The sequence below is a fragment of the Ferrovibrio sp. genome, assembly GCF_019636075.1.
In the GTDB taxonomy this organism is placed as follows: Bacteria; Pseudomonadota; Alphaproteobacteria; order Ferrovibrionales; family Ferrovibrionaceae; genus Ferrovibrio.
Window position 1 is genome coordinate 1 of record NZ_JAHBYG010000024.1, and the last position, 55,469, is coordinate 55,469.

Below are 55,469 nucleotides of genomic sequence, written 5' to 3' on the forward strand. Positions count from 1 at the left end.
CAACGAGGCCAAGACCGGCCAGTTCGAGCGCACCTTGATCGTGGTGGATAAGGGCGCTTACGTTTCCTACCTCGAAGGCTGCACCGCGCCGATGCGCGATGAGAACCAGCTGCATGCCGCCGTGGTGGAACTTGTTGCGCTGGAGGATGCGGAAATCCGCTATGCCACAGTGCAGAACTGGTATCCCGGCGACAAGGATGGCAAGGGCGGCATCTATAATTTCGTCACCAAGCGCGGCGCCTGTCGCGGTGCGCGCTCGAAGATTTCCTGGACCCAGGTGGAAACCGGCTCGGCCATCACCTGGAAATATCCCAGCGTGATTTTGCAGGGCGACCACAGCGTGGGCGAATTCTATTCGGTGGCGGTGGTCAACAATGCGCAGCAGGCCGATACCGGCACCAAGATGATCCATCTCGGCGCCAACACCAAATCCACCATCGTTTCCAAGGGCATTTCCGCCGGCCGGGCGCAGAATACCTATCGCGGCCTGGTGCGCATGAGCAGCAAGGCGGCCAATGCGCGCAATTATTCGCAATGCGACAGCCTGCTGATCGGCGAACGCTGCGGCGGCCATACCGTGCCGTATATCGAGGTGAAGAACCGCAGCGCCAAGGTGGAGCATGAAGCCACCACCTCGCGGATTTCCGACGACCAGCTTTTTTATTGCCGCCAGCGCGGCCTGTCGCAGGAAGATGCGGTGTCCACCATCGTGAACGGTTTCTGCAAGGAAGTGCTGCAGAAGCTGCCGATGGAATTCGCCGTCGAGGCGCAGAAATTGTTGGGCGTCAGCCTTGAAGGATCGGTGGGCTAAATGAGTACCATTCTGGAAATCCGCAATCTGCATGCCACGGTGGATGGCAAGGCCATCCTTAACGGCATCGATCTCACCATCCGGCCCGGCGAGGTGCATGCCATCATGGGGCCGAATGGCTCGGGCAAGTCCACGCTGTCTTATGTTCTCTCCGGCCGCGACGGCTATGAGGTGACGGATGGCGATATCCTGCTGGATGGCCAGAGCCTGCTCGGCCTGCCGGCGGAGGATCGCGCGCGCGAAGGCCTGTTCCTGGCCTTCCAGTATCCGGTTGAGATTCCCGGCGTGGCCAATGCGGTGTTTCTGCGTTCGGCGGTGAATGCCGTGCGCCGGCATCGCGGTCAGCCCGAACTGGATGCGATGAGCTTTCTGAAAACCGCCAAGGCGCGCATGAAGCAGTTGCAGATGGATGAGAAATTCCTGCAACGCCCAGTGAATGTCGGCTTTTCGGGCGGCGAGAAGAAGCGCAACGAGGTGTTCCAGATGCTGATGCTGGAACCCCGCATGATGATCCTGGATGAAACCGACAGCGGCCTGGATATCGATGCACTGAAGATCGTGGCCGAAGGCGTGAACGCCCTGCGCGGGCCCGAGCGTTCGGCGCTGGTGATCACGCATTACCAGCGTTTGCTGGATTACATCGTGCCGGATTTCGTGCATGTGCTGGCCAAAGGCCGCATCGTGAAATCCGGCGGCAAGGAACTGGCGCTTGAGCTGGAAGCCAAGGGCTATGGCGATATTCTGGGCGAGGCGGCATGAGCGGCTTTGCCGAAAAGCTGGGCGCGCTCGCCGGCGGCCTGCCGCAGGATGCAGCTACGCCGCTGCGCCAGGCCGGGCTTGCGGCCTTTCGGCGCCATGGCCTGCCGCATAAGCGGCTGGAGGATTGGAAATTCACCGGCCTTGGCGATCTCGATCGTAACGATTGGCGGCTGGCCGCCAATGATGCCACACCGTTCGGCACGTTGCCCCCAGATGCGAGCCTGAAGCCATTGGCCGAGGCCGTTGCCGGCGAACCCGGCCTGCTGGATCTGCTGATGCCGGAAACCACGGCATCGGCGGCTATGGCGGCGCTGAATGCCGGTTTGCTGCGCAACGCCTGGCTGCTGGATATCGCGCCGGGCGCACAGCTGAGCCAGCCGATCACGCTGGCGCATCGCGGCGTAGCCGGCCAGCTTGAGAATATCACGCTGTTCATGCGGCTCGGGCAGGGCGCCCAGGCCAGCTTGCTGGAAAGCCATCAGGGAGCGGGCTGGTATAACGGCGTGCTGCGGCTGCGGCTGGCGCAGAATGCGGTGCTGGAACATGCCCGGCTGCAAACCGGCGGCAAGGATGCCTATCACACCGCCTTGCTGGATGTGCACCTGGCCCAAGGCGCGCGCTATCGCCATGCCTCGCTGCTTGCCGGCGCCGGCTTGGCGCGCCATGAAATGCAGGTCTGCCTGGCGGGCGAGGCGGCGGAAGCCGATATTTCCGGCCTGGCCTTGCCGCGCGGCGATGGCCATCTCGATCATTCGCTGCGGCTGGAACATGCCGCTGCCCATTGCCGTTCGGCGCAGCTTTTCAAGAATGCGGTGGACGAGGCCGGCCATGCGGTTTTCCAGGGCCGCATACGCGTGGCGCCCGGCGCCCAGCGCACCGATGCCCAACAGCTTTGCCGCACCCTGCTGCTCTCCGATGAAGCCCAGGTGGATACCAAGCCAGAGCTTGAGATTCTGGCCGATGATGTAAGCTGCAGCCATGGCGCCACGGTGGGCGACCTGGATGCGGGCATGCTGTTTTACATGCAGGCGCGCGGCATTCCCGCCGAAACCGCGCGCCGCCTGCTGCTGCAAGGCTTTGCCGAGGAAATCACCCAGGCATTGGAAGACGACGCGCTGCGGGCGCCGTTTGCCGATGCCGTTGCGCATGGCCTGGGGTCTGCCGCATGAATGCCGCTTTCGATATCGCCCGTATCCGCGCCGACTTCCCGATCCTGAACGAGACGGTTTACGGCAAGCCGCTGGTGTTTCTGGATAGCGGCGCCAGCGCGCAGAAGCCGCGCCAGGTGCTGGAGGCGATGACCAAGGCGTATGAAAAGCATTACGCCAATGTGCATCGCGGCATCTATCGCCTGAGCCAGGATGCCACCGATGCCTTCGAGGCGGCGCGCGAAACCGTGCGGCGTTTCATCAACGCGGCCGAAACCCGCGAGGTGATCTTCACCCGCAATTCCACCGAGGCGATCAACCTGGTGGCCAATTCCTACGGCTGGGGCATGCTCAAGCCGGGCGACGAGGTGCTGATCACCCATCTGGAGCATCACGCCAATATCGTGCCCTGGCAATTGCTGCGCGACCGCCACGGCATCGTGCTGAAAGTGGCGCCGATCGACGATGACGGCCAGTTGATCTGGGACGAATTCGACAAGCTGCTCACCGACCGGGTGAAGCTGGTCGGCATGGCGCATGTGTCCAACACGCTGGGCACGGTGCTGCCGGTGGCCGAGGCGATCAAGCTGGCCCATGCGCGCGGCGCCAAGGTGCTGATCGATGGCAGCCAGGCCGTGCAGCATATGCCGGTGGACATGCAGGCGCTGGATGCGGATTTCTATGTCTTCACCGGGCATAAGCTGTATGGCCCCACCGGCATCGGCGTGCTGTATGGCAAGGCGGCCTTGCTGGAGGCCATGCCGCCCTGGCAGGGCGGCGGCGACATGATCCTGTCGGTCACTTTCGAGAAAAGCGAATGGGCCGACCTGCCGCATAAATTCGAGGCCGGCACACCGGCTTTCGTGGAGGCCGTCGGTCTGGCCGCCGCGATTGACTATGTGCAATCGGTGGGCCTGGATGCCATCGCGGCGCACGAGCATGACCTGACCGAATACGCCACAAGGCGGCTGAGTGCGATCAACAGCTTGCGTATCGTCGGCACCGCGCCGGGCAAGGCCGGGGTGATCTCTTTTGTGCTGGGGGGTATTCACCCGCACGATATCGGCACCATATTGGACCGCGAAGGCATCGCCGTGCGGGTTGGCCAGCATTGCGCCCATCCGGTGATGGAGCGGTATAACGTGCCCGCCACGGTGCGGGCCAGTTTCGGCATGTACAACACCCGGGCAGAGGTGGATGCGCTTTGCGACGGGTTGCGGCGGGTGATGGAGATTTTCGGCTGATGGACGCGCAGCAGCAGGCGACGACAAGTGTCAGCCCCGACGAGATGCGGGAGAAGGTGGTCGACCAGATTCGCACGGTGTTCGACCCGGAAATCCCGGTCAACATCTTTGAGCTGGGGCTGATTTATAACGTGGATGTCACCGCCGGCATGGATGTGCTGGTGGAGATGACGCTCACCTCGCCCAATTGCCCGGCGGCGCAATCCATGCCGGCGGAAGTGGAGCAGAAGGTGCGGTCCATCGACGGCATCGGCGAAGTGGTTGTGGAAGTGGTGTGGGATCCGCCATGGACGCAGGAGCATATGTCCGAGGCGGCCCGGCTCGAACTGGGCATCATGTGAGAATACGAGGCTGAAACCATGGCACGCGTATTACCCAAACCTGTCACCCTCACCGACGCAGCCGCCGACCGCGTGCGCGCCCTGATGGCCAAAAGCGACAAGCCCGTGGTGGGCTTGCGCATAGGTATCAAGTCGCGCGGCTGTTCGGGCATGGCCTACGATGTCAGCTATGCCGAAGAGAAGGGCAAGTTCGACGAGGTGATCGAGGATAAGGGCGTCACTGTGCTGATCGACCCGAAGGCGCAGATGTTCCTGTTCGGCACCGAGATCGACTGGGTGGAAGACAAGCTGCAAGCCGGCTTCGTGTTCCGCAATCCCAACGAAAAAGGCCGCTGCGGCTGCGGCGAAAGCTTCCACGTATAGTCATTCAGGCGGGGAGTGTTTCGGATCGGCGATGGTAGTTGGGCAGCTTTGAATAATCAAGAAGCCGTTAAATTCAGTCCTCTACTCCCCATCTTTTCCGCAATCGTATGAATTCGGCGTAAGCTTCTGCAAAGCGCGAAATTTTTGCGGAAAGAAATAGACCGCTAGGTTTTGTAAGTAAAATTTCTCCCTGATGTATTTGCTTCCATGCCGTCTGTTCTTGGCGCAGAACGATCGTGCAATAAGACTCTGAACATTGATCGAACTGCAATGCCTCATTGGTATCTATTCGATAAAGTTGGTTTGATATCGGCTTGATATCAGGCGAAAGCAACAAAGTTGTATCGTCTTTTCCGCGTCCAACCAGAACCAAAAGACGACCTAAACTTCTGTGCATACTTTCGTGATATAGATTTGTAGCCATAAAGCATTGCGATTTATCTGTGATCTTGTCGCGTGTGCAGATAATTTCCCAATTACTAATTACAGCGCTTTCAGGGCCGTATTCATTCTTTCCAGCAGGCGCCTGGCGAGCGATTGTTTCTGCTTGGGTTCTTTCGGCATCGCTCCGCCTGAATTCTGCGGCTGCCTTTTGGCGTTCAATTTCTTCGTCAGCAAGAAGTTTCTTTGCGGTTTCTAGGTCATAGCCTAAGCACAGCAGGGAATGAGGATAGAGCTTACAATTGCGCGATAGCCTCGTATCCTGTGTGTAGGCATCCTGGCCCCCGCCGAGAATGGCAATGATAGCTGCTATTGCCAGTAGCGTGATCTTTGGCTTCATGGATTGCTCTCTCCAAGCGCTGAGATCGTTGTAATGGAGCATAAAGTTGTATGCAGGTTATAGGCGAGACCAATAATGCGCGGCATCTAAAATAGAAATATATGTTATACTTATACTCTTAATGGTGTATAATTCACAAACAGTCGAGTCGCTTTCTGTTATCTCGCGCGAAGGCCCTTATAGGGGTGTTGCGCTCGCTCTGGGGAGAGCTGAATGACCAATTATTATGTGAACAAGAATGCTCAAGCGAATGGGGACCACGAAGTCCATACTGATAGCTGCACATATTTACCCGCCGCGCATAACAGGCTTTATTTAGGAGACTTTGTGACCTGTCACGGCGCAGTTGTTCAAGCAAGATTGACATATCCCCAATCGAACGGCTGCAAGTGGTGCAGCCCCGCCTGCCATACGAGCTGATGTTGATTTCAGCGGCCTGCATGGACCGCCGGGACAAGCTTGGCGGTGGTTGGGAGCAGTCTCGCCTTGCCTTGCCTACAATGTATCAGCCTGCCGGCTTATGCGGATGCTGGCGGCGCTTGTAGATCATGTAGCGGTCGAAATCCATGAACAGGTCGTAATCCTCGAAGCGCTTGGCGAAGAGCGGATTGCGCATGAAATATTCCAGATAGTCGAATGTATCGCCCTGGCAGCGCGGGATGCCGGCCACCTTGTCCACGATCAGGAGCGACGGCTTCTTCTTGTAGAAATCCTCCGCCACCGAGCGGAACACGAAAGCCTCGGCGCGGGTCATCGCTTCGGGCGGATTATACAGCGGCGCGAATTCGTCGCAGCCGGCATAGGCGCCCTGCAGCACCCACATGCTTTCAAAGCGCATGGTCATGCGCATATCGGCATAATTCAGCAGCGGGAAATGCGGATAGATGCCGGGCGAGAGCACCAGCACGCGGCCGTTATAGGCCTCCTGCTTCAGGATATGCAGCAGGGTGGGCATTTCGGAGGCGGCATATTCCTGCTGCTTGAAGAACGGCCGGGCATGCAGGCTTTCCTGGTAGAACACCAGCACCATCAACACGGCGGCAAACAGGCGCGGCGCGCTTTTGGGATTCTGGCCGGCGATGGTGTCTTGCTGCCGGCCGCGGATATGGCGCGGCCAGATCTGATGATCCATCACATGGGCGATGATCACGCCGGCCAGCAGCAGGGTGAAAACCTGCGCCGGCAACACCTGGTAGGGCCAGCCCTTGCCCTGGGCATAGGCCGAGATCAGGCCGCCGATGCCGGCCAGCCAGATCACCCGCGCCAGATCCGAGCGCAGCACGAACCAGGCCAGGATGCCCAAGAAGGGCAGCGCGAAAGTGGGCGGGCCTACATGCTGGTTCAGCGCCAGATCGATCCAGCTCCAGTTGCTCACCTCGCTGTAGAACTCGGCAGCGATCGGCAGCGCGATGCTGAAATATTCCGGCGTCACGAACACGGCGAACAGCGCATGCGCCACGCCGATGGCCAGCATCGCCCAGGGGGCGGGATCGTTCAGGGCGCTGCGCAGGCTTTCCCGCCGCGCGGTGCGCACCAGCACATAGCATTCCACCAGCGCCGGAATGCCGATGAAATACGGTTTCATCGCAAAGCCCAGCCCGGCGGCCAGGCCCGATAGCAGCCGCAGCCGGAAGCTCAGCACTTCGCCCTGGGCACGGCCCGAGGCGATCAGCAGATACGGCATGGCCAGCACCAGCATGATGTGTTCGCGCTGGCCGAAGGCATTGTTGGGATACACGATCAGCAGAAACAGCAGCAGCAGCGGCAGCAGCGCATCCGATGTGGCGTGATCGGGATCCAGGCTGCCCGACAATACGCGGCGGCAGGCGATGAAGCTGGCGGCGATGCCCAGGCCCAGGCAGGCCACCAGCATGGTGGCGCCCTGCAGGCCGGTCAGCTTCGACAGCAGCTCGGGCAGCAGATGCAGCACGAAGACCAGCGGGGTGTTCATGTCGATGGCATCGACATAGAGCTTGCCGCCGCCCAGCCACACCTTGGCGATATAGAGCAGCACCGCCGTATCGTGGTTGATCGGCGGGAAGAAGTAGCCGACGATCCACAGGCAGCACAGCGCGATCAGAAAACCATGCAGCAGGCGCGGCCAATCCAGCCCGCTCGCCCATTTCAAGGGCGGCGATATCTGCTCCTGGGCTTGTTGCCGGTGCTGCGGTGCGGCAGCAGACGGCTTTTCGGCGGCGTGGCTTTCGGTCATAACGGTTCCGTCGCCGGTTTCCGGGGGCGCCGGTTTTCCGGGCCGGGCGGTTCCCGGGCCGGAGTTTCAGGCGGTGCGGCGAGTTTGGCGCGCATTGGTAAAGCATTCACTACGGCGAGAATCAAGGGAATCCGGCGCCATGGAGCGCGATGAATATTATCGGATGGCGGAATTGGAGGCGGCGATGTGGTGGTATCGCGCCCTTCATGCCCATTTGGCGGCCGATCTGGCGGGATTGCGGCTGCCGGCCGGCGCCCGGCTGCTGGATGCCGGCTGCGGCACTGGCGGCCTGCTGCGCTACCTGAACGACGCATTGCCCGGCCTGGCGCCCGAAGGCGTGGAATTCGATCCCGAGGCCGCCGCCCTGGCGCGGCAGAAATCCGGCCGCCCGGTGGTGGTGGGTTCGGTGAATGCCCTGCCTTATGCCCCGGCCAGTTTCGATGCCATCGTTTCGGCCGATGTGCTTTGCCATGCCGGGGTGCAGCCCGGTCAGGCCTGGGCGGAATGGTTGCGCTGCCTGAAGCCGGGCGGCTGGCTGCTGCTCAATCTGCCGGCCTATGGCTGGATGGCTTCGGCCCATGACCGCCACGTGCATAACGCCCGGCGCTACACGGCCTCGGGGGCCAAGGCTGAAGCGCTTGCGGCCGGTTTCGCGCCGGTGCGCGCCGGCTATTGGAACAGCCTGCTGTTTCCTCTAATGCTGCTGCACCGGCTTACATCCGGCACCAAGCAGAGCAGCGATGTGCAGGCCTATCCGCCCTGGCTGGATGCGTCGCTGTTCGCGGTTACCGCGCTGGAACGCCGGCTGCATGGTATGAATATCCGGCTGCCGTTCGGCGGCTCGGTCTGGTTACTGGCGCAGAAGCCATCTTGAGGCAGCAATGAATCCACAACCAGCCTTCAACCTCTCCATCGTGGTGCCGGTCTATAACGGCGCCAGCAGCGTGCCCACCCTGGTGGAGGCGCTGGCCGGCCTGGACGTGCCGCCCATCGTCGATGCCGATGGAGTGCAGGGCGGCGGCCTGGAGATCGTGCTGGTCAACGATTGCAGCCCCGACAATTCCCTCGATGTCTGCCGCGCGCTCTGCGCCGCCAACAGCGTGGCGCTGACGGTGGTGAACCTGTCGCGGAATTACGGCGAGCATAACGCGGTGATGGCGGGCCTGAGCCATGCCCGCGGCGCCTATATCATCACCATGGACGACGATCTGCAGAACCCGCCCGAGGAAGTGTTGCGGCTGTGGCACCATGCCGCCGCCAACCAGTATGACGTGGTCTACACTTACTATGCCGAGAAGCAGCACGAGGCCTGGCGCAATCTCGGCAGCCGCTTCACCAACTGGTGCGCGGATTACCTGCTCGACAAGCCCAAGGGCCTGTATCTCTCCAGTTTCCGCTGCATCAGCGCCTTCGTGGCGCGCGAGGTGACGCGCCATAACGGGCCGTTCCCTTATGTGGATGGCCTGATCATGCAGATCACCCAGAAGATCGGCCGCCTGCAGGTCAGCCATCTGGCGCGCGCCGAGGGCCGCAGCAACTACACCTTGCCGCGCCTGCTGCGCCTGTTCCTGTCGATGTTCCTGAATTTCTCGGTGATCCCGCTGCGGGTCGGCACGCTGATCGGCGTGGCCATGGCCGGCCTGGGCGTGCTCGGCTTTCTCGTGGTGCTGATCGAGGCAATGATCTCCAGCGCCACGCCTGCGGGCTGGGCCTCGCTGATGTCGGCGGTGCTGCTGCTGGCCGGCGTGCAGTTGATCATGCTGGGCCTGGTGGGCGAATATCTCGGCCGCATGTTCATCACCATCAACGACCGGCCGCAATTTACCGTGCGCGATGTAACGCGCAATGAGAAAGCAAGCGTGCGCGATGTAACGCGCAATGCCAAGGCCGAACAACCCGGGAGCCAGGCATGATGGCGGGCATGACGCTGGTCTATGTGGTTCTGGCTGCCGGCATCCTGCTCGGTGTGGCTGGGCAGATGCTGCTGAAATCCGGCGCGGGTTCGGAAAGCCTGATCGGGCAATTCCTGGCGCCGCAATCCATCATCGGCCTGGCGCTCTATTTCGCCGCCGCCATCTGCTACATGTTCGCCCTGCGCAAACTGCCGGTTTCGGTGGCGTTTCCCGCCGTGTCGCTCAGCTATGTGGTGGTGGCGCTGGCGGCCTATTGGCTGTTCGACGAACCGTTGGGCGTGGCCAAGCTGCTCGGTATCGCATTGATCTGCGCCGGCGTGATCCTGGTGGTGCGCACGGCCTGACGTCTTCTCTATGCGTCATGCCCGTACTTGTTACGGGCATCCATTGTTGAACAGCTTTGCGGCGTCAGGCATGGACCCTCGCAACAAGTGCGAGGCTGACGATTGAAAGCCCTCTAGTGAATTTGGCCGCCTAAACACTGGCCCTTACGGCCGCGATCACCTGGTCCACCTGGGCGTCGGATAGCTGCGGAAACATCGGCAGGCTGATCACGCGCAAGGCGGCCGCCTCGGTGCGCTTCAGGCCACCCACACCCAGCGGCACGCGGCCCAGATAGGCCGGCTGCAGATGTACCGGCACCGGATAATGCACCAGCGTGCTCACGCCGCGCTCGCTCAGTTTGGTGCGCAGGGCCTCGCGGTTTTCGGTTTCGATCACGTATTGATGGTACACCGGCATGGCGCCGGGCCGGGTGCGCGGCAGGCTGATCGCCTTCACATCGGCCAGGCCGGCATCGTAACGCGCGGCGATGGCGCGGCGGCGGTCGGTATCGACCTGCAACCGCGTCAGCTTCACCCGCAGGATGGCGGCTTGCAGCGGATCGAGCCGGCTGTTCATGCCGCTGATGGCGCTCACATAGCGCTCGCGCCAGCCATATTCGCGCAACTCGCGCAGCCGGGCATCCAATGCGGCATCGTCGGTGGTGATGATGCCGCCATCGCCGATGGCGCCGAGATTCTTGGTGGGATACAGGCTGTAGGCGGAAAGCTTGCCCCAATGGCCGATGCCGATGCCGTTCAGCCTGGCGCCATGCGCCTGCGAGCCGTCTTCCAGGATGGCGAGGCCATGCTTTTCGGCGATGGCGGCAATCGCCGGCATGTCGGCGGCCTGGCCGTAGAGATGCACCGGGATGATGGCTTTCGGCCTGGCGGCAGTTGCGGGCCAGGCGTTCAGCGTGGCTTCCAGTTGCGCCGGATCCAGGCCATAGCTGGCATCCACATCCAGCAGCAAAGCCTGTGCGCCGGTGAGTTCGATGGCGGCCACGGTGGCGACGGCGGTGTGCGAGACGGTGATGACGCAATCGCCGGGGCCGATATCCAGCGCACGCAGCGCCAGGATCAATGCATCGGTGCCGCTGGCCACGGCAATGCCATGGCGGGCATCGGCGAAGGCGGCGAATTCGCGCTCGAAGGCTGCCACTTCCTCGCCCAGGATATAGCGCCCGCCATCCAGCACACGCTGGATCGCGGCATCGATTTCGGCGCGCTGCGCCAGATAGCCGGCCTTCGGATCGGTCTGCGGAATCATCGTGTGTTTGCCTTACAGATAGAACGCCGTATTGGCGTGATAGAATTCAAGCGTGCGCAGCAGGCCGTCTTCCAGGCTGAAACGTGGCTGCCAGCCGCTGGCAGTGCGGAAGGCGCTGTCGTCGCAATAATAATCGCCGATGTCGATCTTCTTGCGTTCGGCGGGAAATTCCTTGCGCAGGAAACGGCCAGACCCGGCCAGCTTCACCAGCAGGTCGGCCAGGTCGTCCAGAGTGATCGAGGGATGCCCGCCGATATTGTAGACCTTGCCGATGGTGGCTTCGGCCTGGGCGCAATGCAGCGCCGCTTCCACCAGATCTTCCACATAGCTGAAATCGCGCCGCTGGGTGCCGCCCCATACTTCGAAGGTGCCATTCTCGATCACATGGCGGATCCAGATGCCGAGGAAGGTCTGCTTGGCATCGCGGATACGCATGCGCGGACCATACACGTTGGTCAGCCGCAGCGCGGTGATCGGCATGCCATACACCTTGGCATACAGCGTGTGATACTGCTCGGCGGCCAGCTTGTGGATGCCGTTTATGTCGGGCGGGTTGAGCGGATGGTTTTCATCCACCGGCAGATAGCGCGGCGCGCCGTAGAATTGCCGGGTGCTGGAAAACACCATGCGGGCTGTCGGGTTCACGCGCCGCACCAGTTCGATGAAGCGCAGATTGGCCACCTGGTTCAGCGCCATGTCTTCCAGCGGCTGCTGCATCGAATCCATATGCGAGGTCTGCCCCGCGAAGTTGAAAATCACCTTCGCGGCGGCCACGGCTTGCTGGATGGCATTGTCGGCGCCGATATCGGCCTCGATCAGCGCGATCGGCCGCGATGGCTGCGAGAGGTTGTAGGGATTGGCGCCATAGCCCGCCAGCATGCGGTCCACCACCGTTACCTCGGCGCCCAGATCGGCCAGCCGCCGCGCCAGGTTGGATCCGATGAAGCCCGCGCCGCCGGTGACCAACACCGGCAGGCCACGCCAGAATGCAGAATCGTAAGCCATGTTGACTGCCACCGACACTCTCTCAAGCCTGGCTGTGCGGCCAGGCGCATTGCGTATACCCCGGCTGGGGTAACTGCCTTACAACAGGGGCTGATTATGGCGCTATTAGGGCATTAAATGCCAGGGCTGGGGCCGAATGGCCATGCCCGCTCTTGAATAGAACCGCCGGGCACGGCAAAGTGCCGCCGATGCTTTGCCCCTGGAAGATATCCCGCCGAACCATCGCAACGATGGGCCTGGCCGCCATCGGCATGTTCGGCCTTTCCGGCTGTGCCAGCCAGGGGCTGACCGATCCCTATTTCATCACGGTGGCCAATCAGACCGTGGACAAGCAGACCCAGCAGGCGCTGTTCTCGATCTGCTACAACAAGGTGCTGCATACGCCGGAATCCCTCACCGCCCTGGTGCGCCAGCATTGCGCCAATCCGCAATTGCGCTACAACGGCAGCGACCTGGAGCGCTGCTCGCTCTCGGCGCCGGCCCGGGCCACCTATGCCTGCACCGCGATCAGCCGCACGGCGGCCGAGGCAAAGCCCAACCTGCCGGAATCAGACAACTTCTCTGGCGCAATCATCTTTTGAAGCTACAGCCCAGAGCATAGGCCGTGCATATCGAAATCCGCAAAACGCTTCTGGCCTGTCCTGTCGCCCTCACGATGGCGGGCGCCTGCCTGATGGTGCCGCTTTCGGCGCCTGGCCTGGCGCCGCTGGCCGGGCTGGGCGGATTGGCCGCCTGGATATTGCTGGCCCGTGCCGGCCTGTTGCGCCAGGCCATGCTGCTGCCGGCCAGCCTGATCCTGTTCGGCATTCTGCTGCTGGCTTTTGCCAGCGCGCTCTGGGCGGTGGATCCCAAGGGCAGCCTGGAGGCCATACGCGGCATCAGCGCGGTGGGGATTGCCGTGATTGGCCTGCTGGCTGCGGCCAGCCTGGCACCGGTTGGCGGTTTCGCTCCGGTGGCCGACCCGGAAGAGGCGGCCTTGCTGCCCAGGGTGATAATCTGGTGCTACTTGCTGCTGGCAGGTTTTCTGCTTGTCGAATATGGCAGCCACGGCGCCATCCGTCGCAGCCTGGAGGGGCTGTTGCGGGCCAGCCCCGAGCTATGGACGGCCGGCATGCTGAATCGCGCCAACGTGGCCGCCTGCCTGCTGGTCTGGCCGGCCGCTTTCGCTGCCCGCGCCAGCGGCCTGCCGCGGATTGCCTTCGGCATCCTGGTGGCCGTGGTGGCGCTCGGCTATGTCAGCGATCAGGTGACGGCGCTGCCGGCTATCCTGTGGGGCCTGCTGATGGCGCTGGCGGTTTATGCGCTGGGCCGCATCGCCGTGCATTTCCTGGCCGGCAGCGCGGTGTTGGGCACGCTGATATTTCCCTGGCTGCCGGGCTGGCTGTTCACCGCCGAGGGGGTGACAAGCTGGATGCCGGAATTGCGCTTCTCGATGTTTCACCGGCTGCACATTTGGGAATTCGCCGCCGCCCGCATCGCCGAGAAGCCCTGGCTGGGCTGGGGCCTGGATGGTTCGCGTGCGCTGCCTGGCGGCGAAACCGTATTCTACGGCAAGGCCACCTATATGCCGAACCATCCGCATAACGGTGTGCTGCATATCTGGCTCGAACTGGGCGTGCCGGGCGCGCTGCTGTTACTGGCTTTGCAAGTGCTGATCTGGCGCGCGCTGCTCAATCCGGCGCTGGACCGCACGGCACGGGCCGCTGCCTGCGGCCTTTATGCCACCGGCCTGGTGCATTTCGGCATCGCCTTCGGCATCTGGCAGAATTGGTGGGTGGGCCTGCTGGGCCTGTCCGCCGCCGCCATGATCCTGATGGCGCGCGGCGTATCCGCCGGCAAAACCCTTTAAAAAACCGCCAGCGCCTTAATGAATATTCCGGCCGCTTTCGCGGTCGTAGAGATGCACCTGCGCCATGTCGGCCACCAGGCTGGGGCGGCTGTTGTCGTGGAAGCCGGCGGTGCTGGGCAGGCGCACCACCACATCGGTGCCAGCGATCTTGCCATGCAGCAGGGTGTCGGCGCCCAGCTCCTCGGCCACATCCACCGCCAGGGTGAATTGTGCGCCCTGGCCCGGCTGCGCCACATGCATATTCTCGGGCCGGATTCCCAGGATATAGGCACCGGCCGGCGTGCCGCGCAGCCGCTCGGGCAAGGCAAGGCTGGTACCGTCATCCAGCACGGCCTGGCCGGCTTCCACTTTGCAGGGCACGAAATTCATCGGCGGGCTGCCGATGAAGCCGCCCACATAGGTGGTGGCGGGATTGGAATACACTTCCGCCGGGCTGCCGATCTGTTCGGCGCGGCCCTGGTTCATCACGATCAGGCGGTCGGCCAGGGTCATGGCTTCCACCTGATCGTGGGTCACGTAGATCGAGGTGACGCCCAGCTGTTGATGCAGGCGTTTGATCTCCAGCCGCATCTGCACGCGCAGCTTGGCATCGAGATTCGACAGCGGCTCGTCGAACAGGAACACGCTGGGTTCGCGCACGATGGCGCGACCCATCGCCACGCGCTGGCGCTGGCCGCCGGAAAGCTCGCGCGGGCGGCGTTGCAGATAGGGCTGCAATTGCAGGATATCGGCGGCGCGGTCCACGCGCTTCTGGATATCTGCCTTGCTCATGCCGCGGATGCGCAGGCCATAAGAGATATTCTCGAACACGCTCATATGCGGGTAGAGCGCATAATTCTGGAACACCATGGCGATGTCGCGGTCGCGCGGCTCGATATCGTTCACCACGCGGTCGCCGATGCCGATGCTGCCCTCGGTGATGGCTTCCAGGCCGGCGATCATGCGCAGCAGGGTGGATTTGCCGCAGCCCGATGGGCCGACGATGACAATGAATTCGCCATCCTTGATCTCGATATCCACGCCATGGATAACGCGGATTGAGCCGTAATTCTTCTTCACGCCTTGCAGCGAAACCTTAGCCATGGCGGATTACTTCTCCGTTTCCACGAGACCCTTGACGAACCAACGCTGCATCAGCAGCACCACGGCCACCGGCGGCAACAGCGCCAGCACCGCCATGCCCATGATCACCGGCCATTCATAGAAGGCATCAGGTGCGCGGATCAGGCGGCCGATGGCCAGCACGATGGTTTGATACTGGTAGTCGGATGCGATCAGCAGCGGCCACAGATACTGGTTCCAGCCATAGATGAACTGGATCACGAACATCGCGGCGATGCTGGTGCGGCTCAGCGGCACCAGCACATCCCAGAAAAACCGCATCGGGCCGGCGCCGTCGATACGCGCGGCTTCCACCAGTTCGTCGGGCACGGTCATGAAGAATTGCCGGAACAGGAAGGTGGCGGTGGCCGATGCGATCAGCGGCAGCACCAGGCCGGTATAGGTATCCAGCAGGCCCAGATCGGCCACGATCTTGTAGGTGGGGATGATGCGCACTTCCACCGGCAGCATCAGGGTGATGAAGATCATCCAGAAAAAGAAATTGCGCAGCGGAAAACGGAAATACACGATGGCGAAGGCGGATAGCAGCGAGATCACGATTTTGCCCACCGCGATCGATATCGCCATGATCATGCTGTTGCCCAGCAGCACAATGGCCGGCGTGGCGCCGCTCACGCCCACCATCTGCGGTCCGTCGAACAAAGCCTTGGCGGTGTTGGTCAGCAACTCGGCGCCCGGCAGCAGCGGCATCGGCGCCTGCGACAGACCCTCGATGGTATGCGAGGCGGCGATCACCGCCAGGTAGATCGGGAAGGCGACGATGAATATCGCCGCCAGCAGGATGAGGTGGCCGATCATGTCGGCTATGGGGCGGCGCTCGATCATCAGTAATGCACTTTGCGCTCGATATAGCGGAACTGAACCACCGTAAGGCCGATCACGATGGCCATCAGGATCACCGATTGCGCGGCAGAGCCGCCCAGATCCTGCGCCTCGAAGCCATCGTACCAGACCTTGTAGACCAGGATTTCGGTGGATTTGGCGGGGCCGCCGCGGGTGAGCGAATGCACCACGCCGAAGGTTTCGAAGAAGGCATAGACCACATTCACCACGATGAGGAAGAACAGCGTGGGCGACAGCAGCGGAAACACGATGGTCCAGAACCGGCGGAACGGTCCGGCGCCGTCGATGGCGGCAGCCTCGATCAGCGATTTCGGAATCGCCTGCAGGCCGGCCAGGAAGAACAGGAAATTATAGCTGATCTGTTTCCAGGTGGCGGCCACCACGATCACGAACATCGCCTGGTTGCCGTTGAGATGGAAATTCCAGTTCACGCCCATCTGGCCGAGCAGCCAGGCGAATACGCCGGGCCCGGGCAGGAACACGAAGCCCCACAGCGCGCCGGCCACGGCAGGCGCCACGGCATAGGGCCAGATCAGCAGGGTTTTATAGACCATGGTGCCGCGGATCAGGCGGTCGGCGGTCACGGCGAGCAGCAGCGAAATGCTCAGGCCCAGCACCGCGACCAGCGTGCTGAACAAAGCCGTCACCTTGAAGGAATTGGCGTAGTATTCGTCCTCGAACAGAAGCTGGAAATTCTCCAGCCCGACGAAATAGCTGGTGGTGCCGAAGGCATCCTCGCGCAGCACCGACTGCACGACGGCCTGGCTGGCTGGCCAGAAGAAAAAGACCAGCGTGATCGCTATCTGCGGGGCGACCAGCAGATAGGGCAGGAAGCGGTTTTGAAAGACGACGCGTTTTTCCATGGCGGACAAAGAAAAGCCCGCGCCTCATAAAGTCAAGGCGCGGGCTTCCTCATTCGGTGCGGATTAAACGGTTACGAGCGCTTGGCGTCGCGCTCGAACTGGCGGAGCAGGCGGTTGCCACGCTCCACGGCGGTGTCGAGCGCTTCCTTGGGCGACTTCTTGCCCGACCAGACGGCTTCCATTTCCTCATCCATCACGTCGCGGATCTGCACGAAATTCCCCAGGCGCAGGCCCTTGGAATTGGCGGTCGGGGGCTTGATCGCCATCTGCTGCACCGAGGTGTCGGTGCCCGGGTTGGCGGCGTAGAAGCCCTGCGCCTTGGTGGTTTCGTAGGCCATCGAGGTGATCGGCAGATAGCCGGTCACCTTATGCCACCACACCTGGTTCTCGGTCGAGCTCAGGTAATCGAAGAACTGGGCCACGCCCTTGTATTCCTCGGCCTTGTGCTTGGCCAACACCCACAGCGAAGCGCCGCCGATGATCGAGTTCTGCGGCGCGCCCTGCACGTCGCTGTAATAGGGCAGCATGGCGATGCCCCACTTGAACTTGGCGCCACGGGCAAAGGTGGCATAGCCGGCCGAACTTTCCATGTGGATGGCGCATTCGCCCGAGACGAACTTGGCGTTCGGCTCGTTCTTGCGGCCGCCATACACCATCAGGCCTTCCTTCATCCAGCCGGCCAGGTTGGAGATATGGCGCACATGCAGCGGGCTGTTGAACATCAGCTCGGTGTCGAAGCCATCGAAGCCGTTGGACTTGCTGGCGAACGGCACGTTATGCAGCGTGGAGAAATTCTCCAGCTGAATCCAGGTCTGCCAGTTGCTCTGGAACGGGCAGGTGGAGCCGGAAGCCTTCAGCTTGCGCAGCACCGGCTCGAATTCCTGCCAGGTACGCGGCGGCTTGTTCGGATCAAGGCCGGCCTTCTCGAAGGCGTCCTTGTTGTAATACATCACCGGCGTGGAGGAATTGAACGGATAGGACAGCATCTTGCCGTCCGACGTGCTGTAATAGCCGGTGACGGCGGAGATATAGCTGCCCGGATCGAACTTGAAGCCGTTCTGGGCCATCAATTCGTAAACCGGCTTGATGGCGGCGCGCGAGGCCATCATGGTGCCGGTGCCGACTTCGAAAACCTGCACGATATGCGGGCCCTTGCCGGCGCGATAGGCGGCCATGGCGGCGGTCAGCGTTTCCGGATAGCTGCCCTTGTTGACGGCAACCACCTTGTATTTGTCCTGGCCCTTGTTGAAGCCATCGGCAATCTCGTTCACGCGCTCGTTCAGCGCGCCGGTCATCGCATGCCACCATTGCAGCTCGATGCGGTTCTGGGCCTGGGCCAGGGCGGACGAGGCGGAGCCTGCCACAAGGGCGCCACCCACCAGCAAGGCCATTGCCAGCTTGCTGACGGCCGGGCGAGCGGAAATCCGTTCGGTTTTCATCGTATTGTCTCCAATGCTATTTTCCCACCCCGGGTCGGGGAAGCCCGACCTTATATTTTGCGTACCGCGTCAGTTCCGCGTCCGCTTGATGACAGTTATATGACAGGGCCAGCCGGTGACCAAGGGTTATTCGCATACAATCGAACTCACCGCAGACGGTATCCGGCTGGATGGCGAGACCTATCCTTTTATGTTGCGGCGCGATGCCCGCGCCCGGCGCATGCTGTTGCGGGTAATGCCCTCTGATGGTGCCGTGGTGCTGGTGCTGCCGCGCAATGCGTCGCGCCGGGCGGGCGAGGTTTTTCTGGCTGAACAGGCGGGCTGGATCGCCGCGCGTCAGGCCGAAAGGCAGGCGTTGCGGGTGGGTTTGCCGGCCTGGGCCGATGGCGGCAGCCTGCCTTACCTAGGGGAAAGACTGCCGATTCGGCATCGACCAGAGGCGCGCGGTCGCGGCGCGGTCTGGCTTGAGGATGGGGCCGTGCATGTTTCGGGCGAGGCGGCGCATCTGCAGCGCCGGCTGCGCGACTGGCTGATTCGCCAGGCCCGCCAGCGCGTGGCGGATGAGGTGCAGGATGCCACGCTGCGGGCCGGCGTGCGCGCGGCGCGGATCAGTCTGCGCGATACCACCAGCCGCTGGGGCAGTTGCTCCTCCACCGGCACGTTGTCGTTTTCCTGGCGGCTGATCATGGCTCCGCCACCGGTGCTGCGCTATCTGGTGGCCCATGAAGTGGCGCATCTGCGCCACATGGATCATGGCGCGGGCTTCTGGGGCCTGGTGGCCAGCCTGCTGGGCGGCGAAGCGGACATGCGGGCCGCCAAGGCTTGGCTGCGCCGCCATGGTGCCGCCCTGCATCTGGAAGGCTGACGGCGCATGGCCAAACTGCATCGCGATTCCGGCGCCCTGGTGGTGCTGCTGGGCTGCATCATCGCCATCGGTCCGCTCAGCACCGATATGTATCTGGCTTCGCTGCCATCTCTCACGACGGTGTTCGATACCGATGCTGCCCGCGTGCAGCTCACCCTGTCGGCCTTCATGGTCGGCTTCGCCCTTACGCAGTTGATCTATGGCCCGTTATCGGATCGGCTGGGGCGCAAGCCGGTGCTGCTCGGCGGCGTGGCGATCTACACCCTGGCCAGCCTGGCCTGCCTGCTGGCGTTCAATATCGAAATGCTGATCGTCGCCCGCTTCATACAGGCGCTGGGCGCTTGTTCCGGGGTGGTGATCGGCCGTGCCATCGTGCGCGATTTGCATGAGCGTGAGCGCGCCGCCCAGGTGATGGCGATGATTGCCATGGTGATGGCGATAACGCCGGCATTGGCGCCGGTGGCCGGCGGCTATCTGCAGCAGTATTTCGGCTGGCAGGCGAATTTCGTCGCCATGGCTTGCTGCGGCTTGATGTTGTGGCTGCTGGTGGCGCTGTTGCTGGCCGAAAGCAACATGCGGCGCGATCCCGCCGCCACGCGCCCCGGACCGATGCTGCGCAATTTCGCCAGCCTGCTGCGCAATCGCGCCTATTGCGGCTATGCGCTCTGCGTGGCGGCCGGCTATGGCGGATTGTTCTCTTTCATCTCCGGCTCGTCCTTCGTGCTGATCCAGGTTTATGGCCTCTCTGAAACCGCCTATGGCTACAGCTTCGGCGCCATCGCGTTTACCTATGCCAGCGGTGCGATGATCGCCAGCCGCATGGCGCCGCGCCTGGGCATGCAGCGCGTGATCGCCATCGGCAGCACGATCTGCCTTGTGGCGGGCCTGTCGATGGCGGCGCTGGTATGGGGCGCGCCTGCCTTCACCGGCGGCAATGGCCATTGGCTGCTGGTGGAAGCGCCGATGCTGCTCTACATGGTGGGTTTCGCCATGGTGTTGCCGATCGCCCAGGCCGGCGCGCTGCAACCGTTTCCGCATATCGCCGGTTCGGCCGCAGCCCTGATGGGTTTTTTGCAGATGAGCGCGGCGGCGGTGATCGGCATCATCGTGGGGCATGCCTTGGATGGCACTGCCTTGCCGCTGGCGCTGGCGGTGGCGTTTTGCTCGCTGGTCATCCTGGCGGGCTATCTCACGGTCAGGCGCGCGGCCGCCAGGCCGTAGGGGTCGAACCTTAATCGGTGCCCAAGCGCTGGCGCAGCCAATCATGCAGGGCGCCCAGAAGATCCTGCGGCAGCGGCCCGGCCAGGCCCGGATCCTCGGTATTGGCCGGCCGTTTGAAATTGTGGCTCAGCCCGGCAAAGCGCAATGCGGTATGCTGTTCGGGCTTGGGGCGCGCGGCCAACGCCTTTGCCATGGCATCCAGGTCGCGGCCGGGGGAAACCTGATTGTCTGCCTCACCCTGCAACAACAGCACCGGGCCGCGATATTCGCGCGCCAGCCTGGTGGGATCGAGCGGCAGCAGGGCCTGCAGGAAGGGCCCGGCATAACTGGGATACAGCGCGGCCAGGCTGCGCGGCGTATCGGCCGGCACCTTGCCCTCGGCCAGGATGGCGGCGCTCACCCGCTTGTTGGCGGCCATCACCGCGCGCGTCTGGGCCGGCGTGGCCTTCTGTTCGGCCAGCACGCGTTCAAGCTGTTCGGTCACCACGGCTTCCAATGGCCGGCCCGGCGTGGCGGCCAGCACCAGCACGGCTGGTTCCGCGCCCGTGGCACGCAACAGGCTGCTGGCGGCCAGTGCGATCACGCCGCCTTCGGAATGGCCCAGAATGCCGCTGCGCTTGCCGTCGATGCCGGGATGTTCGGCCAGGAAGCGGAAGGCCGAGGCGGCATCGCCAACGAAATTCTCCCAACGGAAGAAACTGTCGAACTCAGCCGGATTGTCGGGCAGGGTGGCATTGTTGGCATGCATGCCGCGTTTGTCGTAGCGCAGGGTGGCGATGCCCTGGCTGGCCAGATATTCGGCGATCTGGCGCAGCAGGTCGGTGCGCAGATAGGGCGGCTGGTTGCCGTCGCGGTCGGTGGGGCCGCTGCCCTGGATCAGCAGCAGCGCGGGCCAGCCGGCGGCCGGCTGGTTGCGCCCGGCCGGCAGCACCAGGCTCAGCGCCAGCGGTGCGCCGCCGGCGCCCTGGGCGACGCCGTGATTCACGGTGAAGGCATCCTCGGCGGCAGCGGGCATGGGGTGCAGCAGCAGGGCAAGCAGCAGGCCAGGCAGCAGGCCAGGCAGCAGGCCAAGCAGCAGGCCAGGCAGCAGGAATGGAAACAGCAGATAACGTGACATGACGGGACCGATCCTATTGCTTTGCCGGCTTATTGTCTTGTGCCCTATTGTCTGGTGGGTTGCGGGCCGACCTGCCAGATCATGCGCGAGTCCCCGATCGCTCCCTCGCCCTGGGCGCCAGGCTGGCTGCCCGGCATCGGGGATTCCACGCGCGCCCGGCTATCGGCCCGGCTATCGGCTGCCGGCGAACCCTGTGCGGAGGGTTGAAGCTGTGCCGGGCCCGCGCTTTGCGGCCGGCCGAATTGCCGCAGGATGCGATCCCATAGCGAGGGTTCGTTGGTGCTGCCGGAATTGTTATTGGGCGGGGCGGCAACGGCAGGTCCGGCCTGGGCATCGCTGCCGAGCAGGCCGGATAGCAGCCTTTGCAGCCCGCCGCGCGCGGTGGGCAGGTCGCGCGGTTCGCTGCCGCGCAGGGCATCATTCATGAAACCGCGCCAGATCTGTGCCGGCAGGCCGCCGCCGGATACCTTGTTCATCGGCGAATTGTCGTCGTTGCCGACCCACACGCCGGCGATCAGATCGGGCGTGTAACCGATGAACCAGGCATCGCGGTAATCCGATGTGGTGCCGGTCTTGCCCGCCACCTGGCGGTTGGGCAGGCGGGCGGCACGGCCGGTGCCGGTATCCACCACGCCGCGCAGCAGATCGTTCAGCATGCCCAGCGGCTGCTCGTCGATCATATGCGCCATCACGCTTTCATTGCCGCGCCGGAACAGCACATTGCCATTGCCATCGGCTACTTCGCGCACGCCATAGGCCATCACGGTATAGCCGCCATTGGCAAACGCCACATAGGCATTCGACAATTCCAGCAACCCGGTCTCGAACGCGCCCAGCGCCAATGAGGGATGCGGCTTCAGGTCGCTGACGATGCCCAGCCGGCGCGCGGTGTCGATCACGCGCTGGCGGCCCACCTGTTCGGAGAGCCGCACCGCCACGGCATTGGACGAACGCGCGGCTGCCTCGGCGAAGCTGATATCGCCCTGGTATTTGCCGTCGAAATTGCGCGGCGACCATTTGCCGTCGATGGTGATCGGCGTATCGGAGAACATGTCGCCGGGTTCGATGCCGGTTTCCACCGCGGTGAGAAACACGATCGGCTTGAAGGCGCTGCCCGGCTGGCGGCGGGCCTGGGTGGCGCGGTTGAACGGGCTGTCGATATAGTCGCGGCCGCCCACCATGGCGCGCACCGCGCCATCGGGCGACAGCGCCACCAGGGCGGCCTGTTCGGCATTCTGCTTCTCGCCCTCGCGGCCCATCACGGCGCTCACGCTGCGTTCGGCGGCCTGCTGCAGGCGCGCATCCAGGCTGGTCAGCACCACCAGGTCGCCATGCTGGCGGCCGACAAGCTGATAGACTTCCTCCAGCACCCAATCGGCGAAATAGCGCGCATTCGGCATCGGCGAACGCGAGGCGGCCAGTTGCGCCGGGCGCTTCAGGGCGGCATCCAGCGCGCTATCGTCGATCAACCCGGCATCGGCCATGTTGCGCAATACCTGGGATGCGCGCTGTTGCGCCGATTTGATATTGCCAGTGGGGGCCAGCCGCGACGGGGCCTTCAGCAGACCCACCAGCATGGCGGATTCGGTCAGGCTCAGCTGCGTGGCCGGCTTGTCGAAATAGCGTTGCGCGGCGGCTTCGACGCCATAGGCACCGGCGCCGAAATAGACCCGGTTGAGATACATTTCCAGGATCTGGTCCTTGGTGAAATTGCGTTCCAGCCACAGCGCCAGCAGCACTTCCTGTGCCTTGCGCTTGAGCGTGCGGCCGGAATCCAGGAACACATTCTTGGCCAGTTGCTGCGTCAGGGTAGAGCCACCCTGCACCACGCGGCCGGCGCGCATGTTCACCCACATGGCGCGGGCCAGGCCGATCGGATCGAGGCCGAAATGATCGTAGAAGCGCCGGTCCTCGGTGCCGATCAGGGCTTGCGGCAGATGCTTGGGCAGTTCCGAGAGAGTGCGGTGTTCGCCATAGAGATCGCCATAGGTGGCCAGCACGGTGCCATCGGCGGCCTTCAGCGTCACCGAATTGCGCCGTTCGATTACATAGAGTTCCTTGAAGTCGGGCAGGTCGTAGGCGAAATAGGCAAACAGGCCGCCCAGCGCCACCACGGCCCAGATGCCCGCCACCAGGGCCAGCCGCAGCAGGCCGCCGGCCAGGCCGCGTTTGGGCCGGGCGCCGCCGGATTTGCGGCCGCGCCTGCCATTGCCGGTTTTCGCCTGGTTTTTCTGGCTGGAGTTTTTCTGGCCGGGATTTTTCTGGCCTGGGGGTTTCGGTTTGCTGGGATTGGGCATCGAATCCGGTAGGTTAAGAAGCAACGCGGTTGGCGCCTATGTGGCGCCGGAATGTGACGGCTTTAGGGCGGCCATTCTGCCAGCAGGAGGTTGACGGGGGGTGAAAGGAATGTATGTTATATAATAACATATTCTGGAAATCTCATGGCGTCTCACGATCATCATCATTCCGGGCATCATGACCATCATGCCCATGCCGCGTTCCCGGCAGGATCCCTGGCGGTGCGGGTTCTGGCTGCCGGTGCCGGGCAGCGCATTCTGATGGTGTTGCCGGCCATTGCGGTGCTGTGGGCCGCCGTGGCCTGGGCGCTGCTGAGCGATCATTGAGCCATGGCCGATATCCACCTGCATAACGTGACCGTGGCCTATCAGCGCCACCCGGCCCTGCATCATATCGAAGGCTGCTTCGCCGCTGGCTCGCTTACCGCCGTGGTGGGGCCCAATGGCGCGGGCAAGTCTACCTTGCTGAAGGCGATTGCCGGCCGGTTGCCGCTGGCCGATGGCCATATCGAGCTGGCCGGCCTGAAGCCGCGCGACATCGCCTTCCTGCCGCAGCAGGCCAGCCTGGACCGCGATTTTCCGCTCAGCGTGCTGGAACTTGCGATGCTGGGCCATGCCCGGCATGCCGGCGTGTTCGGCAGCTTCGGCAAGCGCGGCCTGGCGGCGGCGGAAGCCGCGCTGGCGGCGGTGGGCCTGGAAGGCTTCGAGCGCCGGCGTATCAACACGCTCTCGGGCGGCCAGTTGCAGCGCGCGCTGTTTGCCCGTGTGCTGGTGCAGGATGCCCGGGTGATCCTGCTGGACGAACCCTTCAATGCGCTGGATGCCCGCACGGTGGCCGATCTGCTGGCTTTGCTGCATCGCTGGCATGGCGAAGCGCGCACGGTGATTGCGGTGCTGCATGATTTCGATCTGGTGCGGCGCGGCTTTCCGCAGGCGCTGTATCTGGCCCGCCAGCCGGTTGCCTGGGGCAGCACCGAAAGCGTGCTCACGCCGGAAAACCAGCTACGCGCCCGCCATATGGCGGAATCCTGGGATGAAGACGCAGCGCTTTGCCGCATTCCCGATCAAGCCGCGTGACCGGCGTATCATGCTGTACGATTTCCTGATTCAGCCATTCGGCGAATTCGCCTTCATGAAACGCTCGCTGGTGGCCTGCCTGGCGCTGGCACTGGGATCGGCGCCGATCGGCGCAATCCTGATGCTGCGCCGCATGAGCCTGTTCGGCGAGGCGATGAGCCATGCCATCCTGCCCGGCGCCGCCGTTGGTTTTCTGGTGGCGGGATTTTCGCTGCCGGCGATTTCGGTGGGCGGCATCATCGCCGGCCTGGTGGTGGCCTGGGCGGCCGGTGCTGCCACGCGGGCCACCGATCAGCGCGAGGATGCGTCCTTCGCCGCGTTCTACCTGATCGCGCTGGCGCTGGGCGTTACGCTGATTTCCACGCGCGGTTCCAGCGTGGATGTGATGCATATCCTGTTCGGCAGCGTGTTGGCGGTGGATGAAGCGGCCCTGCTGCTGTTGGCCAGCGTGGCCACGCTCAGCCTGTTGATACTCGCTGCCGTATACCGGCCGCTGCTGATGGATGCCTTCGAACCGGATTTCCAGTTCGGCGGCGCGATCCATCATTTCATCTTCCTTGGCCTGGTGGTGGTGAATCTGGTGGCCGCTTTCCAGGCCATGGGCAGCCTGATGGCCGTGGGCCTGATGATGTTGCCGGCGCTGGCGGCGCGCTATTGGGCGCATTCGTTGCCCGGCATCATGCTGATGGCCACCGGCATCGGCGCCTTGGCCGGCTATGGCGGCCTGCTGCTTTCCTTCCATGCCAACCTGCCTTCGGGCCCTGCCATCGTGCTGGTGGCCGGCGGCGGCTTTCTGGTGTCGCTGTTGTTCGGTCGCGCTCGCGGCCTGGTGCAATTGCTGCGCCGTCAACCCCATCTGGAGGCATGATCGTCATGCGCAAATGCCTGCTCGCCCTGCTGTTGACCGCCATGGTGGCGATGCCTGCCGCGGCGCAAGACAAGCGCAAGGCCATCGCCAGTTTTTCCATCCTGGCCGATATCGTGCGCCAGGTCGGCGGCGAGCATGTGGAGGTGGCCACCCTGGTGCCGGCGGGCGGCGATGGCCATGTCTATCAGCCCAGCCCGGCCGATGCCCGTGCCGTGGCCGGCGCCGATATCCTGATCAGCAATGGCCTGAATTTCGAGACCTGGCTGGACCGCCTGGTGCAGGCTTCGGGCTTCAAGGGCACGCGGATCGTGGCCAGCGAAGGCATCCCGCCGCGCCGGTTGAAGGATGACGGCCACAAGCATGATCATGATCATAAGCCGGGCCAGAAACACGATCACGGCGCGGCGGATATCGATCCGCATGTCTGGCACGACCTGACGCGCATGCGCCGCTACGTGGCCAATATCGCCGAAGGGCTGGCCAAGGCCGATCCGCAGCATGCCGAGGAGTATCGCAAGCGCGCCGCCGCCTATACCGCCCAGTTGGATGCACTGGATATCTGGGCCAAGGCCGCCTTCGATGCGATCCCGCGCGCCCAGCGCAAGGCGATTACCCAGCATGATGCCTTCGGCTATCTGGCCGACCGCTACCAGATCGAATTCCTGGCGCCGCAGGGCATGAACACGGAAACCGAGGCTTCGGCGGAAAACGTGGCCAGGCTGGTGCGGCAGATCAAGCGCGAGCGGGTGCAGGCGCTGTTCTTCGAAAACATCATCAATCCCCGCCTGATCGAGCAGATCGCCAAGGAAGCCAAGGTGAAGGTGGGCGGAAGGCTGTATTCCGACTCCCTCAGCGTGCCGGGCAGCGAAGCCGGTTCGGAGGCCGACAGCTTCCTGAAGCTGTTCCGTGTCAACGTGGAGCGGCTTGCAGACGCCATGCGCCGCGAGAGCTGAGCCCCGGCGCCGCGAGCTGATTGCTGTAAATACCGCGCCGCGCTAACCTCATGCTGGTTGATGGCTGGGGGAACAAGGCTTGCTTGCGGATAACGGAGCGGAAACGGCCCGGGGGGGATCGTTGCGGCCGGCCTTGCGCATCGGCCAGCTTATCTTCGGCGGCTTTTCCGCCCTGGTGGGTGTGATCCTGCTTTCCAACGGCATCGGGCTGGTTACCCTGCGCGATATCGAGCGCCAGGCCGATATCTTCACCCGCCAGGCCGTAACCGCAGGCCTGGCCGCCGATATGGAACGCGGCGTGACCGATCTGCGGCTGGCGGTTTATGGCTATCTCGACAGCGGCGATGGCAACCAACGGGCCGAAGTTGTGGCGCGCGCCGAGGCCTTGCGCCGGCAAGTGGCTGAGGCGCGGGATTTCGCGGTGATCGATGGGGCGCTGGCCACCTATGCCCAGCTATTCGACGCGCTCACCCGATTGCAGACAGACCGCGATGTGGCGCGGCAGGATTGGCTCAGCCGGGTTGAAGTGGCGCTTGGCGCGCTGGAAATCGTGGCCGGGCGCAGTTTCGAGGCGCGGGATTTCAGCGGCAGCGCGCGGGCCGCGATGCTGCGCCAGAGCCTGCTGCAAAGTCAGGCCCAGGCCTTGCAGATATTGCTCACCGGCAGCCGCGCCAATCTGGTGGCCTTGCGCAATGCGCTGAGCCGGCTGCGCGACGACCTGCTGGATCTGGAATCCGGCTTGCGCGACGAGGCGGATCGGCTGACCGTGCAGCGGCTGTTGGCGGCCTATGGCGATCTGGAAAGCGGCTATGCCGATCTGATCGATCTGGAGGATGCCATCCTGCGCGAGGCCGCCACGCTGGATGCCCATGGCCGAGGCATCGGTGCCTCGGCAGCCGAGTTGCGCGGTATCGCCAATGCCGCCGAACGCCGGCTGGGCCAAGCCTTGCGCGCCGATCTGCGCCAGGGTGCGGCGCTGAATCTGGTGGTGGGTGGGCTTTGTCTGTTGCTGGGCCTGGGCTGTGCGCTGGTGGTGGTGCGGCGCACGGTGAGGCCGCTTGCGCAGATCACCGAGGCGATGCGGCGGCTGGCCGGCGGCGCGTTGGATACCACGCTGCCTTATCTGCGCGAGGGCAACGAGATCGGCCAGATGGCGCGCGCTACCGATGTGTTCAAGGCGGCGATGCTGGCGGCCAAGGCGGCGCAGGCCGAGGCCGAGCGGGCGCTGAAGGAATTGCGCCTCACCGAGCAGGAATTGCAGGAAAGCCGGCGGCTGCTGCAAACCGTGCTGGACGAAGTGCCGATCGCCATTCATGTGAAGGATGGCGCGCGGCGTTTCACGCTGCTGAACCGCCATTACATCGAAGTGGTGGGCCGGCCGGCGGCGGAATTGCTGGGGGCCGATGAGAGCGAAGCCGCCGGACGCCATGCGCCGGATGGCCTGGCGGCGATGGAGGATCGCGTGCTGAAAGCCGGCCGCGCCACCGGCTTTCTGGAGGTGCAATTCCCCGATGCTTCGGGCCGCGAACGCACCTGGCTGCTGAATAAGGCGCCGATGCGCGGCCGCGATGGTGCGGTGGAACAGATACTGACGGTGATGTTCGATATCTCCGACCAGAAGCGGGCGCAGCGCGAGATCGAGAAGGCGCGTCGCCTGCTGCAAACCGTGCTGGACGAATTGCCCATCGCGGTGAGCCTGAAGGACGAGCATCTGCGCTTCGTGATGGTGAACCGCCTGTTCGCCGAATTCGCCGAGGCGCCGCCCAGCCGCCTGCTCGGCCGCCGCATGGAGGAATTGACCGGCGAGGCGATTTCGGATCGCACCAATCAGCAGGACCAGCAATTGCTGCAGCGTGGCACCGCCACCGGCTTCGTGGATATCGAGCGGCTGCGGCCGGCCACCGGTGAGCGGCAATATCTGCTCTACAACAAAGTGCCGATCCGCGGCGAGGATGGCCGGATCAGCCAGATACTCACCGTGACGCTGGATATCACCCGGCAGAAACGCGCCGAACGCGCCACCGAGGAAAGCCGCCGCTTGCTGCGCCAGGTGTTGGATGGCTTGCCGATCATCGTGAGCGTGAAAGACCGCGATCTGCGCTATCGCCTGGTGAACCGCCATTTCAGCCGTGTGCACAACATGCCTGTCGAGGCCGCGCTTGGCCGCACGGCGGAAGAATTGTTTCAGGCGGTGCCCAGCAAGTTGGCGCTGGAGCGCGATCAAGCCGTGCTGCGCAACGGCGAGGCCAGCGGTTTTCATGAAATGACCTTCCCGGATGCGGAAGGCAATCTCGGGGTCTGGCAGCAAAACAAATTGCCGCTGCATGGTCCGGAGGGCGAGGTGGAGGCGATCCTCTCGCTGGCTTATGACGTGACCGCGCAGAAACAGGCGGAAAAGCTGATCGAGCAGAGCCGCCGCACATTGCAGACTGTGCTGGATGCCCTGCCGGTGGCGATCCATCTGAAGGATATGGAGCGCCGCTATCTGTTGGTGAACCGCTATTTCGCCGAAGTGGTGGTGGGCGGTGTGCCGGAAGAGATGCTGGGCAAGCGCGCCGATGCGGTGTTCGGTCAGCGCCATCGCGGCTTTCTGCACGATTACGAGGAGCAGGTGCTGGCAACCGGCCGCGAAACCGGTTTCGTGGAGGTGCAGCATCCCGATGCCAGCGGCACGCCGCGCGCCTGGCTGTATAACAAGCTGCCGATCAAGGACCGGGATGACAGCATCCGCCAGGTGCTGACCGTGGCGCTGGATATCACCCATCTGAAGGAAGTGGAGGCCGAGCTGGTGGCGGCGCGCGACCAGGCCGAACAGGCGGCACGCGCCAAGGCGGAATTCCTGGCGGTGATGAGCCATGAAATCCGCACGCCGATGAACGGCGTGCTGGGCATGACGCGGCTGCTGCTGCGCACCGCGCTTTCGCGGGAACAGCGCGACCAGGTGGAGACCATTCTGGAATCCGGCCGTGCGCTGCTGGGCATTCTCGACAACATCCTGGATTTCTCCAAGCTGGAAGCCGGGCGGGTGGAAATCGAGCAGATCGACTTTTCCTTGCCTGAGTTGGTGGATTCCGTGCTGTCGATGCTGGCGCCGCGCGCAGCCGAAAAGCCCGGCCTGCTGCTGCGCGCCGAGATCGACGGCAGGTTGGCGGCGTGGCATCGCGGCGATCCCACCAGGCTGCGTCAGGTTTTGCTGAACCTGGTGGGCAATGCGCTGAAATTCACCGAACGCGGCGCCGTGCAGGTGGAAGCGGCGCTGCTGGATGAGGCTGCTGCCATGCAGCGCCTGCGGGTGAGCGTGCGCGATACCGGCATCGGCATTTCGCACGAACAGCAGGCGCGTCTGTTCGATGCTTTCGCGCAGGCGGATTCCTCGATCACCCGGCGCTATGGCGGCACCGGCCTGGGCCTGAGCATCTGCAAACGGCTGATCGATGGCATGGGCGGCCGCATCGGCGTGGATAGCGAGGCAGGCCAGGGCGCTTGTTTCTGGTTCGAACTCGATCTGCCGTTGGGCGGCAGCCCACGCATGGCGGCAGGCGACGCGGCTGTGGATGCGGCCGGTCTGCTGCCGCCGCTGCGCCTGCTGCTGGTGGAAGACAATGCCGTGAACCAGCGGGTGGCGGCCGGCCTGCTGCGCCAGGATGGCCATGGCGTAACGATTGCCAGCGATGGCTTCGAGGCGCTGGCGCTGGCTGGGCGGGAGAATTTCGATGCCATCCTGATGGACATGCAGATGCCCGGGATGGATGGGCTGGAGGCCACGCGGCGCATCCGTGCCCTGGGCGGCCGGCTGGCCAGCCTGCCGATCATCGCCATGACCGCGAATATCCAGCCCGAGGATGTGGCCGCCTGCCGCGCCGCCGGCATGGATGATCATGTGGGCAAGCCATTCGATCCGGCCCAGCTATACCTTTGTCTGCACCGGCATCTGCAGGCCGAAGGGATTGGCGCGTTGCCGGCTGGCGGGGATCGAAACCCGGCGGACGAGCGGCCCGGCAGCCCGGCCGATCCGGCGGATGATTTTAACTGGCCGCGATTGGAGCGGCTGGAAGCCCGGTTGGGGCGCGATGAGATGGCGGTGATGCTGTTCGGCTTCCTATCCGATTTCAGCGGCCAGCTGGCCGGCTTGCTGCAGGCGGGGCAGCCGTCCGATTTCAAGCCGCTGGGCAGCTTTGCCCATACCGTGAAGGGCAGTGCCGGCACGGTGGGGCTGATGGCGGTGGCGCGGGCCGCGTCGCAGCTTGATGCCGCCTGCCGCGCCAACGATGGCCAGGCCGCCGCACGGCAAGCGGCGGCACTCGCCGCAGCGATGGCCACAGGGGAGCAGGCGCTCAGGCAGCGCTATGGCGGCCTTCACCTGAAAGATTAGGATCAACAGGAAAGGAAACGGCTGCCGCTGCGTCGATGCAGACGCATGTCCCGGGAGGAGAGGGGACGGACGGCAGCCGGTGTGAAACCTTCAACCGGCCGGGATTGCCTGCAGCGATCCCGGCCGGGTGTAGAGCTTAGAGCGCGTCGTCGTCGGACTCGCCGGTACGGATGCGCAGGGCCTTTTCCAGGTCCAGCACGAAAATCTTACCATCGCCGATCTGGCCGGTCTTGGCGGCGGCCTGGATGGCTTCCACCACGCGATCGGCCAGAGCCGATTTCACCGCCACTTCGATCTTCACCTTGGGCAGGAAGCTCACAGCATATTCGGCGCCGCGATAAATTTCGGTATGGCCCTTCTGACGGCCGAAACCCTTGACCTCGGTGACCGTGAGGCCCTCGACCCCCAAATTCGTGAGTGCTTCGCGCACCTCGTCGAGCTTGAACGGCTTGATCACCGCAATGACCAGTTTCATGTGTCGCACTCCTCAACGTTTTTATCGCAACGTTTTGACGCCGGGCTGCCCGCGGATTTGCGGGCGCCGATCCGCGGGTTCTGGCGCTTCGCCCAGCTACTCCTTCAAGAACCGTGCCGCTAGCGGATTCCGAGCATGCAGCCCGCTGCAGGCCGAGTCGAAACGGACTTTAGCCCGATTGGCCGGCGCCGGGAACCGATAACCGTCCGGCTCCTGCCTGCCAATCGGGCTATTTGCCTAATAAATAGACGCATGCATTTCCGTCGGCGCAAATGCCCAGGATCAGATGCCGGATATCACGCCCCTGGTATCAGGCTCCCCCTGGTATCAAGCCCCTGATACCAGGCGGTTGCAGGCCGAGGTGACCGCTTTCAGCGAGGCGGCCACGATATTGCGGTCGCGGCCGACACCGAACAGGGTGGTGCCATCGGGGCGTTTCAGCTCCACGAAAGCGGCGGCCTCGGTGGAGCTGCCCTTGCCGATGGCATGTTCGCGGTAATCGATCAGGTTCAGCACCACCCCGGCATGGCGGGCGAGCGCGTCGATATAGGCATCGATCGGCCCGGTGCCGCTGCCTTCCAGCTTCACCGTCTGGCCGCCCACCTCCACTTCGGCGGTCAGCAGCCGGCGCTCGCTGGCATGGGGATCGGGCAGGGTGCGATGGCCCTTGAAGCGATAGGCCGCCTCGGGCTGGCTGAGATATTCGCTCTCGAAGGTATTCCAGATCAGATCGGGCGAGATTTCCTTGCCGGTGCCATCGGCGATGCGCTGGATCACCTGGCTGAACTCGATCTGCAGCCGGCGCGGCAATTCGATGCCGTAATCCTCTTCCAGCACATAGGCCACGCCGCCCTTGCCCGACTGGCTGTTGATGCGGATCACCGGCTCGTAGGCACGGCCCACATCGGCCGGGTCGATGGGCAGATAGGGCACTTCCCAAACGCCGTCGTTACGGGCCTTCTGCGCGGCGATGCCTTTCTTGATGGCATCCTGGTGCGAGCCGGAGAATGCCGTGAAGGCCAGTTCGCCCACATAGGGATGGCGCGGATGCACCGGCAACTGGTTGCAATATTCCGCCACCTTGGCCACAGCGGTGATATCCGAGAAATCCAGCGCCGGATCCACGCCCTGAGTGAACAGGTTCATCGCCAGGGTTACCACATCCACATTGCCGGTGCGCTCGCCATTGCCGAACAGCGTGCCTTCCACGCGGTCGGCGCCGGCCATCACGCCCAGTTCGGCGGCTGCCACGCCGGTGCCGCGATCGTTATGCGGATGCAGGCTGAGGATGATGCTGTCGCGGTTCTTCACCTTGCGCAGGAAATACTCGATCTGATCGGCGTAGATGTTGGGCGTGCTCATCTCCACCGTGGCGGGCAGGTTGAAGATCAGCTTGTTTTGCGGGGTGGGCTGGATCGCATCCATCACCGCCTCGCAAATCTCGATGGAATAATCGATTTCCGTGCCGGTGAAGCTTTCCGGCGAATACTGGAACACCCATTCGGTTTCCGGTGCGGCCGCCGCCATCTGCTTGATCAGTTTGGCGGCATCCACGGCGATCTTGGTGATGCCGGCCTGATCCAGACCGAACACCACCCGGCGCTGCAGGGTGGAGGTGGAATTGTAGAAATGCACGATGGCGCGGCGGGCGCCCTTCAAGGCCTCGAAGGTGCGGGCGATCAGTTCGGGCCGGCATTGCACCAGCACCTGGATGGTGACATCGCCGGGGATGCGGTTTTCCTCGATGATCTGGCGCACGAAGGCAAAATCCGTATCCGAGGCGGCGGGAAAGCCCACTTCGATCTCCTTGAAGCCGAGCTTCACCAGGGTATCGAACATGCGCAGTTTGCGCTCGGGGCCCATCGGCTCGATCAGCGCCTGGTTGCCATCGCGCAGATCCACGCTGCACCAGATCGGCGCCTTGGTGATGGTGCGGCTGGGCCAGGTGCGATCGGGGATGTTGATCGGCTGGAAGGGGCGGTATTTGTGAAACGGCATCGGGCTCTGCATGGCAGGCTCCCTCTATTCGAAAGCGTCGGATCGGGTTTGAAAGGGCGCGAAAAAACGGCCGCCGAGGGGCCCCGGTGGGCTCAGCGACCGCCGATAAGTCGCGGGGCGAACGAAACGATCCCGGCCGCAAGACGGCTGAAACCCGGGCGGCTGAAACCCAGGCGGCTGAAACCCAGGCGGCAAAAAACAGGGCGGCTGAAAACATGAGACGACATGGCTATGTCCGGAAACTAAAACTGACGTGAGGCAATTCAGGCCCCTGAGCGGGGCAAGCGACTACGAGCCCGACCCTGCTTACAGGATCGGGTAGCTAAGGAGCAGGGTAAGTCGCGCCGAGAACGTCATGGCGATAAGTCTGCCCGAAGGTGAATGTGGCGTCAAGTCGACCGTTGCCGGGTTTCCGCGCAAAAGGTAATGTCGCGCCCATCAATCGCATGGCTATTCGGCCAATCTGTGGGAGGGTTCACGGGTATGAACAAGGTTTATCCAGACGCCAAGGCGGCGTTGGACGGCATCGTGCGAGACGGCATGATGGTGATGTGCGGCGGTTTCGGCCTGGTCGGCCTGCCGGAAAAACTGATCGACGCCCTGCTGGAAACCGGCGTGAAGGATCTCACCTGCGTGTCGAATAATGCCGGTGTGGATGGCGCCGGGCTTGGCAAGCTGCTGGAGACCCGCCAGATCAAGAAGATGATCGCTTCCTATGTGGGCGAGAACAAGATTTTCGCCAAGCAATACCTGGCCGGCGAACTGGAACTGGAATTCAACCCGCAGGGCACCATGGCCGAGCGCATCCGCGCCGGCGGCGCCGGCATTCCCGCCTTCTTCACCAAGACCGGTGTGGGCACGCTGATCGCCGAGGGCAAGGAAGAGCGCGTGTTCAACGGCGAGCGCTATATCATGGAGACCGGCCTGGTGGCCGATATCTCGCTGGTGAAGGCCTGGAAGGGCGATACGGCGGGCAACCTCGTCTATCGCAAGACCGCGCGCAACTTCAATCCGGCCATGGCCACAGCGGGCAAGATCACCATTGCCGAGGTGGAAGAACTGGTGGAGCCCGGGCAGATCGATCCCGATCACATCCACACGCCAGGCATCTACGTGCAGCGCATCATCAAAGGCGCGCCGTATAACAAGATCATCGAGAACCGCACCGTGCGGAAGCGCGGCTGAGGCGGGAAGGAGACATACACATGGCTTGGACCCGCGATGAAATGGCCGCCCGCGCTGCGAAGGAGCTCAAGGACGGCTTCTACGTCAATCTCGGCATCGGCATCCCCACCCTGGTTTCCAACTTCATCCCGCCGGGCGTGGATGTGGTGCTGCAATCGGAAAACGGCATGCTCGGCATGGGCCCGTTTCCCTATGAGGACGAGATCGATCCCGATCTGATCAATGCCGGCAAGCAGACCATCACCGAACTGCCTTATTCCAGCTATTTCGGCTCGGATCAGTCGTTTGCGATGATCCGCGGCGGCCATATCGATCTGTCGATCCTCGGCGCCATGCAGGTGGCCGAGAATGGCGATCTGGCCAACTGGATGATTCCGGGCAAGATGGTGAAGGGCATGGGCGGCGCCATGGACCTGGTGGCCGGCGTGAAGCGCGTTGTGGTGGTGATGGAACATGCCGCCAAGGATGGCGAGAAGAAGCTGCTCAAACGCTGCACCCTGCCGCTCACCGGCGCCGGTGTGGTGGATATGGTGGTGACCGATCTGGCGGTGTTCTCGATCGACCGCAAGGGCGGCGGCATGGTGTTGCTGGAACGCGCCCCGGGCGTTTCGCTGGAGGAAATCGCCTCCAAGACCGAAGCGGCCTACACGGTGGCTGCCAGCGCGAAATAAGCCCTCAGGGCTTTTATCCGCGCCTGAACAACAGGCCCCGGTGATTGTCGCCGGGGCCTTTTTTCGGCTTGAGCCGCTTTTTCGACTTGGGCGGGACGGAATTGCAGACGTATGATGGCGGCATGAAACCCGAGGATGCATATGCCGACAGCTTGCTGCAAATACACCGCGAGCTGGGTGCTTTCATGGCAGAAGTGCAGGATGCGCTAAATGATGGCGATCCGCGCTGCACGCCATCATGGGCGAAATCCTGGGAGCGCGTGCGCAGCGAATTCGAGGTGCGCATCGCCGAACTGGAAGCCGCAAGGCTGATCGCGCGTAACGATCTCTGATGGATCAGAACGATCTCTGATGGATCAGAACTGGTCTTTTTCGCTGTCGCCTTCCTGGTCATGGCGTTCCGGTAGCGCGTGATCCGGCACCAGCACCCAATCCTGCGCCATCTGCAAGCCTTTTTCCGCCGCTTCCTGCGCCAGCCAGCCGGCAAGCGCGGCCGCCACGGCGGGCGCTGCCGCCTTGGCGATGAAAGGCGCGCCGATGGCGCCCAGCGCAATCGTTGAGGCGCTGGCGGCCAGCGTGGAGGCCGCGCCGCTGCCGGCGCCGCAGAAGGTTTCGCGGCCGGTGCCGGCAATCGCCTCGCGCCAGGTGATTTCGCCACGCGCCTTGCGATGCAGATGCAGGGTGGCGGCAATCGCAGCCGAACTCAGCGCACCGCTGAACATGCCGCCACGCGTGACCCTGGCAAAAGCTTCCTTGCCCATTGCCTGGCCTGCCGCGCCGCCATGCTGCATGGCAACGCTGCCCAGCGCCACCACAACATCGCTGCCCATGCGCAACAGCCGCAAGGTGCTGCGCTGTTCAAGCCGTGCCTGCACGCGCGATGCGATGTCGGAGCCGCGCCGCAGGCCATGCTGCATGGTCTTGCGCAAATTTTCCGGACGCAGATTTTCAGGGTCGAAAGGCATGCGGAACTTCATGCCGCATAGATGATGTGCCGCCCATCGCAATTCAAGCCAGCCAATACCTGCCGCACAATTTTCGGCCGGGCAATTCGCCTGGGCCGGGTGATGCCACGCTATGGCCGCAAACAATCCCCGAGCGAGCCTCATTCCCACCATTTTTGGCCGCGCTCAATACATCCATCGGCGAATATCCGGGTTTTTTGCGCCGTACAGCAACATCTCAAGTAATAATCAACAAGGAGAGTCATCATGCAAAGCCAGGCCATAACCCAAATGCCTTCCAATTCCGCCGGCAAGCTTGCTGGCAAGCGCGCCAATCGCCGCCATGCGGTGATGGCGATGCTGGCGATTGCCGCGCTGCCGCTGGCGGCCTGCGCGGGCGGCCCGCGTGAATCGGTCAACGGCAGCATCACCTACAAGGATCCGATCGCCTTGCCGGCGGATTCCATGCTGGTGGTGCGCCTGCTGGATGCCACCCGCGGCAATATGGCCGCCTATACGGTGGTTGAGCAGCGTATCCTCTCGCCGCGCCTGCCCACCACTTTCGACCTGCGTTACCGCTTCGGCGATATCAATCCGCAGGGCGCCTATTATGTGCAGGCGCAGGTGGAGCATGCCGGTCGCGTGCTGCTGATCAATGACCGCGATTATGCGGTGATCACCCGCACGCTGCCCTCGAGCGGCATTCAGGTGAACCTGGTGCCTACGCCGGGTACGGTGCTGTTGCCGGCAACCAGCAACACGGTGGCGCCGGCCACCACCACCACGGTGATCCAGACCGCGCCGGTTCCGGCCCAGGCCAGTTCGATGCCGGCGCCGGTGACCGTGATCGTGCCGGGCGGCAACACGGTGATCACTCCGGCCAGGTAAGACCTGCCTGATTATATCGGGCGGAAAATGAAAGAAGCGCGCCTGATGCCGGGATGATCGGCGTCAGGCGCCTTTTTCGTACCAGGCCTTGCTGGCATTCACGATTTTCACCACAGACAGCATCACCGGCACCTCGATCAGCACGCCCACCACGGTGGCCAGTGCGGCGCCGGAATTGAGCCCGAAAATGCTGATAGCGGCGGCCACCGCGAGTTCGAAGAAATTGCTCGCGCCGATCAAAGCCGATGGTCCGGCCACGCAATGGGCCACGCCCAGCCGCCGGTTCAACCAATAGGCCAGGCCGGAATTGAAATAGACCTGGATCAGGATCGGCACCGCAAGCAATGCGATAACCAGCGGATGCGCCACGATCTGTTCGCCCTGGAAGGCAAACAGCAAGACCAGGGTCGCCAGCAAAGCCAGCAGCGAGATCGGCCCCAGCGCTTTCAGCGTCCGATCGAGCGCGGCTTGCCCCTTTTGCAGCAATCCGCGCCGCCAGACCTGGGCGATGGCCACCGGCGCCACGATGTAAAGCGCCACAGACAACAGCAGAGTTTGCCAGGGCACGCTGATCGCCGAGATGCCCAGCAGCAGGCCTACGATGGGGGCGAAGGCCAGCACCATGATGGCATCGTTGAGCGCCACCTGGCTGAGCGTGAAATGCGGTTCGCCTTTCACCAGATTGCTCCACACGAATACCATGGCGGTGCAGGGCGCGGCGGCCAGCAGGATCAGGCCGGCAATGTAGGAATCGATCTGCCCGGCCGGCAGATAGGGGCGGAACAGCCAGCCGATGAACAGCCAGCCAAGCAGCGCCATGGAAAACGGCTTCACCGCCCAGTTCACGAATATTGTTACGCCCACGCCGCGCCAATGCTGGGCAACCTGGCCCATGGCGGCAAAATCTATCTTCAGCAGCATGGGTATGATCATCAGCCAGATCAGCAATGCCACCGGCAGATTCACCTGGGCGATCTCGGCCGCTGCGATGGCCTGGAATATGGCGGGAAAGGCATGCCCCAGAATGATGCCGGCGATGATGCAAAGGGCGACCCAAAGGGTGAGGTAACGTTCGAACAGCGTCATGGCTTGATACGCTTCACTGGCGGCCGATTTCGGCCAGGCGGTTGCGCAGGCTCATGGCATCCAGCGATTGCAGCGGCAAGCTGGCGAAAATGCGGATGCGGTTGCGCAATGCCCGCAGCGTTTCGGCAAAGGCCAGGCGGCGCATGGTTTCCTCGCCTTCAACGGCAGCGGGATCGGGCAGGCCCCAATGCGCGGTCATCGGATGGCCGGGCCAGATCGGGCAGGGTTCGTTGGCGGCGTTGTCGCAGACCGTGAATATGAAATCCATCTGTGGCGCACCGGGCGCGGAGAATTCTTCCCAGGATTTCGAGCGCAGGCCATCCAGCGGCAGGCCTTCGCGGCGCAGCAGGTCCAGCGCCAGCGGATGCACCTCGCCCTTGGGAAAGCTGCCGGCGCTGTAGCCGCGAAAGCGTGCCGGATTCTCGGCATTCATCAGCGCTTCGGCCAGGATGCTGCGCGCCGAATTGCCGGTGCACAGGAACAGGATGTTAAACGGTTTTGCGCCGGGGCTTGCAGACGACATCGGGCTTTCTCTTGCTTTGCGGGATACAGAGTTCGGGATTGCCGCCGCAGCAGCGGTCGGTCAGGAAGCCGATCAGGCCGTTCATCGCCGCCACATCCACCGCATAGATCAACGAACGGCTGGCGCGCCGCTGGTTGATCAGCCCGGCGCCGCGCAATTGCGCCAGATGAAACGACAGCGTAGCGGGCGGAACCCCCAGCGCCTCGGCAATCGCACCCGCCGGCATGCCTGCCGGGCCTTGCTCCACCAGCAGACGATAGATCGCCAGACGGGTTTCCTGGGCCAGGGCGGCAAAGGCGGTAACGGCGGCTGCATCTTTAATTTCCATATTTCCAAATATATCAAAATATATCGCCATGTCCAGTGCCGGGAAAGCCCTCCAGGCAGGCCGGCCTCGCCACAACGTGAGGTCGCCGGCCGGCACTTTGCCTTATGCTGAGGAGCGCAAAGTTATGGAGGCTGTGTCATGCGCCAGTTTGTATCCTCACGCCGTCGGTTGTTTGGCCTTGCCGTTGTTGCCCTGGCTGCGGCTCTCGTATCCGCCACATCCTGGGCGCATCATGGCTGGGGCTCTTACGACAGCAACACGGTGCTTACGCTGGATGGCGTGGTGACCGCGCTCAATCCGGATAATCCGCATGGCGAATTGTCGCTCAAGACGGCAGACAAAACCTGGATCGTCACGCTTTCGCCGCCCTCGCGCATGGCCAATCGCGGCAAGCCGATTGTCGATATCAAGCTGGGCGACCGCGTGGTGGCGGTGGGCTATCCCAGCCGCAGCAAACCCGATGAGATGCGCGCCGAACGCATCACCCATAATGGCGTGACCGTGGAACTGCGCTGATCATGCAGGCTTCGGTTTTGCACGACTGGCTGCTGGCGCTGGAGAATTCCGGTCTCGGGCAAACCATGCGGCAATCGCTGGTGCTGTATCCGGTGGTGGAGGTGCTGCATATCCTTGGCTTCATCCTGCTGTTTGCCGGGATAGCGCTGTTCGATCTGCGGCTGCTGGGCCTGGCGCGCGGGCTACCGCTGGCCCAGCTTGCACGCATTTGTCTGCCGATGGCCGGTGGCGGATTGCTGCTGGCAATCTCCATGGGCCTGCTGTTGTTTTCCACCGAAGCCAGCCACCTGGCCGCCAATCCGGCCTTTCAGATCAAGCTGCTGCTGATCCTGCTGGGGTTGCTGAATGTCGCAGCGTTTCATTGGGGTTGGCGCGGATCGCAGGGCCAGTGGCGTGAACCCACCCTGCCGGCCCGGGCCGGCGCGGCGGCGTCGCTTGCCATATGGACAGGCGTGGTGATTTTCGGGCGGCTTATTGCCTACGTATAAAACGCTCCTATGTTGGTGAAGCCTGCCTTCCACAGGCGAGGCTTCTCCAAGCAAGGATCACGTTACATGACCGATTTATTCTCTCCGATAAACCTTGGGCCCTATCAGCTGAGTAACCGCATCGCCATGGCGCCGCTGACACGCAATCGCGCCGGCCCGGGCAATGTGCCCGGCGATCTGGCGGCGGAATATTATGCCCAGCGTGCCGATGCCGGCCTGATCATCGCCGAGGCCACGCAGATCCTGCCGGAAGGCCAGGGCTATCAGGATACGCCCGGCATCCATTCGCCCGAACAGATTGCCGGCTGGCGCAAGGTGACCGATGCCGTACACGCCAAAGGCGGCCGCATCTTCCTGCAATTGTGGCATGTCGGCCGGGTGAGCCATACCTCGCTGCAGCCCGGCGGCAAGGCGCCGGTGGCGCCTTCGGCGATTGCCGCCAAGACCAAGACCTTCGTGAACAACACCTTCGCTGAAACCTCCGAGCCGCGCGCCCTGGAGCAGGCGGAGATTCCGGCCATCGTGGCGGCTTATGGCCAGGCGGCGAAGAATGCCATCGCGGCCGGCTTCGACGGCGTGGAGCTGCATGCCGCCAATGGCTATCTGCTGGATCAGTTCCTGCGCGACAGCAGCAACAAGCGCACGGATATCTATGGCGGCAGCATCGAAAACCGCGCCCGCTTCACGCTGGAAGCCGCCCGCGCGGTGATTGCCGCCATCGGTGCGGAGCGCACCGGCATCCGCATCTCGCCGGTCACGCCGGCCAATGATGTGTCGGACAGCAATCCGCAGGCGCTGTTCGAATATCTGGTGCAACAGCTCAATGCGCTCAATCTGGTTTATATCCATGTGATCGAGGGTTCCACCGGCGGGCCGCGCGATTTCGGCGGCGATTTCGATTATGCCGCCTTGCGCAAGCATTATAGCGGCGTGTGGATCGTGAATAACGGCTACGATCCTGCCTTGGCGCGCCAGGTGGTGAGCAGCCGTGCCGCCGATCTGGTGGCGTTCGGCCGGCCGTTCATTTCCAACCCCGATCTGGTGGAGCGCCTGCGCGTCGGCGCGCCGCTCAACGAGGTGGATCGTGCCACGCTCTATGGCGGCGGTGCCAAGGGCTATACCGATTACCCGCGGCTGGATCAGGCGGCGGAATAGGCTGTGTGCGGCTAACCAGTGGCTTGTTTGGCCACTGGTAGCCAGTCGCCTTGTGCGGAGCGGCAATACAGCGTGCCATCGCTGGCGGTTTGTGCGCCGGCCTGCACATCGGTGCGCACCTGACGGCAGATCGCGTTGGCGGGCAATTTATTCGCCGAAACCGCTTCACGGGCTTCCGGCAGCGCGCTGGCTGGCTGTGAGGGTGCCATGTTGATGGTGCCGCTGGCTGCCGTTTCCGGCGAGCGCCAGCTTATGCTGTCGTTTCTGTCGGTGGGGGCGCTGGCAAGGGCCTGGCGCGTGGAGCGGTCGATATCCTCGCGTTCGCGTTTAGACAGCATCATCACGAACTGGCAGCCCAGCATGCCGCCGGCACCGGCGCCCAGCGCCGCGCCCACCACGCGGCCATCGCCCTTGCCGCCCAGCTTGGCACCGATCAATCCGCCCAGCACCGCGCCGCCGATGCCGCCGATCGCGCATTTGGTCTCGTCGCTCATCTGGCCATGCTGGCAGGCGGCCAGAAACATCAGGGCGGCCATCGCAACCGCGGGTGCGCGCAGATCCATGATTGCTCTCCTCATTTTTCCGCCAGCCGGGCTTTCACCTGCAGCACGGCCTCGCTGCCATCGGGCATCTTGTCGCCGCGATGGCCCAGCGTGCCGCTCAGGCCGTTGCGGTCGCCTTTGAGATCGAAGCTCTCGCCCTCGGTGCTGAACAGAAACATCGCGCCGACCTTGGCTTCCAGCCGGCATTGGCCGGCCGGATTGCACAGGAAGCTGCCATGCAGCGGGGCGCTGAACTGGCCGCGCAGGAAGGCATAGCTGTCATGCAGCACGCCGTCGCGGTCTGCGAATAGCAGGATGCGACCATCCAGATTGCGCTTGTTCACTGCGGTTTCGATCTCGTAGATGGCCATGCTGTCTGGGCGTTTGGCCGGGATGGCGAGATCGGCACCGAGGAAACCGGGATTGCCGTTGGCGGTCTGGATGAAAGCACGCCAAAAACGGATGGCGTTTTCCGGCAGGGCGCCGGGTTGGCGCAAGGATGAGCCGATGCCGAAGGCATGCAGGCTGGCGCGGCCGAAATCGATGCCCAGCTTGGGGGCGATGGCCTCGGCCTGTTGGCGCCATTGCGCCGCATCCTGCTGTTTGAACACCGATGTGTATTCCGAAACTTCCAACAGGTCTGCGTACAGGATCACCCGGGCGTGGATCGGATTGCGCCCGAAACGTCCGCCATCGCTGGCCAATGCCCGCAGATAGCTGCGTTCGGGCGGGCGTGCCGGGTCGATCAAGATGCTTTCGCGCGCCGCATCGGTGAAGATCTGGCCCATGGCGGCCTGCAATTGCTGGCGGAACACCGCCTGCATGTCGGGCAGGTTCTTCACCGGATTGCTGGTGAACCAACTGCTCATGCCGCCTTGGCCGCGCTCGATCTGCTGGCGTTCCTCGGCGGTGAAATCCGGCCAGCAGCCGCGCCACAATTCCTTCGAGCGGCCTTGCGCCGGCGAAAGTCGCACCAGCGTAACCGTCTCATGCGGCAGCAGGGTGGAGCGCAGCCGCGCATCCAGGGTTTCGAACCAGCGCGCATCGCTTTTGCTCAGGATGGTTTCGTCCACATAGAGCACGGTCTGGCGCTCGGCCGGCTTGTCGCAGAAACCCTGGATGTTGAGCTTGCTGGCACCGAATTGCGCGAAAGCGGGCAGGGCGAATAGCGTGGCGGCGATAATGCCCGGGACGGCAAGGCGGACGGCAAGGCGGACGGCAAGGCGGATCATGCTGCCACCTCTTCGGCGGCACCGGCGTCTGCGGTTTTTTCGGCCGGCAAGCCGGCGGCCTGGCGCAATTCGGCGGCGGTGTAGCTGGCGCTCATGCCGCGATATATCGCCGGCGTAAGCGGTTCGCCTTCACCCAGCAGGCGCAGTTTGGGATTTTCGGCTTCGGCCAACACGCACACGGCATGGCGATAATCAGCTATCGCGCTGTTGATGCGCTGGGTCGCCTCGGTTACCAGGGCTGCCTCATGGGCATTGATCTGGCTGCGCATGTCGCGCAGGCGCCGGGTATCGGCGCTTTGCGCTTTGGCAACATTCTTCAGGCGTTCGATTTCATGGCGCAGCTTGTCTTCCTCCTCCTCGATGGCCTTCTCCACATGCTTCTTGTAGGCCTTTTCGTAGCGGGCCTTGGCGCGGCGGTGGCGCAGGGTGGCTTCCACGTAATCCGGGTTGTAGTCATGGGTCAGCCAGAACAGGATCACGCCGATGCCCCAGATCAGCAGATTGCCGATCAGGCTGAAGCCCACGCTCTGGCCGATATTGATGCTGGGGCCGGCGATCACGATGCCGGGCAATGCGCCGGTGCCGGATGTGGCGGCGATTGCCATCATCGCCCAGTGATAGCGTGAATAGCCCACCAGCGTGAGGGCGGCGATGAACAACGCGGAGACGATGCCGAGCGCACGCAGATTGGTGGCGCGCCGCGATTTGTCCACCCTGGCGGAAAACATGTATTCGCGCTGCTTGGTGGCCCGGCCATGCCATTCGGAAGCGAGCGCGATGATCACCATCACGGCGAAGGTGATGCCGGCGGCGATGGCCGGCACTTCGAAATAATTCAGGAAGGCTTCATAGTTTATGAAGATTTCCGCCAGGCTGACCGAGGCCAGGATCAGCCAATAAGCCCAGACCGGAAAGATGCGCGCCGGCTTCTGCCCGGCTTCTTCGTAATGCCGCTTGAAATTCTGCTGGGCATCGATGAGTTCGCTCTCGGCGGAATCGAATTCGGTCTTGTGCCGGGCGTTTTCCACGGCCTCGGATTTGAGGCGGGCGGTTTTCGCCTCGGCCTCGGCTTCCTGAATGGGCAATTTTTCCAATACGTCGATGGCGTGCTGGTATGGCTCGATGCGGGTGAGGAAGGCGTTGCGCAAGGGATGCCATTCCGCGAGTTTGCGCACCACCGGCTCGGCGCACCAACGCAGCATGCCGGGGGTAAGGCCATCGCGGCGCAGCACGATGGTTGCAAGCTTGGCCTCTTCGCGCGCGGCATTCTCGATGCGCGCGGCTTCTTCCGCCGCATCCATGCGCGGTAGGCTGAAGGCTTGCGCTGCGTTGAAGGCCTGCTCGATCTCTTCGGTAACCAAGGGCTTGGTTCCGCTTTGCGGCAATTCCGCAGACCTGGCCGCTTTGGCGGCAACACTGATTTTCATGATGTCTTCCCCCAATCAGACCGCGCGGGGCGCGGTCAATTCCTGTTCAGGCTGCGTGTGCGGTCGCGCAGGATCACGTCGTGCACGCGCGGTTGACGCAGCACGATTTCGCGCGTCTGCGTGACCGGCGCGGCCTGGGTGACGGTTTGCACGGTGTCGAGTTCCAGCACCGTCACGCGTGCCGCCACGGTGGTGGCGCCCTCGTTGGACGCGGCAAGGCTGCGCGGCTCGTGGCCGTTCAGCCAGTTGGCATTGATCTCGCGCAGCGCCACCACATGGAAATTCGCCTCGCGGTTGGCGGCGATGTAGAATTCCACCCGGCGATTCAAGGCGCGGCCATCGTCGTTGGCATTGTCGGCCACCGGCTGTTGCTCGCCCATCGGGATCGCCGACATCTGATTGCCGCGCACGCCCATCTCGGCCAGGCGATGCATCACGTTGATGGCGCGTCGGCGCGACAGTGCCTCGTTATAGGCATCGGTGCCGCGGCTATCGGTGTGGCCCACCACCATCAGATGCACATCGGGCGCTTCGCGCCGCATGCTTTCGGCAATCACCCGCAGCAATTCCAGCGATTGCGGGCGCGGCGTATCGATATTGAAATCGAAAAACGCACGGTCGCTGAAGGTGATGCGCACCACCGGGATCGGCCAGGCCACGCCGGGAATGCTGCCAGCCGGGGCCACGATGCCGGTTTCCACATCGGGCCGCTGCACGCCCTGCAGCGCGGCCAACCGGTTGAGCCGGGCGATGCGGTCCTCATGCTCCATCACGACGGTCTCCGCCGGCGACAGGATGCGGGGCGCAGATGGCATGGCGGGCGCATTATCAGGCGGACGGATCACCGCTGGCGGCAGGCTGGCGACTTGCGGGGCCGGCGCTGGCGGTGCTGCCGGGCTGCGGTCCGGCAGGCGATAGGAGGGCACGGGTCCGGCGGTTCCAGTGCTGCTCGCGGTCTGCCGCTGCGGCATGCAAGCCGTCAGCAATGCGGAAAAACCGATTAAAACCAGTGCGTTGCTGTTAGGCTTCATGATTGGGCCAGTGTGTACTATATAAAAAGGATATGTTCTTAAGTATATAGAACCAAATATGACGCATACTCGTCAATATAAATGCAGATATGCGTTTCACTCGTTTTAATATAGTCGATGGCAAGGGTAATGCGTCGGCATTCAAGGCCGTGGCAGCCGGCCAACCGGCCAAGCCTTATTTTTAAGGCTGATGCCTTACTTGCAGGGCGCTTCGCGGAAGGAATAAACCCGGTCGTCCACCGTGGCGATATCGGGCTTGCCGGTGTTGGCTGTGCCTTCCTTGGGCATGGCCAGCCATTCCGGAGCGATATGCACTTGATAGACGAAGCAGGAAGGATGGCCGTCGCGTTCGCGGGCCACCAGTTCGGCGCGCGCCACGAGGCTGCCATCGGCGCGGAAAACCCGGGTTTCGCCATTCTCCACCACAACATCCCAGGTTTCCTGGGTGTTGTCGTCGAAGCGCACGATGGCCTGGCCGGGGATGGGCTGGATTTCGGTGCGGCCGCCCAGCACATGGCCGTTGGCCAGCACCGTGCCTTCGGGCAGCAGTATGGCCGGGGCCGGTTTATCCTGGGCCGCCAGGTCATGGGCCAGGGGCAGGCCTGTCAGGCATAGGCCGATGCCAAGCAAAACCGAGAATCCGAGGAGGCGCATGGCCGCTCTATAGCATGGCCGGATGTTTGCCGCAGCCCCTGGCCGGATATCCCGGCAGAATCCTTGTGCGCTTTCACGGATTGTTAAGCCGAGGCGGCTAGGATGGCATCACAGTATGAGTTTCCTCCCTGTTGAAGCGCCTCAACGGCCGTCGGGGTCTACTCATTGCATTCGGCTTTTCGTTTACCGACGGCCGTCTTTTTCCCCCCGCAAATTGTCCATTGCTTGACGTATCGCTGCGCGGATGGACTAATCCGCGCAGGCCATAAGGCGCGCGATAGTATTGCGGTGGGAGGAAACCATGCCGGATCCGAGATTTCTGCGGTTCGACACACTGAGCCTGCATGCCGGCCAGCAGCCCGATCCCACCACGGGCGCGCGTGCGCTGCCGATCTACCAAACCACCAGCTATGTCTTCCGCGATGCCGATCATGCGGCGGCGTTGTTCAACCTGGAACGCGCCGGGCATATCTATTCGCGTATATCCAATCCCACCGTGGCGGTGCTGGAAGAGCGGCTGGCCGCGCTGGAAGGCGGTGTGGGTGCGGTCTGCACGGCCTCGGGCCAGGCGGCCCTGCATCTCGCCATCTGCACGCTGATGGGGCAGGGCGGACACATCGTTGCATCCCGCAACATCTATGGCGGCAGTTACAATATCCTGGTTCACACCCTGCCGCGCTTCGGCATCACCACCACCTTCGTCGATCCGCGCGATCTCGATGCCTGGCAGAAGGCGATCCGGCCGGAGACACGGCTGGTGTTTGGCGAAATCCTCGGCAATCCTGGGCTCGAAGTGCTGAACGTACCGGGCTTGGCTGCCATCGCCCATGAGGCTGGCCTGCCGCTGATGCTGGATTGCACATTCGCCACGCCGTATCTGTTCAAGGGCTTCGAGCATGGCGCGGATATCGTGATGCATTCGGCCACGAAATTCCTCGGCGGCCATGGTGTTGCGATCGGCGGCGCACTGATCGATGGCGGTCGTTTCGATTGGGAAGCCAGCGGCAAATTCCCCACCCTTACCGAGCCCTATGCCGGCTATCACGGCCTGGATTTCGCCGAGGAATTCGGCCCCAATGCCTTCATCATGCGGGCGCGTGCCGAAGGCCTGCGCGATTTCGGCGCCTGCATGAGCCCCACCAACGCCTTCCATATCCTGCAAGGCGTGGAAACCCTGCCTTTGCGTATGGCGCGCCATGTGGAGAATGCGCGCAAGGTGGTGGCGTTCTTGAAAGGCCATAAGGGCGTGGAGTGGGTGAGCTATCCCGAACTGCCCGAACATCCCGATCATGATCTGGCCAAGACCTTGCTGCCCAATGGCAGCGGCGCGGTATTCAGCTTCGGCGTGAAGGGTGGCCGTGCCGCCGGTCGCGCGCTGATCGAGGCATTGCAGGTGTTTTCGCATCTGGCCAATGTGGGCGATGCGAAATCGCTGGTGATCCACCCGGCCAGCACCACGCATCAGCAGATGAGCGCGGCAGAGCTGAAGGCAGCCGGCATCGGTGAGGAACTGGTGCGGCTTTCGGTGGGTCTGGAAGACGTGGCCGACCTGATCGACGATCTGAACCAGGCCCTGCGCGCCGCCGCCAAGGCCGCGCCGGCGCAGGCCGCCGAGTAGGAGCCGCAGGATGTGGATCGAGGTTGAAGGCAAGCGTATTTTCGCCGCCACCGGCGGCAAGGATTTCGACAAGGCGAAACCCGCCATCCTGTTCATCCACGGCAATGCTTGCGATCATACCAACTGGTCGCTGCAAACCCGCTGGTTCGCCTATCATGGCTGGTCGGTGCTGGCGGTGGATCTGCCGGGCAATGGCCGTTCGGAAGGCCCGATGCCGGAAAGCATCGAGGCGATGGCGGATTGGATTCCGAAACTGCTGGATGCCGTGGGCGTGGGCAAGGCCGCTTTGGTGGGCCATTCCATGGGCGCGCTGATCGGGCTGGAAACCGCCGCGCGGTATCCTGAGCGGGTGAAGGCGCTGTCGTTGCTGGGATTCGCCTATCCGATGGCGGTGAATCCCGATCTGCAGGCCCTGGCCGATGCCGGCGATTTCAAGGCCGTGGCGCTGATGAACGATTGGATGCTGGCGCGCAAAAGCCATATCGGCGGCAATCGCAATCCCGGTACCTGGCTTTTGGGCAGCAGCCTGCGGCTGAACGACAAGGCGCCGCGCGCCGCCCTGGCGCTGGGCTTCCGCTGCTGCAACGCCTATCGCAATGCGGAGGCCGCAGCGGCGAAGATCGTTTGCCCGGTGCAAATCCTGTCCGGCGCCCGCGATCTGATGACGCCGGCCCGCGCGGCGGCGCAATTCGGCAAACTGTTGCAGGCGCCGCGCATTGACGTGCTGGCCGATTGCGGCCATCTGATGATGCACGAGAAGCCCGACGAGACATTGGATGCTCTGCGGGCGTTTCTCGCTGCCGAAACCGTTGCTGCCTAAGCCTGGATCTTATGACCAATCAAACGCCCGCCAGCCAGCTTTACCTGATCACCCCGCCGGCTTTCGAGCCGAAGGCGTTTGCCGCAGAGTTGAAGGCGGCGCTGGATGCCGGCCCGGTGGCCTGCCTGCAATTGCGCCTGAAGGAGGGCGAGGGCGAGGCTTCCGAGAATGCCATCCGCCGCGCCGCGGAAGCGCTGATGCCGGTCTGCCATGAATACGATGTGGCCTTCATCGTGAACGACCGGCCAGACCTGGCCGTGAAGCTTGGCGCCGATGGCGTGCATGTAGGGCAGGAAGATGCCCCCTACGAAGAGGCCCGGCGCCTGTTGGGGCCGGATAGGATCGTGGGCGTGACGTGCCATGATTCCCGCCATCTGGCCATGGAGGCCGCCGAAGCCGGGGCCGATTACGTAGCCTTCGGCGCGTTTTTTCCCACCACCACCAAACAGCCGAAATTCCAGGCCGCGCCCGACCTGATCGAATGGTGGAGCGGGCTGATGGAAGTGCCCTGCGTGGCGATTGGCGGCATCACGGTGGAGAATTGCCCGGCGCTGATTGCCGCCGGAGCGGATTTCCTGGCGGTTTCCGGCGGTATATGGGCCCATCCCGCAGGTCCGGCGGCGGCGGTGAAAGGCTTTCACGGGGCGATTGCCAAGCATTGGCGCGGCTGATAGCTTCCGCCCCCTTCCGGCATACCCGCCCCCTCATTTCGGTCGAGCACGAAACCTATGGCCCTGCGATCCGCCCTGATCAATGCGATGACCAATTCGGCGCGCAAGGCTGCGCGTGGCCTGTTGCGTGATTTCAACGAGGTTGAGCATCTGCAGGTTTCCAAGAAAGGCCCGGCGGATTTCGTGTCGGCCGCCGATCGCCGCGCCGAAAAGACCCTGCATGCCGAATTGTCGAAGCTGCGGCCGGATTTCGGCTTCATCATGGAAGAGGGCGGCCGTATTGAGGCCAAGGATGGCCGGCATTACTGGGTGATCGACCCGCTGGACGGCACCACCAATTTCCTGCATGCCATCCCGCATTTTGCGATTTCCATCGGCGTGCTGCGCGATGATGAGTTGATTGCCGGCATCGTGCTGGATGTGGTGCGCGACGAGCTGTTTTGGGCCGAGAAGAATGCCGGCGCCTTCCATAACGACCGCCGCCTGCGCGTCTCCGTGCGCCGCAAGCTGCCCGAGGCCCTGGTGGCCACCGGGATTCCCTTCCATGGCCGCGAGGGCCATGATCGTTTCCGCCAGGAATTGGCCACCGTGATGCCCGAGGTGGCCGGCATCCGCCGCTTCGGCGCGGCGGCCCTGGACCTGGCCTATGTGGCCGCCGGCCGCTACGAGGGCTTCTGGGAGCGCGGGTTGTCGATCTGGGATATCGCCGCAGGCATCGTGCTGGTGCGCGAGGCGGGCGGCATCGTCACCGATCTGAAAGGTGGCGCCAGCATGCTGGAAAGCGGCGAAATACTGGCCGCCAACGACATGCTGCATGGCCCGCTGCTGAAGCTGGTGGGCCGCACCTAACCCCCTCAACATCGCCAATTGGTGGCCCATTCGCGGGTTGTATCAACCCCTTAGGTCCGCTATCGTTCGCGCCAAACCGCGAAACAGGGGACGCTAGGAATGGTGGCCACGATAAAGACGCGCCGTATTGCCGCGCTCAGCATGGCCTTCGGGATGGGAAGCTTGGCTGTAACCATGCTGGCCCAGGCCAGCCACGCCCAAACCTATGTGGGCGGCGGCAGTGTGATCGTGAATTTGCAGGCGCTGGACCAACTTGGCCCATCCTATGGCGCCGCCAGCCCCTATGGCCAATATCCCCAGGCCTATGGCCGCCCGCCGCTGCCCGGCGAGGCCAATGCGCCCAAGCCGCTTTTCGGCGATTCCGGGGCCAAGGACGAAACCATCAAGCTGCGCCCGCCGCGCGCCAGCCGTGCTGCCGGAACGCCTACCCGGGCGTCTACCGGTGCTGCCTCTGCCGCTGCCGTGCCTTCGAGCACGGCCCGTCCGACCGCTGCCGCTGCGCCTCAGGCCGCCCCGCGCGCCGAACGCAAGCCCGCCGATGCGCCCACGGGCGTTACCATCAATCTGCCGCCGCCATCTGCGGCGGGAAGCGCCACCGGGGTTTCCGGTCGCCCGCTGGCATTGCCCAGTGCGCAGCCCAGTGCGCAACCCTCGTTGCTGGCCCAACCCGGCAGTGTGCCCAGTTCGGCCCCGCAGACCTCTGTCACCACCAGCCCGGTTCCGGCTCCAGTTCCGGCCCCAGTTCCGGCCGTCACGACGCCGGCCCCGGTCGCGGCTCCGGCCGTCACGGCGGCTGCCCCGGCTGCTCAGGCCCCGGTTTCTCAGGCCCCGGCTGCCGGTAATCCGGCCAGTCAGCAAACCGCCTTGCTTACCCCGCCGACCTCGCCCGCCCCGGCCGCCCGCAGTGGCGGCGACCTGGTGCTGGCTTTCGAGAGCGGCAAGAGCGACCTGCCGTCCGGCAATGCCCAGCTTGAAGCCCTGGCCCGCCAGCTTTCTTCGAGTGAAGACCGCATCCAGATTCGTGCCTATGCCAGCGCCAGCGGCACCGACGCCGCCAGCGGCGCGCGCCGGCTGTCGCTCAGCCGTGCGCTGGCTGTGCGCAGCTATTTGATCGACCGCGGGGTCCGCTCCACCCGCATCGATGTTCGCGCGTTGGGGGTTCCCACCGATGGCGGTGCGCCTGATCGCGTGGAAATCGCCACCTTGGGCCGATAATGGCCCGGCAGCCGGCCCGGAAATCCGGATCGGCTGCGCCCTTGAATTGCCATATTCGAGCATTACCCCGGTTCGGATTGAGCATGGGAGATAGATCCGCATGACCAAACCAGGCCGTTTCCTGTTGCGCATGGTGTTGTTTCTGGCTGCCGTGATTGCGGTGGTCTATGTGCTGCATACCGGGCTCGAGCGTGCATTTCTGGCCAATCCGGCATTGAACGGCCTGATCTGCGCCGTGCTGTTGATCGGCATCCTGTTCAGCTTCCGCCAGGTGATCATGCTGGGCGCCGAGGCGCGTTGGCTGGAAGATTGGCGCAAGTCGCAGCAGGGCAGTTCGATCCAGGTGACCAAGCCCTCAACCCTGCTGGCGCCGCTGGCCAAGATGCTGGAAAACCGTGGCCCGCGCGGCCAGCTTTCCGCCGTGGCCACCCGTGCGCTGCTGGATTCCGTGGGTTCCAGGCTGGATGAAGCGCGCGACATCTCGCGCTATTTCATCGGCCTGATGGTGTTTCTCGGCCTGCTCGGCACTTTCTGGGGCTTGCTGGAAACCATCGGCTCGGTGGCCGAAACCATTCGCGGCCTGTCGCTGGGCGGCGAGGAAAATATCAATCTGCTGTTCGAGAAGCTGAAGGGCGGCCTTGAAGCACCGCTGGCCGGCATGGGCCTGGCGTTTTCATCTTCCATGCTGGGTCTGGCGGGTTCGCTGGTGCTGGGTTTCCTGGATTTGCAATCGGGCCAAGCGCAGAACCGCTTCTACAACGATCTGGAAGAATGGCTGGCCGGTTTCACCCGTGTGGGCGGCGGCGGCCCGATGGATGGCGATCAGTCGGTGCCGGCCTATGTGCAGGCATTGCTGGAACAGACGGCAGACAGTTTGGACAACCTGCAGCGCACCATGGCGCGCAGCGAAGAAAATCGCGGCAGTGCCAATACCGCGCTGTTGCAACTGAACGAAAAGCTGTCGCTGCTTACCGAGCAGATGCGCGCCGAGCAGGGCCTGCTGCTGAAGCTGACCGAGCATCAGATCGAGATGAAGCCGATCATGGCCAAACTGGCACAGGGCGCCGAGGCCGGCGCGCTGGATGCCGCCAGCCGGGGCCATCTGCGCAATATCGACGTACTGCTGGCGCGTCTGCTGGATGATGCCGCGCAAGGCCGCGCCAAGCTGGTGGACGACATGCGGGCCGAGATCAAGCTGCTCTCGCGCACCCTGGCTGCCATGGCCGACAATCAGCGGCGGAGCTGATCATGGCCACCCGCGCCTGGCGCCGTGGCGATACGCATAATGCCGGCCCCTGGCCGGGCTATGTGGATGTGCTTTCCACCTTGCTCATGGTCATCGTGTTCGTGCTGGCGGTGTTCATCCTGGCGCAGTTCTTCCTGGCCAACGCGATTTCCGGCAAGGATAAGGCGCTGGCCGAATTGCGCGGCGATCTGGCGCGGCTTACCGAGCAATTGTCGCTGGAGCGCCGCACCTCGGAAGACCTGCGTCTTGATCTCGGCCGCATGCAGGCAACGCTGGCCGCCAATCAGGCCGAGCGCGACCAGTTGGCGGCAGCTTTGGGCGATGCCCAGCATCGCGCCGATGAACTGGACAAGCAGTTCAAGGATCGTCAGCAGACCATTGTGGATCTGGAAGGCAAGCTGGTTTCCGAACGCGGCGCGCTGGAACAGGAACGCCGGGTTTCCGCCGAGGCACGCAGCCAGATCGACCTGCTGAACCGGCAGATTCTGGCTTTGCGCGAACAGTTGGGTCAGATCGAACGTATTCTGCGCGAAAGCGAGGAAAAGGAAAAAGCCAGCCAGGCCCAGGTGGCCGATCTCGGCAAGCGGCTGAATGCCGCGCTGGCCCGCAAGGTGGACGAACTCACCAATTACCGTTCGGAATTCTTCGGCCGTCTGCGTCAGGCGCTGGGCAATCGCACCGATATCCAGATCGTTGGCGACCGTTTCGTGTTTCAGTCGGAAGTGCTGTTCTCCAGCGGTTCGGCCGATCTCAACCCGCAGGGCCGCGAACAGATGGCCAAGCTGGCCGGCACGCTGATCGATATCTCCAAGCGCATTCCCACCGACCTGAAATGGATTCTGCGCGTGGACGGCCATACCGACAGGCTGCCGATCAATACGCCGCAATTCCCATCCAATTGGGAACTCTCGGCGGCCCGTGCGATCTCGGTGACCAAATTCCTGGTGGCGCAAGGCATTCCCGCCGACCGTCTGGCCGCCACCGGCTTCGGCGAATTCCAGCCGCTGGATGAACGCAACGATGAAATCGCCCTGCGCCGCAACCGCCGCATCGAGTTGAAACTGACCGAGCGGTAGTCATGCCTGCCGAGGCGCGGCCGTTGAACCATGGACCACCGGAACAAGTCCGGTGGTGACAATGGGGGAGGCGTCGCGAAACACTATAAATCGTCACCCTCGCATTTATTGCGAGGGTCCATGGCCGAAACGGCATGAAGGCCGGTCGCCGGTCCGGTTTACGCCCCGTCGTTCAGATGGCAGGCCGACATGCGGCCAGGCGCAATCTCGCGCAGGGCCGGCGCTTCCGCCTTGCAGCGCGCGAAGGCGAGCGGGCAGCGCGGATGGAAATGGCAACCGCTGGGCGGATTCAGCGGTGAGGGGATTTCGCCCTCGATCGGCGTGTAGTCGCGCCGCTTGGCCACCAGCTTGGGCGCTTCGGCCAGCAGGGCCTTGGTATAGGGATGGTTCGGCGCGCGGAACAGCTCTTCCGTCGGCGCGCTTTCCACCACCCGGCCGAGATACATGATCACCACACGATCCGACAGATGCTCGACCACGGCCAGGTTATGGCTGATGAACAGATAGGTAAGGCCCAGCGTTTCGCGCAATTCCATGAACAGGTTCAGCACCTGGGCCTGGATCGATACGTCGAGCGCCGCCACTGCTTCGTCGCAGACGATGAAGCCGGGTTTCACGGCGAGGGCGCGGGCGATGCCGATACGCTGGCGCTGGCCGCCGGAGAATTGATGCGGAAAGCGCTTCTTGTAGCGCGGATCAAGGCCGACGCGCAGCAGCATCTGTTCGACATAGTCGCTGTAATCGCTTCGTGCGATCAGCCCGTGCGCTAACGGCGCTTCGCCGATGATGTCTTCCACCCGCATGCGCGGATTGAGCGAGGCATAGGGATCCTGGAAAATCATCTGCACGGCGAGTTTGTAGGCTGAGCGGTCGCGATCGTTCATCGTGGCGATATCCTGGCCACGGAAACGGATGCTGCCCTCGCTCTGGTCCATGATGCCGGCAACGATGCGGCCCAGCGTGCTTTTGCCGCAGCCGCTTTCGCCCACCAGGCCGACCACTTCGCCCTCATGCACGGCGAGATCCACATGGTTCACCGCATGCACCGCGCGCTCTTTCAGGCCGGCGCCCAACAGGTTTGCCAGTTTGGAGGCGAGATCGAGTTTCCAAACGAAGCGTTTTGATATCGCGTTCAGTTCGATCATCGGTGGATTTTGCGAAGGGGCCGCGCTCATGCCACGCCTCCCTCGGCCAGATTTGCGGCAAGCTGGGCCGGGCGCGGATGGTGGCAGCGCGCCCAATGGGCCGGCGACAATTCGGCCATCTCGGGCATCGTATCGCAGGCGGCATCGGCGAAGCCGCAGCGATTTTTGAAACGGCAGCCCGGCGGCAGATTCAGCGGCGGCGGTGCCATGCCGGGAATCTGAAACAGCTTGTGGCCACGTGCCGTGCCGCCCGGCACCGAGCCGATCAGGCCGATGGTGTAGGGATGGCGTGGTTGTTCCAGCACTTCGGCCACCGAGCCGGTTTCCACGATGCGGCCGGCATACATCACCATCACGCGGTCGGCCAGGCCGGCCACCACCGAAAGATCATGGGTGATCCAGATCAGCGCCGTGCCGGTCTCGCGGCAGAGCTTGCGCATTTCATACAGGATCTGTCCCTGGATGGTCACGTCCAGCGCCGTGGTGGGTTCGTCGGCGATGATCAGGTCAGGCTTGTTGAGCAAGGCGATGGCAATCGCCACGCGCTGGCGCATGCCGCCGGAAAACTGATGCGGGTAGGATTTCAGCCGTTCCTCGGGGGCTGCGATGCCCACGGCGCGCAAGGTTTCGATG

Annotated in this window: 55 protein-coding genes (1 of these 55 running past the window's edge); 32 read left to right on the plus strand and 23 right to left on the minus strand. The window is 63.5% G+C overall.

Translation table 11 applies throughout. The features are described from left to right. The 6 genes from sufB to KF827_RS11375 all read left to right on the plus strand — a co-directional run. On the plus strand, positions 1-811 hold an 811-nt coding region (sufB, locus tag KF827_RS11350), incomplete at its 5' end, for a Fe-S cluster assembly protein SufB (protein WP_291005143.1). Between the two features lie 9 nt (positions 812-820). After that, entirely contained in the window at positions 821-1,570 is a 750-nt protein-coding gene (sufC, locus tag KF827_RS11355; protein WP_291005320.1) for a Fe-S cluster assembly ATPase SufC, read from the plus strand. Next, positions 1,567-2,739, plus strand: coding sequence for a Fe-S cluster assembly protein SufD (sufD, locus tag KF827_RS11360; RefSeq protein WP_291005150.1), 1,173 nt, complete (start codon positions 1,567-1,569; stop codon positions 2,737-2,739). Before sufC ends, sufD begins: the two co-directional genes overlap by 4 nt. Beyond that, positions 2,736-3,962, plus strand: coding sequence for a cysteine desulfurase (locus tag KF827_RS11365; RefSeq protein WP_291005153.1), 1,227 nt, complete (start codon positions 2,736-2,738; stop codon positions 3,960-3,962). The genes sufD and KF827_RS11365 overlap by 4 nt, the downstream gene beginning before the upstream one ends. After that, entirely contained in the window at positions 3,962-4,303 is a 342-nt protein-coding gene (locus tag KF827_RS11370) for an SUF system Fe-S cluster assembly protein (RefSeq protein WP_291005156.1), read from the plus strand. The genes KF827_RS11365 and KF827_RS11370 overlap by 1 nt, the downstream gene beginning before the upstream one ends. Positions 4,304-4,321: 18 nt before the next feature. Continuing rightward, complete coding sequence (locus KF827_RS11375; protein WP_291005160.1) at positions 4,322-4,666, plus strand: iron-sulfur cluster assembly accessory protein; 345 nt, start codon at positions 4,322-4,324, stop codon at positions 4,664-4,666. Positions 4,667-4,739: 73 nt separating this feature from the next. Here KF827_RS11375 and KF827_RS11380 read toward each other — a convergent pair whose 3' ends face one another. Next, complete coding sequence (locus KF827_RS11380) at positions 4,740-5,447, minus strand: hypothetical protein (RefSeq protein ID WP_291005163.1); 708 nt, start codon at positions 5,445-5,447, stop codon at positions 4,740-4,742. A gap of 505 nt (positions 5,448-5,952) precedes the next feature. After that, entirely contained in the window at positions 5,953-7,659 is a 1,707-nt protein-coding gene (locus KF827_RS11385; RefSeq protein WP_291005166.1) for a hypothetical protein, read from the minus strand. Between the two features lie 139 nt (positions 7,660-7,798). Here KF827_RS11385 and KF827_RS11390 point away from each other — a divergent pair, with 139 nt between their 5' ends. Genes KF827_RS11390 through KF827_RS11400 form a run of 3 tightly spaced genes read left to right on the plus strand, consistent with a single transcriptional unit; the run spans position 7,799 to position 9,916 of the window. Continuing rightward, positions 7,799-8,533 (plus strand): class I SAM-dependent methyltransferase, encoded by a 735-nt coding sequence (locus KF827_RS11390; RefSeq protein WP_291005168.1) that lies wholly within the window; start codon positions 7,799-7,801, stop codon positions 8,531-8,533. 7 nt (positions 8,534-8,540) lie between these two features. After that, the gene (locus KF827_RS11395; RefSeq protein WP_291005170.1) at positions 8,541-9,572 is read left to right on the plus strand and encodes a glycosyltransferase family 2 protein; all 1,032 of its coding nucleotides are present in this window, start codon (positions 8,541-8,543) and stop codon (positions 9,570-9,572) included. Continuing rightward, complete coding sequence (locus KF827_RS11400; RefSeq protein ID WP_291005173.1) at positions 9,569-9,916, plus strand: SMR family transporter; 348 nt, start codon at positions 9,569-9,571, stop codon at positions 9,914-9,916. The genes KF827_RS11395 and KF827_RS11400 overlap by 4 nt, the downstream gene beginning before the upstream one ends. A gap of 130 nt (positions 9,917-10,046) precedes the next feature. Here KF827_RS11400 and KF827_RS11405 read toward each other — a convergent pair whose 3' ends face one another. Both KF827_RS11405 and KF827_RS11410 read right to left on the minus strand, forming a co-directional pair. Beyond that, on the minus strand, positions 10,047-11,162 hold the full coding sequence (locus tag KF827_RS11405) for a DegT/DnrJ/EryC1/StrS family aminotransferase (RefSeq protein ID WP_291005176.1): 1,116 nt from the start codon (positions 11,160-11,162) through the stop codon (positions 10,047-10,049). A 12-nt stretch (positions 11,163-11,174) separates the two neighbouring features. Then, entirely contained in the window at positions 11,175-12,167 is a 993-nt protein-coding gene (locus KF827_RS11410) for an NAD(P)-dependent oxidoreductase (protein ID WP_291005179.1), read from the minus strand. Between the two features lie 230 nt (positions 12,168-12,397). Between KF827_RS11410 and KF827_RS11415 the strand changes: the two genes are divergently transcribed. Further along, the gene (locus KF827_RS11415; RefSeq protein ID WP_291005182.1) at positions 12,398-12,748 is read left to right on the plus strand and encodes a hypothetical protein; all 351 of its coding nucleotides are present in this window, start codon (positions 12,398-12,400) and stop codon (positions 12,746-12,748) included. Between the two features lie 23 nt (positions 12,749-12,771). Then, positions 12,772-14,016 carry an O-antigen ligase family protein gene (locus tag KF827_RS11420; protein ID WP_291005185.1) on the plus strand — a complete coding sequence of 415 codons (1,245 nt, stop codon included), beginning with the start codon at positions 12,772-12,774 and terminating at the stop codon, positions 14,014-14,016. A 15-nt stretch (positions 14,017-14,031) separates the two neighbouring features. Here KF827_RS11420 and KF827_RS11425 read toward each other — a convergent pair whose 3' ends face one another. From KF827_RS11425 to ugpB, 4 genes are all read right to left on the minus strand, one after another. Then, positions 14,032-15,099, minus strand: coding sequence for a sn-glycerol-3-phosphate import ATP-binding protein UgpC (locus KF827_RS11425; protein ID WP_291005188.1), 1,068 nt, complete (start codon positions 15,097-15,099; stop codon positions 14,032-14,034). A gap of 6 nt (positions 15,100-15,105) precedes the next feature. Then, on the minus strand, positions 15,106-15,963 hold the full coding sequence (gene ugpE / locus KF827_RS11430) for a sn-glycerol-3-phosphate ABC transporter permease UgpE (protein WP_291005191.1): 858 nt from the start codon (positions 15,961-15,963) through the stop codon (positions 15,106-15,108). Next, positions 15,963-16,844: a sn-glycerol-3-phosphate ABC transporter permease UgpA gene (gene ugpA, locus KF827_RS11435; protein ID WP_291005194.1), complete on the minus strand. Its 882-nt coding sequence runs from the start codon at positions 16,842-16,844 to the stop codon at positions 15,963-15,965. The genes ugpE and ugpA overlap by 1 nt, the downstream gene beginning before the upstream one ends. A gap of 71 nt (positions 16,845-16,915) precedes the next feature. Beyond that, entirely contained in the window at positions 16,916-18,283 is a 1,368-nt protein-coding gene (gene ugpB / locus KF827_RS11440) for a sn-glycerol-3-phosphate ABC transporter substrate-binding protein UgpB (protein ID WP_291005197.1), read from the minus strand. 115 nt (positions 18,284-18,398) lie between these two features. Between ugpB and KF827_RS11445 the strand changes: the two genes are divergently transcribed. Together KF827_RS11445 and KF827_RS11450 are read left to right on the plus strand one after the other, a co-directional pair. After that, entirely contained in the window at positions 18,399-19,148 is a 750-nt protein-coding gene (locus KF827_RS11445) for a SprT family zinc-dependent metalloprotease (RefSeq protein ID WP_291005200.1), read from the plus strand. Between the two features lie 6 nt (positions 19,149-19,154). Continuing rightward, positions 19,155-20,369, plus strand: coding sequence for a multidrug effflux MFS transporter (locus KF827_RS11450; protein WP_291005203.1), 1,215 nt, complete (start codon positions 19,155-19,157; stop codon positions 20,367-20,369). Between the two features lie 10 nt (positions 20,370-20,379). Here KF827_RS11450 and KF827_RS11455 read toward each other — a convergent pair whose 3' ends face one another. Further along, entirely contained in the window at positions 20,380-21,486 is a 1,107-nt protein-coding gene (locus tag KF827_RS11455; RefSeq protein WP_291005206.1) for an alpha/beta fold hydrolase, read from the minus strand. A gap of 44 nt (positions 21,487-21,530) precedes the next feature. Then, the gene (locus tag KF827_RS11460) at positions 21,531-23,783 is read right to left on the minus strand and encodes a penicillin-binding protein 1A (protein ID WP_291005209.1); all 2,253 of its coding nucleotides are present in this window, start codon (positions 23,781-23,783) and stop codon (positions 21,531-21,533) included. Positions 23,784-23,927: 144 nt separating this feature from the next. Between KF827_RS11460 and KF827_RS11465 the strand changes: the two genes are divergently transcribed. The 5 genes from KF827_RS11465 (at position 23,928) to KF827_RS11485 (ending at position 31,053) form a co-directional block, all read left to right on the plus strand. After that, positions 23,928-24,110, plus strand: a complete 183-nt coding sequence (locus KF827_RS11465) for a hypothetical protein (RefSeq protein WP_291005212.1) — start codon at positions 23,928-23,930, stop codon at positions 24,108-24,110. A gap of 3 nt (positions 24,111-24,113) precedes the next feature. Further along, complete coding sequence (locus KF827_RS11470) at positions 24,114-24,860, plus strand: ABC transporter ATP-binding protein (protein WP_291005215.1); 747 nt, start codon at positions 24,114-24,116, stop codon at positions 24,858-24,860. Continuing rightward, positions 24,817-25,728 carry a metal ABC transporter permease gene (locus KF827_RS11475; protein WP_291005217.1) on the plus strand — a complete coding sequence of 304 codons (912 nt, stop codon included), beginning with the start codon at positions 24,817-24,819 and terminating at the stop codon, positions 25,726-25,728. Before KF827_RS11470 ends, KF827_RS11475 begins: the two co-directional genes overlap by 44 nt. 5 nt (positions 25,729-25,733) lie before the next feature. After that, positions 25,734-26,681, plus strand: coding sequence for a metal ABC transporter substrate-binding protein (locus KF827_RS11480; protein WP_291005219.1), 948 nt, complete (start codon positions 25,734-25,736; stop codon positions 26,679-26,681). A gap of 121 nt (positions 26,682-26,802) precedes the next feature. Continuing rightward, entirely contained in the window at positions 26,803-31,053 is a 4,251-nt protein-coding gene (locus KF827_RS11485) for a PAS domain-containing protein (RefSeq protein ID WP_291005222.1), read from the plus strand. 136 nt (positions 31,054-31,189) lie between these two features. On the opposite strand, the gene KF827_RS11490 is transcribed toward KF827_RS11485, so the two are convergent. Further along, the gene (locus KF827_RS11490; protein ID WP_291005224.1) at positions 31,190-31,528 is read right to left on the minus strand and encodes a P-II family nitrogen regulator; all 339 of its coding nucleotides are present in this window, start codon (positions 31,526-31,528) and stop codon (positions 31,190-31,192) included. Positions 31,529-31,855: 327 nt separating this feature from the next. Next, entirely contained in the window at positions 31,856-33,538 is a 1,683-nt protein-coding gene (leuA, locus tag KF827_RS11495; protein WP_291005227.1) for a 2-isopropylmalate synthase, read from the minus strand. 471 nt (positions 33,539-34,009) lie between these two features. Between leuA and KF827_RS11500 the strand changes: the two genes are divergently transcribed. The 3 genes from KF827_RS11500 to KF827_RS11510 all read left to right on the plus strand — a co-directional run bounded on the left by KF827_RS11500 (position 34,010) and on the right by KF827_RS11510 (position 35,714). Beyond that, positions 34,010-34,711 (plus strand): CoA transferase subunit A, encoded by a 702-nt coding sequence (locus KF827_RS11500; RefSeq protein ID WP_291005230.1) that lies wholly within the window; start codon positions 34,010-34,012, stop codon positions 34,709-34,711. A gap of 20 nt (positions 34,712-34,731) precedes the next feature. Further along, entirely contained in the window at positions 34,732-35,382 is a 651-nt protein-coding gene (locus KF827_RS11505; protein ID WP_291005232.1) for a 3-oxoacid CoA-transferase subunit B, read from the plus strand. Between the two features lie 101 nt (positions 35,383-35,483). Continuing rightward, positions 35,484-35,714 (plus strand): hypothetical protein, encoded by a 231-nt coding sequence (locus KF827_RS11510; protein ID WP_291005235.1) that lies wholly within the window; start codon positions 35,484-35,486, stop codon positions 35,712-35,714. 24 nt (positions 35,715-35,738) lie between these two features. Here KF827_RS11510 and KF827_RS11515 read toward each other — a convergent pair whose 3' ends face one another. Next, complete coding sequence (locus KF827_RS11515; RefSeq protein ID WP_291005238.1) at positions 35,739-36,347, minus strand: hypothetical protein; 609 nt, start codon at positions 36,345-36,347, stop codon at positions 35,739-35,741. A 246-nt stretch (positions 36,348-36,593) separates the two neighbouring features. Here KF827_RS11515 and KF827_RS11520 point away from each other — a divergent pair, with 246 nt between their 5' ends. Continuing rightward, positions 36,594-37,214, plus strand: a complete 621-nt coding sequence (locus KF827_RS11520) for a YbaY family lipoprotein (protein ID WP_291005241.1) — start codon at positions 36,594-36,596, stop codon at positions 37,212-37,214. A gap of 63 nt (positions 37,215-37,277) precedes the next feature. On the opposite strand, the gene arsB is transcribed toward KF827_RS11520, so the two are convergent. The 3 genes from arsB to KF827_RS11535 are packed head-to-tail and all read right to left on the minus strand — an operon-like array spanning position 37,278 to position 39,151. Continuing rightward, positions 37,278-38,300, minus strand: a complete 1,023-nt coding sequence (gene arsB, locus KF827_RS11525; RefSeq protein ID WP_291005244.1) for an ACR3 family arsenite efflux transporter — start codon at positions 38,298-38,300, stop codon at positions 37,278-37,280. Positions 38,301-38,313: 13 nt separating this feature from the next. Then, the gene (locus KF827_RS11530) at positions 38,314-38,823 is read right to left on the minus strand and encodes an arsenate reductase ArsC (protein ID WP_291005247.1); all 510 of its coding nucleotides are present in this window, start codon (positions 38,821-38,823) and stop codon (positions 38,314-38,316) included. Then, entirely contained in the window at positions 38,789-39,151 is a 363-nt protein-coding gene (locus tag KF827_RS11535) for a winged helix-turn-helix domain-containing protein (protein WP_291005250.1), read from the minus strand. Before KF827_RS11535 ends, KF827_RS11530 begins: the two co-directional genes overlap by 35 nt. A 138-nt stretch (positions 39,152-39,289) precedes the next feature. Between KF827_RS11535 and KF827_RS11540 the strand changes: the two genes are divergently transcribed. The 3 genes from KF827_RS11540 to KF827_RS11550 all read left to right on the plus strand — a co-directional run bounded on the left by KF827_RS11540 (position 39,290) and on the right by KF827_RS11550 (position 41,310). Further along, positions 39,290-39,667, plus strand: coding sequence for a DUF6152 family protein (locus KF827_RS11540; RefSeq protein ID WP_291005253.1), 378 nt, complete (start codon positions 39,290-39,292; stop codon positions 39,665-39,667). A 2-nt stretch (positions 39,668-39,669) separates the two neighbouring features. Further along, positions 39,670-40,155, plus strand: a complete 486-nt coding sequence (locus KF827_RS11545; RefSeq protein ID WP_291005256.1) for a hypothetical protein — start codon at positions 39,670-39,672, stop codon at positions 40,153-40,155. 66 nt (positions 40,156-40,221) lie between these two features. Further along, a complete protein-coding gene (locus tag KF827_RS11550) occupies positions 40,222-41,310 on the plus strand; it encodes an alkene reductase (protein WP_291005260.1) in 1,089 nt (362 codons plus the stop codon). A gap of 11 nt (positions 41,311-41,321) precedes the next feature. Here the strand turns inward: KF827_RS11550 and KF827_RS11555 are convergent, their stop codons facing one another. From KF827_RS11555 to KF827_RS11575, 5 genes are all read right to left on the minus strand, one after another. Further along, positions 41,322-41,873 carry a glycine zipper 2TM domain-containing protein gene (locus KF827_RS11555; RefSeq protein ID WP_291005263.1) on the minus strand — a complete coding sequence of 184 codons (552 nt, stop codon included), beginning with the start codon at positions 41,871-41,873 and terminating at the stop codon, positions 41,322-41,324. A gap of 11 nt (positions 41,874-41,884) precedes the next feature. Next, positions 41,885-43,084 carry a hypothetical protein gene (locus KF827_RS11560; RefSeq protein ID WP_291005266.1) on the minus strand — a complete coding sequence of 400 codons (1,200 nt, stop codon included), beginning with the start codon at positions 43,082-43,084 and terminating at the stop codon, positions 41,885-41,887. Further along, entirely contained in the window at positions 43,081-44,511 is a 1,431-nt protein-coding gene (locus KF827_RS11565) for a hypothetical protein (protein WP_291005269.1), read from the minus strand. The genes KF827_RS11560 and KF827_RS11565 overlap by 4 nt, the downstream gene beginning before the upstream one ends. Before the next feature lie 35 nt (positions 44,512-44,546). Continuing rightward, entirely contained in the window at positions 44,547-45,326 is a 780-nt protein-coding gene (locus KF827_RS11570) for an OmpA family protein (protein WP_291005272.1), read from the minus strand. A 411-nt stretch (positions 45,327-45,737) separates the two neighbouring features. Further along, complete coding sequence (locus KF827_RS11575; protein ID WP_291005276.1) at positions 45,738-46,196, minus strand: hypothetical protein; 459 nt, start codon at positions 46,194-46,196, stop codon at positions 45,738-45,740. Between the two features lie 301 nt (positions 46,197-46,497). Between KF827_RS11575 and KF827_RS11580 the strand changes: the two genes are divergently transcribed. From KF827_RS11580 to KF827_RS11610, 7 genes are all read left to right on the plus strand, one after another. Next, complete coding sequence (locus KF827_RS11580) at positions 46,498-47,814, plus strand: O-acetylhomoserine aminocarboxypropyltransferase (RefSeq protein ID WP_291005279.1); 1,317 nt, start codon at positions 46,498-46,500, stop codon at positions 47,812-47,814. Between the two features lie 10 nt (positions 47,815-47,824). Further along, positions 47,825-48,634 (plus strand): alpha/beta hydrolase, encoded by an 810-nt coding sequence (locus KF827_RS11585; RefSeq protein WP_291005282.1) that lies wholly within the window; start codon positions 47,825-47,827, stop codon positions 48,632-48,634. 11 nt (positions 48,635-48,645) lie between these two features. Then, entirely contained in the window at positions 48,646-49,305 is a 660-nt protein-coding gene (gene thiE / locus KF827_RS11590) for a thiamine phosphate synthase (protein WP_291005286.1), read from the plus strand. A 57-nt stretch (positions 49,306-49,362) separates the two neighbouring features. Next, positions 49,363-50,154 (plus strand): inositol monophosphatase family protein, encoded by a 792-nt coding sequence (locus tag KF827_RS11595; RefSeq protein WP_291005289.1) that lies wholly within the window; start codon positions 49,363-49,365, stop codon positions 50,152-50,154. Between the two features lie 99 nt (positions 50,155-50,253). Next, positions 50,254-51,369 (plus strand): OmpA family protein, encoded by a 1,116-nt coding sequence (locus KF827_RS11600; RefSeq protein ID WP_291005291.1) that lies wholly within the window; start codon positions 50,254-50,256, stop codon positions 51,367-51,369. A 100-nt stretch (positions 51,370-51,469) separates the two neighbouring features. After that, the gene (locus KF827_RS11605) at positions 51,470-52,615 is read left to right on the plus strand and encodes a flagellar motor protein MotA (protein WP_291005294.1); all 1,146 of its coding nucleotides are present in this window, start codon (positions 51,470-51,472) and stop codon (positions 52,613-52,615) included. Between the two features lie 2 nt (positions 52,616-52,617). Next, positions 52,618-53,691, plus strand: a complete 1,074-nt coding sequence (locus KF827_RS11610) for a peptidoglycan -binding protein (RefSeq protein WP_291005297.1) — start codon at positions 52,618-52,620, stop codon at positions 53,689-53,691. Between the two features lie 158 nt (positions 53,692-53,849). Here KF827_RS11610 and KF827_RS11615 read toward each other — a convergent pair whose 3' ends face one another. Both KF827_RS11615 and KF827_RS11620 read right to left on the minus strand, forming a co-directional pair. Next, positions 53,850-54,866, minus strand: a complete 1,017-nt coding sequence (locus KF827_RS11615) for an ABC transporter ATP-binding protein (protein WP_291005300.1) — start codon at positions 54,864-54,866, stop codon at positions 53,850-53,852. Further along, positions 54,863-55,469 carry the 3' portion of an ABC transporter ATP-binding protein gene (locus KF827_RS11620; RefSeq protein WP_291005302.1) on the minus strand. It continues 410 nt past the right edge of the window, so 607 of the gene's 1,017 nt are visible here — the last part of the coding sequence; the start codon falls outside the window, past its right edge — the gene reads right to left on this strand; its stop codon occupies positions 54,863-54,865. Before KF827_RS11620 ends, KF827_RS11615 begins: the two co-directional genes overlap by 4 nt.

What these genes read in the sequence shown, in the direction of transcription:
- sufD (WP_291005150.1), top strand. Translation starts at nt 1,567, where the DNA reads ATGAGCGGCTTTGCCGAAAAGCTGGGCGCGCTCGCCGGCGGCCTGCCG.
- KF827_RS11365 (WP_291005153.1), top strand. Translation starts at nt 2,736, where the DNA reads ATGAATGCCGCTTTCGATATCGCCCGTATCCGCGCCGACTTCCCGATC.
- KF827_RS11370 (WP_291005156.1), top strand. Translation starts at nt 3,962, where the DNA reads ATGGACGCGCAGCAGCAGGCGACGACAAGTGTCAGCCCCGACGAGATG.
- KF827_RS11375 (WP_291005160.1), top strand. Translation starts at nt 4,322, where the DNA reads ATGGCACGCGTATTACCCAAACCTGTCACCCTCACCGACGCAGCCGCC.
- KF827_RS11380 (WP_291005163.1), bottom strand. Translation starts at nt 5,447, where the DNA reads ATGAAGCCAAAGATCACGCTACTGGCAATAGCAGCTATCATTGCCATT.
- KF827_RS11385 (WP_291005166.1), bottom strand. Translation starts at nt 7,659, where the DNA reads ATGACCGAAAGCCACGCCGCCGAAAAGCCGTCTGCTGCCGCACCGCAG.
- KF827_RS11390 (WP_291005168.1), top strand. Translation starts at nt 7,799, where the DNA reads ATGGAGCGCGATGAATATTATCGGATGGCGGAATTGGAGGCGGCGATG.
- KF827_RS11395 (WP_291005170.1), top strand. Translation starts at nt 8,541, where the DNA reads ATGAATCCACAACCAGCCTTCAACCTCTCCATCGTGGTGCCGGTCTAT.
- KF827_RS11400 (WP_291005173.1), top strand. Translation starts at nt 9,569, where the DNA reads ATGATGGCGGGCATGACGCTGGTCTATGTGGTTCTGGCTGCCGGCATC.
- KF827_RS11405 (WP_291005176.1), bottom strand. Translation starts at nt 11,162, where the DNA reads ATGATTCCGCAGACCGATCCGAAGGCCGGCTATCTGGCGCAGCGCGCC.
- KF827_RS11410 (WP_291005179.1), bottom strand. Translation starts at nt 12,167, where the DNA reads ATGGCTTACGATTCTGCATTCTGGCGTGGCCTGCCGGTGTTGGTCACC.
- KF827_RS11415 (WP_291005182.1), top strand. Translation starts at nt 12,398, where the DNA reads ATGGGCCTGGCCGCCATCGGCATGTTCGGCCTTTCCGGCTGTGCCAGC.
- KF827_RS11425 (WP_291005188.1), bottom strand. Translation starts at nt 15,099, where the DNA reads ATGGCTAAGGTTTCGCTGCAAGGCGTGAAGAAGAATTACGGCTCAATC.
- ugpE (WP_291005191.1), bottom strand. Translation starts at nt 15,963, where the DNA reads ATGATCGAGCGCCGCCCCATAGCCGACATGATCGGCCACCTCATCCTG.
- ugpA (WP_291005194.1), bottom strand. Translation starts at nt 16,844, where the DNA reads ATGGAAAAACGCGTCGTCTTTCAAAACCGCTTCCTGCCCTATCTGCTG.
- ugpB (WP_291005197.1), bottom strand. Translation starts at nt 18,283, where the DNA reads ATGAAAACCGAACGGATTTCCGCTCGCCCGGCCGTCAGCAAGCTGGCA.
- KF827_RS11450 (WP_291005203.1), top strand. Translation starts at nt 19,155, where the DNA reads ATGGCCAAACTGCATCGCGATTCCGGCGCCCTGGTGGTGCTGCTGGGC.
- KF827_RS11455 (WP_291005206.1), bottom strand. Translation starts at nt 21,486, where the DNA reads ATGTCACGTTATCTGCTGTTTCCATTCCTGCTGCCTGGCCTGCTGCTT.
- KF827_RS11460 (WP_291005209.1), bottom strand. Translation starts at nt 23,783, where the DNA reads ATGCCCAATCCCAGCAAACCGAAACCCCCAGGCCAGAAAAATCCCGGC.
- KF827_RS11465 (WP_291005212.1), top strand. Translation starts at nt 23,928, where the DNA reads ATGGCGTCTCACGATCATCATCATTCCGGGCATCATGACCATCATGCC.
- KF827_RS11470 (WP_291005215.1), top strand. Translation starts at nt 24,114, where the DNA reads ATGGCCGATATCCACCTGCATAACGTGACCGTGGCCTATCAGCGCCAC.
- KF827_RS11475 (WP_291005217.1), top strand. Translation starts at nt 24,817, where the DNA reads ATGAAGACGCAGCGCTTTGCCGCATTCCCGATCAAGCCGCGTGACCGG.
- KF827_RS11480 (WP_291005219.1), top strand. Translation starts at nt 25,734, where the DNA reads ATGCGCAAATGCCTGCTCGCCCTGCTGTTGACCGCCATGGTGGCGATG.
- KF827_RS11490 (WP_291005224.1), bottom strand. Translation starts at nt 31,528, where the DNA reads ATGAAACTGGTCATTGCGGTGATCAAGCCGTTCAAGCTCGACGAGGTG.
- leuA (WP_291005227.1), bottom strand. Translation starts at nt 33,538, where the DNA reads ATGCAGAGCCCGATGCCGTTTCACAAATACCGCCCCTTCCAGCCGATC.
- KF827_RS11500 (WP_291005230.1), top strand. Translation starts at nt 34,010, where the DNA reads ATGAACAAGGTTTATCCAGACGCCAAGGCGGCGTTGGACGGCATCGTG.
- KF827_RS11505 (WP_291005232.1), top strand. Translation starts at nt 34,732, where the DNA reads ATGGCTTGGACCCGCGATGAAATGGCCGCCCGCGCTGCGAAGGAGCTC.
- KF827_RS11515 (WP_291005238.1), bottom strand. Translation starts at nt 36,347, where the DNA reads ATGCCTTTCGACCCTGAAAATCTGCGTCCGGAAAATTTGCGCAAGACC.
- KF827_RS11520 (WP_291005241.1), top strand. Translation starts at nt 36,594, where the DNA reads ATGCAAAGCCAGGCCATAACCCAAATGCCTTCCAATTCCGCCGGCAAG.
- arsB (WP_291005244.1), bottom strand. Translation starts at nt 38,300, where the DNA reads ATGACGCTGTTCGAACGTTACCTCACCCTTTGGGTCGCCCTTTGCATC.
- KF827_RS11530 (WP_291005247.1), bottom strand. Translation starts at nt 38,823, where the DNA reads ATGTCGTCTGCAAGCCCCGGCGCAAAACCGTTTAACATCCTGTTCCTG.
- KF827_RS11535 (WP_291005250.1), bottom strand. Translation starts at nt 39,151, where the DNA reads ATGGAAATTAAAGATGCAGCCGCCGTTACCGCCTTTGCCGCCCTGGCC.
- KF827_RS11540 (WP_291005253.1), top strand. Translation starts at nt 39,290, where the DNA reads ATGCGCCAGTTTGTATCCTCACGCCGTCGGTTGTTTGGCCTTGCCGTT.
- KF827_RS11545 (WP_291005256.1), top strand. Translation starts at nt 39,670, where the DNA reads ATGCAGGCTTCGGTTTTGCACGACTGGCTGCTGGCGCTGGAGAATTCC.
- KF827_RS11550 (WP_291005260.1), top strand. Translation starts at nt 40,222, where the DNA reads ATGACCGATTTATTCTCTCCGATAAACCTTGGGCCCTATCAGCTGAGT.
- KF827_RS11555 (WP_291005263.1), bottom strand. Translation starts at nt 41,873, where the DNA reads ATGGATCTGCGCGCACCCGCGGTTGCGATGGCCGCCCTGATGTTTCTG.
- KF827_RS11560 (WP_291005266.1), bottom strand. Translation starts at nt 43,084, where the DNA reads ATGATCCGCCTTGCCGTCCGCCTTGCCGTCCGCCTTGCCGTCCCGGGC.
- KF827_RS11565 (WP_291005269.1), bottom strand. Translation starts at nt 44,511, where the DNA reads ATGAAAATCAGTGTTGCCGCCAAAGCGGCCAGGTCTGCGGAATTGCCG.
- KF827_RS11570 (WP_291005272.1), bottom strand. Translation starts at nt 45,326, where the DNA reads ATGCCATCTGCGCCCCGCATCCTGTCGCCGGCGGAGACCGTCGTGATG.
- KF827_RS11575 (WP_291005276.1), bottom strand. Translation starts at nt 46,196, where the DNA reads ATGCGCCTCCTCGGATTCTCGGTTTTGCTTGGCATCGGCCTATGCCTG.
- KF827_RS11580 (WP_291005279.1), top strand. Translation starts at nt 46,498, where the DNA reads ATGCCGGATCCGAGATTTCTGCGGTTCGACACACTGAGCCTGCATGCC.
- KF827_RS11585 (WP_291005282.1), top strand. Translation starts at nt 47,825, where the DNA reads ATGTGGATCGAGGTTGAAGGCAAGCGTATTTTCGCCGCCACCGGCGGC.
- thiE (WP_291005286.1), top strand. Translation starts at nt 48,646, where the DNA reads ATGACCAATCAAACGCCCGCCAGCCAGCTTTACCTGATCACCCCGCCG.
- KF827_RS11595 (WP_291005289.1), top strand. Translation starts at nt 49,363, where the DNA reads ATGGCCCTGCGATCCGCCCTGATCAATGCGATGACCAATTCGGCGCGC.
- KF827_RS11600 (WP_291005291.1), top strand. Translation starts at nt 50,254, where the DNA reads ATGGTGGCCACGATAAAGACGCGCCGTATTGCCGCGCTCAGCATGGCC.
- KF827_RS11605 (WP_291005294.1), top strand. Translation starts at nt 51,470, where the DNA reads ATGACCAAACCAGGCCGTTTCCTGTTGCGCATGGTGTTGTTTCTGGCT.
- KF827_RS11610 (WP_291005297.1), top strand. Translation starts at nt 52,618, where the DNA reads ATGGCCACCCGCGCCTGGCGCCGTGGCGATACGCATAATGCCGGCCCC.
- KF827_RS11615 (WP_291005300.1), bottom strand. Translation starts at nt 54,866, where the DNA reads ATGAGCGCGGCCCCTTCGCAAAATCCACCGATGATCGAACTGAACGCG.